The sequence below is a fragment of the Bacillus sp. 491mf genome, assembly GCF_900112415.1.
In the GTDB taxonomy this organism is placed as follows: Bacteria; Bacillota; Bacilli; order Bacillales; family Bacillaceae_G; genus Bacillus_A.
In genome coordinates, this window is record NZ_FOLV01000023.1 from 1 (window position 1) to 57,671 (window position 57,671).

A 57,671-nucleotide genomic window follows, 5' to 3' on the forward strand; every position below is an offset into this window, starting at 1 on the left:
AAATTCAGAATATGAAGAATTTAGGGATAGAAGATCGGGATATTTTCATAGATAAAGAATCTGGGAAAAATATGGAGCGAGAGAATTACCAAATGCTAAAACGTCTTGTTCGTACAGGAGATACCATTCTGTTTGACTCATTGACAAGACTTGGAAGAAATATGAATGATACATTAGAAGAATTTAGATACTATGAAAAGCATAAAGTGAATTTACAATTTATAAAGGAACCATATATTAACGTCAATTACACTGGAGAAAGTACAAATGACGTCATTCAGAGTGCAATTCAAAAAGCAACTCTTACAATATTATCAGCTTTTGCAGAAAAAGAGCGCATTGATATTAAACAACGTCAAGCTGAAGGAATTGCTCTTGCCAGAAAACAAGGTAAACGTTTAGGACGTCCTCCCGTCGAAATAACAGAAGAATTTACGGATGCTTACAAGGAATGGAAATCCGGTTCAATTACAGCAGTAGGAGCCATGAAAAAGTATGGCATCAAACGTTCTTCTTTTTATAAACTTGCTAAACAGTATGAAGAAAAAATAAAATAATAATTTGTCTTATTAACATTATCTAAAAAGGAACTTGTAGTGATTGCTACAAGTTCCTTTTGTTTTACTCTTGCTGTGTTTTTGCTCTTGTTGCTCTATATCCCATAACGTTCAGATAAAACTATCCAGTAATCAGTATTGTGAGTAGCGTATAAGTACTTTATATCCCATATAGTTCAGATAAAACTTGTAAAAAGAATTGCTCAAGAGTCAACTATGACATACTTTACATCCCATATGGTTCAGATAAAACTCCAACAGTCCCATTTTCGGTTCATCGGTTTGGCAATTTATATCCCGCATAGTTCAGATAAAACAACTTCCTCGGATAACCATCTCGTGGAATGTACATCTTTAGATCCCACATCGTTCAAATAAAACAAATTCGAAGTTCACTTCTTGTTGCTGTTTCTTGAAATTTATATCCCACATCGTTCAGATAAAGCTAGAAAATCGTTCTACGCTATATGCAATCGATTCTTCATTTATATCTCACTTAGTTCAGATAAAACTGGATGAAGAAAATTTATGTATGGGATCGAGTTGAATTTACATCCCACATAGTGAAGATAAAACATTAGCTACAACGGCTAACGCTACAGCAGCAGGCGTCTTTATATCCCATATGGTTCAGATAAAACTGTTATCAAAGTTGTTGAAGAAAAAATGTCTAAACTCTTTATATCCCATATCGTTCAAATAAAACAAGGATACAGTCACGACAAGTGTTAATCATTCCATCATTTATATCCCACTTGGTTCAGATAAAACAACTGGTCAAAACGATAATCCCAAAAAACTAATGACCTTTATATCCCACATAGTTCGAATAAAACTAAAAAAAGCTTATGAGGAGCTAGATGGACGTCAGCAATTTATATCCCCCATAGTTCAGATAAAACCAAATAAGATTGCTGACTCCATTGTATACGCTCTCACATTTATATCCCACATTGTTTAGATAAAACAATTTTAAGTATGATAAAAGGTGCTGTAAACAACATCTTTATATCCCATATCGTTTAAATAAAACAATGTCTGTATAAACTTCTTCAATTGTATAACCGTAATTTATATCCCATATAGTTTAGGTGAAACAGATTTACTCTCACTTTGTATAATTCACTAACACTCTTTATATCCCGTATAGTTCAGATAAAACGAACAGTCAGAGCGAACAATCATCAAAAGATTAAGGATTTATATCCCATATCGTTCAGATAAAACATACAGAAATTAGTTATCTTAATTGGTGCAGGTTTCTTTACATCCCATATTGTTCAGATAAAACTTGTAAGCCAGGAGAGCAATGGTTTTGGTACAACTTATTTATATCCCATACAGTGCAGATAAAACTAGCTTTGTAAAAATGCTTATTCCTTTTGGTGCAGACTTTATATCCCACATAGTTCAAATAAAACTATTTAAAACGGAAGATAAGACAAATAGTGAAATCGCCTTTATATCCCTCGTAGTTCAGATAAAACGGCATTAGAAGTTGTGTTTTCCTATCTGGTTCAAGACTTTATATCCCACATAGTTCTTATAAAACCTCTTTTTGGTACAGCCGGAATAGCTGCTGCTGGCATATTTATATCCCACGTAGTTCAAATAAAACCAGCGTTTTTCTGTGTATTCAACTTATCAACAACGTAATTTATATCCCGTATAGTTGAAATAAAACCCTATCTATATACAAGTGATACCCCTTATGATAGCAACATGTTACCATGTGTAGCAACCAGCATTTTGCAGCGAACGCTCAATCGTATTTTTATATTCTCGTAAAAACACGTAAAGACCTTGTCATATCATCATTTTTTGCATTTCCAAAGAAAACGAGGTTTACTGCAAAATTACAGAAATACCGCAGAACTTTTAATTTCAGTATATCGAATCAAAAAAAGTTTTCTTTACACAGGAAAAATTCCCATTTATTTCTATATATTTATTGAATCTTAATTTTCAGTATATTATAATAAATCTTATGTTCATACTAAAGATTAAGGAGGGAAATGATGAGATTGAAAGTAAGCTTTACTTGCAAAGTAATTCCTCTCTCGTATCGTTTTATGTTTGTGAGTTTTATCAAAGAAGCTCTAAAAACATCAAACGCAGTATATGCAGAGAACCTATATATCTTTGAGAATAAACCGAATAAAAAAAGCAAGAATTTTACGTTTTCCGTTTATCTTAAAGACTATGTTTTAAATAATGATGAATTCCTCCTACAGAACGGATTGGACTGGATTATTAGTTCACCTGATCCTGAATTCATTTCTTATCTAGTAGATGGTTTAAACCAAATTAAAGATTTTCAGTACAAAGGATACAAACTACAGAAGAAGAACATATCTATACTACCGGAAGTCAAAGTGAAAAGTGATACGGTAGTATTCCGCACCCTTTCCCCTATTTTTATTAAAGATCAAGATGGGAAACCTCTTGCTCCAACAGAAGAAGGTTATGAAGAGAGTTTCAATTATATTTGTGATATGACTTTGCGTAATTATCATGGAGAAGGCTTGAAAAAACCTTTACAATTCACACCTATGAATTTAACAAAACAAGTTGTAAAAGAAAAATTTGATAACACCCCCAATCACCAGCACTTTGAAGCTTATAAAGGAACATTCTTGTTAAAAGGAGACCAAGAAGACTTAGAAATCCTTCGTCAAATTGGTACATCCTTTAAAAAGTCACAAGGGTACGGCTGCGTGTCCGTGGAGTACCAATGATTCGATTATATTTAGAAGATTGGGCTACGAACACTGGTGTTTTGGGGTTTTATCGTATTTTAGAGCATGCTGAAACAGATTTATTTGAAATCGAAGAGACATATATAGACTTTGATCCAAAATTGCTTCACGACTTTCCGCAATGGTTTTTCAATTATGCTTTTGATATGTTTTCTGTTGCGAATGAAAAAGAAAATAAAATGAATACTGAACTAACATACGCTACATCTAATTTTAAACGTTCTAAAGACTCTATCTTTACTGATATTAAAGGTACAGAAAATAAGCTAAATAAGCGTTTGCCGATTGAAGGTGGAGCTTTAAAAGAATTGTTTAGCAGGAAAAAAGATGTATCAAACATTGAAGAATTAAAAACAATCACAAAAGATTATCTGGAGTTGTTAAAACAAAATCAAGTAAATGAAGTGCTAACATTAAATATGATTCGGTTTCGTTTAGGAGAACTACATGGGCAAACAAGTTTTTTACAAAGATCACGCAGTACCTTGAATCGTTCAGAACATGAAGAATTCCTTGCAAGAGACTTTGTTCAACCTATTTTACTAGAACAAGAGGTACTTTCTGTTCTTCGTTCTTCTAACAGCACTAACGAAGCAATAGAAAACTTAAACAAAATGATACAGCAATCTGATGAGGAAAATTTTAAAAAGTTAGTGAAACAAATAATTACGAAACTAAAGAAAGATGAATTACTGTATTGTCCTGTTATCGAGGGGCAATTTTCTCTTACAGATTACACAGAGGCGGTATTTCTTCCGAATGCAGTCAGTATAGCAAATGCAACGAATTACACATGGAATAATCAAAAAACGTTTCCTATATCTAATCTTTATCGATTAATCATGTTTTGTTCTGTTTTTGGGCTCTATAGAGATCACATAGACAAAGATACAGTAGTTTATTCCTTTATTCAAACTGATGAAGATTTTGAAACACTAGCGGAAATAAATGATTTATTTGTCACCAATAAAAAGCAAAACAATCCTTTTGAAGTCTTTTTATACGACACATTAAAAGAAGCCAAAGATAAAGCAAATTGGATTGCTAAAAATATGCTAATTGTTGAATTCCAAAATAGTGGAAAAAAGACGACTCTTACACAGAATTTTTTATCAGAACATGCCATTCAATACCTTCAAGAGCGCGGAGGAAAAGAGCTCGATCATATTAAATATCGACCGTTTCGAAACATAATCCTACGTAAGTTATTAAATGGAGAGTATTTTTTTCGTGATATCACTAACCAATTGAGGAAAAACGTAGATAACAATTATTCCAGTTATGATACGTATGCAGCCACTTTGGCTATGTTTCATTTAAATAGAATAAAGGAGTGTTATGGCATGTCTAACGAAACACGAGAAGCGCAATATGAATCTATGCAAAAGAGAATCCAATATGCGCTAATGGATGGACGCGAAGTACGTAGAAGACTAACTGAACGTGGAATGGAGAATAAGATTCCTGGCATTACTTACCGTCTGTTAAATGCCTTAACTACCAATAATCGTCAACAATTCTTTGAAACATTATTCCGCACCTTTTTATTAGTGGAAAAGAACACTTCTATGTATGTGGATGCTACAAGGGAACATAGTAATGAATTTGAAGGTATTGCAAGTGCTTTACTATCCGGATTAAATGACAAACCATATAAAAAAGAAGTGGAGGAAACAAACTAATGGCTGGATTAACATTAACGATCGTATTTCAAGGAGATTCATTAAATTATGGAGAAGGAATCGGTAATATCTCCGAATTAAAGAAATTTAATCGTGGAAATGGAGATGTTCATACATTTGCTTCACGGCAAGCTATTCGATACGATATGGTTCGTTTAGGAGCCGAGCGCTATAATTGGAACTTAGATACAGTTGGCCGTGACAAAGGTGAAGGGGAAGGAAAAAGCAAAAGCGTAGTTCAATATTCTCCTAGTGCTACCATTCAAGAGTCAGAAGAAATGGATTTATTTGGTTACATGAAAACTGTGAAAGGTGATATGGGGAACAAACGTCCAGCTAGCGTTCGTTTGTCTCATGCTGTTTCTCTTGAACCGTACCGAGGAGACTTAGAATTTTTAACAAATTTAGGACATGCTTCACGTATCAAAGAAAACCCAAATATCGCAACACATGAGCGGCATACAAGTTTATATTCTTATACCCTTACTATTGATTTAGATAAAATTGGTGTAGATGGAGAAATTGAATTACCACGTGAAGAAAAGGCAAGACGTATCAAGGAATTCTTAGAAATTGTATTTTCCTTAAATCGTAATATTCGCGGGCGACAAGAAGACTTATCTCCTTTGTTTGTAATTGGAGGTCTGTATGCTATTAATCAACCATATTTCTTAGGACGCACACAATTAGTTCCGACAAAACGTGAATATCGTTTAAATTCTATTATGCTACAAGAAATTTTAGAACGTCGCAGTATGGGACGGACTGTACAAGAACAAACGCATGTTGGTCTGTTATCTGGTGTTTTCGTGAATGAAGGGGAGTTGCGAACTCTTGTTTCAAGCGACTCAACCCATACAATTCAAGGTATGCTGGATAATCTATTACAACAAGTGGAGAATTATTATGTCGGCTAATACAGCGTTACGAATAAAGTTGTACCAACAAACTGCCTGTTACAAGAAACCAATGGCACAAAAAGCAAAGGAAACCTATCCTCTTCCACCATATAGTACGGTGAAGGGGTTCCTTCACTATGTATTAGTTGCAAATGAATTAATTCCAATGGAAATCAGCATCCAAGGTACTCACGAAGGAAAGCTGTTTGATTTGCAAACACATCATTTTTACAAGTCGAAAGAAGTTACTACAATGCCCATGCATGTTCATATGCTAAAAGAAATCTCCCTTATTTTCCATGTACGTGCCGAACAAGGTGTATTGGAACAATTACAAACAGCATTAGAAAATATCAATGAAGCACCAAACCTTGGTCGACGTGAAGATTTAGCGGTCATTGAAGACGTGAAATTCGTAACATTGAACGAAAAACATACAAAAGAAATCATTACACTAAAAAATGATTTCTATATACCACGTCATTGCATTGTTGATCGCCTTGATTATATGAATTATAAAGGGATTTCATATCGTTTAAATACGGTATATCAAGTGAAACAAGGAATTCGTACTTGGGAGACGGTTCAAACGCAGTTCTTCCGTAAAGGAGAAGGATTAAATTCACCTCAGTATATGGAAGATGAAGATGGCCATATTGTATTTTTCCATGCCTTATGAGTAGGCATGGATTTTTTTCAGGAGGGGAAACATGGAAGATTGCATTTACGCAAAGTGGGATCAGCAAACAAGAGAATTTGAAACATTACAAGAACACACAGGACGGGTATTAGAAAATTTATCTTTACTAAAACACTCGTATGGATCTCTGTTGTCAGAAGAGATTTGGCAACTTGCACAAGTAGCTGCCCAATACCATGATGCGGGAAAGATTTATGAGGGATTTCAACAAATTATTAAACTTAATATGGGGTTATCTCCTTTAACAAAACAAGAAATTGAAAAGAAATATCCAAATGTTCCCCATGCTTTTATTTCCTTACTTTGTGTTCCATTCTTAGAATTACATTATTCCCAAAGTACAGAACGGGTTGTGAAAGAGGCAATTGCACATCATCATGTACGAAACGTAATGTTTGATGCCCAAATACTAAATGCAGTTTTACCAGATTTAAAAGGAAAAATAGACCGTTTGGAGCAAGAATTGTGTTGTTCTGTTAATAAAGATCTTGATACTACAACTATAGGTTGGAAGCCAATTAAGAAAAAGGATAAAGAATATCCTCTCCTTGTGCTTGTAAAGGGACTTTTAAATCGTGTAGATCATGCGGCTTCTGCGGGAGAACTTGTCGAATATCATGCAGACAAAGGAGTTGGGACCTATGTCGATGAATTCCTAAAAAGGAATGGTCATAAACCACGCAATCTACAACTCTTTTCTTACGAGAATCGAAACAAGAATATTGTGGCTGTTGCACAAACTGGTATGGGAAAAACAGAAGCTTCTTTATTTTGGATTGATGAAGCGAAAGGTTTTATTACGCTTCCCATCCGTGTAAGTTTAAATGCCTTGTATGAGCGTATAACAAACGGAATGGGATATGTAGATGAAGAGGGGCAAGCGATTGCTGGATTGCTACACAGTGGTAGCGTGGATTTTCTACAGACATTAAACAACGATTACGAAACCAATGAACTTATTTATGAACAGTCTCGTTTATTGAGTAAAAAGTTAACATTCAGTACAATTGATCAAATTTTGAAGTTTCCATTTTTATTTCGAGGATATGAGAAATACTTAGCCACAATGGCGTACTCTAAGATAGTATTAGATGAAATACAGGGTTATTCTCCGAAAATCTTAGCTGTTTTACTCAAAGCATTGGAAATGATTCACCAATTAGGCGGAAAATTTATGATTATGACCGCTACACTTCCTACTGTTTTTATGGAAACAATGGAGAAACGAGGAAAAATCAAGGTAAGTGATTTTGTAAAAGAGGAATTCTATAATGACTTAATTCGTCACCGCATATCTATACGTAAAACAAAGATTGATGAGGATTTAGAACATATTCGTGAAGTTGGACGAAATAAACGTGTATTGATTATTGCTAATACTGTAAAAGAGGCAAAACGTATATATGGGCTGTTTCATAATGAAAATGTAAGGTTGTTGCACACGCAATTTATTCAAAAGGATCGTGCCGTTTTAGAAGAAGAAATTAAGAAATTCGCACCAAATGATAAAAACCGCGAAGAACAAAGTGGTATTTGGATTGCCACACAGCTTGTAGAAGCTTCATTAGATATTGATTTTGATTTGTTATTTACTGAAATCTCTACATTAGATAGCTTATTTCAGCGTTTAGGTCGTTGTTATCGTGGAAGAGCCTATGAGGGTACAGAACCTAATGTTTTTATTTATACAGAAGCACAAGGGATAGGATTCGTTTATGATGAGGATATTGTTCATAACGGTTTAAAACTTTTAGAATCCTTTAACGGACAAACACTGCATGAGAAAACAAAAATGGAGTTTGTCGAAACGTTATATAAAACAGAAAATCTAAGCAAAAAATACTTAGATGAATTCTACCAAGCTTTAAAGGTACTAGATAAACTTCCACTAAACGATATGAGAAATACAGAAGCACAAAGGTTGTTGCGTGATATTGATAATTATCAAGTTATTCCCTGTTCTGTATATACAGAGAATCGTGCGCTATTTACTACATTTAAACGGGAAAAAGATCCAAATCAGCGAAAATTATTACGAATGCAAATCGAAAGGCTTACAACTTCGATTTCTAGAAAACAAGTTCAACAAAACGGAATAGAAACAGAAGAAATTGATATTTCTGGTCTTCAATACATTCGTATTTTACGTTGTAAGTACGATTTTGATAAAGAAAAGATAACAGGAACAGGAATTGTACTTCCGTAATTTTGTAGTGAACCTCACTACTGTCAAACATACAGAAAATCTTACTATGACAAGGTCTTTCAGCATGTTTGAAGAGCATGCAAAAACATGAACAATGGTTTACTGCAAAACGTTGGTTGCTACACATGGTAACATGTTGCTATCATAAGGGGTATCACTTGTATATAGATAGGGTTTTATTTCAACTATACGGGATATAAAGAATTGACCAAGTATAGAAGGAATGGTTAATGCAAGGTTTTATTTCAACTATACGGGATATAAAGTTAAATAATCTACCTAATACACCAATTGATTCATTAGGTTTTATTTGAACTATTTGGGATATAAAGGTCGGATTAAAATCTAATAAGCGTAACTCCTTCCCGTTTTCTCTGAACCGTATGGGATATAAGTAAATTAAGCCAACCATCTTTTTCAGCATATACAACATTTTATCTGAACTATGCGGGATATAAAGTACTGTGAGGTTGAATCTAGAGTTTCACTAAATGGTGTTTTATCTGAACTATACGGGATATAAATCCTCATATTGTTATAATAAGTCTCACATGTTCTTATCGTTTTATTTCAACTAAATGGGATATAAATTCCATTTACATCTTGACTATACATAACAACTACTTAAGTTTTATCTGAACCATGTGGGATATAAAGCTCGACTGGAACGATACATTGTCACCCATATAATCGTTTTATCTGAACTAAGTGGGATATAAAAACATGTACTGTTACACCTTCTTTTGGCGTTAATACTGTTTTATCTGAACGATATGGGATGTAAATATGTATGCTTTTGATTTAGAGAATCAAGACTTAGAGTTTTATTTCAACTATTCGGGATATAAAATATGCAATCGACTTAGGTAATGATGTGAGCTTTAAACGAATATAAACAATACAAATTGCATTATTAAACTGTACACACTAAAAAATGCAAACCTTAATTCTAGGTTTGCATTTTTTATATCCTATTATGGTGCGTGAAATTTTAAAAAACCTTTATTGAAAATAAACATGGACGAATAGTATTCGACATATTACGAATGCGTTTATATAAAATAATTAAAAGTAAATTACCAATCTATGAAACACAAAAAAGCTGAATCCCTTCTTACAGAAGGAGTTTCAGCTTTTTATTTTTTAAGCATACCCTTTACAACAAGTTGCAATTATACTTCAGTTTATTCGCAACTTGTAGCTATTAATATGTATGCCATATTCCACAAAAAAAATACAAAAATCTTTTAAGCTCTTAATCTATTTTAAATATATGCACCATCAAAACGACGTATGCACCATTCGTGGTGAAAATGTATAAACCAAATTAAAAGTGTCCAAAATAATAGCTAAATAGAGAGGAAGAAAGGAAGGTACTTTTATGAAAGGAAAGCGTAAAAATCGCACAAAATTAGGAAAGTGGTTGGATCAGCATGGAATAGAACAACAAGAATTAGAACAAGAAACTGGAGTTAGTCGTAATACAATTTCTAGACTATGTAATAATAAAACTCATATCCCGAGTTTCCCTGTTGTTCAAAAAGTTATCCGAGCGGTAAGAAAAGTTGAAAGGAATGCTAAAATAACCGACTTTTGGGATATGTAAAAAACACAAGGCAAATAATTTTACCTTGTGTTTTTTTATTCTATAAAATATCTTTTAATAAAAATGTACGAACATATACATTATATTTCACTCCATAATCCTCTAGTTTTTTTTCTCGATAATCTGATATCGTAAAAAACAAAACATTAGGTACTATATTATTTTGCTTTCTATATATTTTAGTTATTAATCCATAATACTGTATTTTTTCTTCGTTTACTTTCATGTGTTGTAACCTATCAATCTCAACAAAATAGGGCACTTGGTCCTTAACATAGTAAGCATCTGGGACAATTGTTTTTTCTCCATTTTGATATCGAAATTGAATGACTTGCTCTATTTTCCAATCAGGAAAATCTAACCACATCCAAGCTTCGTTTCGTAAAATAATATGCTCAAGCTGATGTTTTTTTTTACGTTGATTAGGATCTAATCCTAAAAGAGCAAGACCTTTCTTGTTGAGATAATATACATATTCTCGATTATAAGAAGTTACATGACAATATTGGCGAAGATCTTTTAAGACACGATTTGCATTTCGAATACTTCCTAAGGCATGAATAGCCTGTAATTGCCTTCTGGTAGCAAATTCAAGCTTACTTAAACTCAATAAAATCTCGATGTGTCTCGCTTTTTGTTTGAGTTTTTGGTGTTTCATTTTGTTTAGTCACCTCATATTCTTGTAAAAGCTCTCTCATCTTTTTATCAGATAAATAAGGGACTTGTAACTCATATATCCGATCTGTTTTGAACAATGCTCTTCCTGGCAAAGAAGGTAAGTTCTCCAATCCTGACTCATCCAACACAACTTGTGAAGCTACTGTAGTGGGTAATCGGAACCCTAATTTTGCATCACTCATTTGTTTTACAACCGAGGGCACAGAAGTTACAGTAGGATATTGGGTAGCTAGTATTAATCGAACACCTAATGCCCCACCGATACGTGAAATATGGCTTAGCATATACTGACATTCTTCTAACATTCTATTCACATGCTTTGGCAATCCTTTTGCCGGTGCAAGAACAGCACCTTCATCAACTATGACAAAAAAACGATCCTTTTCTTTTGTCTGAACAATATTTTTCATCCTATTTTCCTTCATATACTTCCCGCGCTGATGCATTAGAGCCATAACCTTAACAAGTACTTCATGTGCTCTTTCAGGGCTGTCAGCGACTTCCACAACTTGCTTTAAATCTTGGTATTCTGCAAATTCTAATCCTTCTTCTTTTAGATCTATAATAAAAAAATAAGTATGGTTTGGATTGGATTTAATAAGGGAAGTAACCAACACCTTCAAAAAAACTGTTTTCCCCATACGCGTTAAACCGCCCATAAGTAAATGTGGTGTCTGATCGAAATTATGATATAAAGTTGTATCTAATGTTTTTCCTATTGCAACCTCCCAAGTACCAGGTCGTATCAATTCTTCATTCCATTTCCATTTCTTTGGAATATCTTCTTCAAACACTTGAACATAGAGGAAAGGGGATTCATAGTGAATTTTGACAGGTTTATTTAATCCTTCAGCAATAACTTCATCTAATTTTTTGATAAGTTGCGAGGGGATTCCTAATGGCAGCTCATAAATATAGACCATGCTCTTTTCTTTTTCTTCTTGTCTTTTGAATCTAGGATACTCTAACTTACTTTTTTCTTTCACACAAATATTAGCGATTTCAAAAAATCTTGCGATCTTTTTTTTATCACTTTGTTTGTAATTTTTATTAAAAATTGCAACAGTAATCATAACAGCAGGAATTGTTAAAAGTTCTAACATACTTCTTTACCTCCTTATATGGAGGTAGTTGAGGAAAAGTGGAAGGAGAACAATGTTTGACCAATCTATATTGCAGTAACGTTCCTTAACTACCAGATAAGTGTCTAACGTAGAAATACATCTAGCATATCACGTAGCACATACCACACTGTACCAATGAGCAAGCATTTGAGACCCGCACGTAGCACCCAATCGGGAAGGTTTAAACCTTTCTTTTTCAATAATTTAATTCCTAAAACTGAAGCACCAGTCACACCATAAACAATTCCTAACTCTCCAATGATTGTCATGTTATTTCCATCCTTTCGGCTTGATGGATAGCTTTCCTTGGCAATCTTTGTACAATTGATAATCATCAAGCAATTCATTCCAAGACACAGCCTGTTCATCACCATATAAATCCTCTTCAATTTTTTGACTTAAATAATAATAGCCTCGATATTGTCGGTCTAGGTATACCTCATGACGCAACATGTGTTCCTGTATAGCACAAATATCGTCCTCCTTATTTGTTTTATTAAACATTTGAAGTAAGGTTTTAGAAGAATACAAGTAGGGTGTACTATACAACATTTGATATTGGCTCACATATCCTCACCATCCACATGAAATTCTAGGTTCTCTAGATACATATGATTGTGATACCATATTTTGAATTTGTACCCGAAAAAAGGACACCTTGTGTCCTCTTAAAGATAAATATCTAAAGAGGGTTTTTGAATCATTAGAGGTATATTACTAACAATAAGAAAAACGCGACGTTTGTAAAAAAAGATGCGATGCTTTATCTCTTCAATCAAAGAATTCTAAATGAGTTTTAATCTGATTTTTTATAAAACGTAAAGTTCATTTAAAAAGAAAAGGATTCAAATAGATATTTTATCAAGGAGAAATAAAATGCCAAAGAAAAAGACATTTGAGGAAGTAAAACAAGCATTTAATGCACGAGGTTATAGCTTATTAGAAACTGAATATAAGGGTCAACTGTTTAAAATGAAATTTATCTGTCCCAATCATACTGATAAGGATACTGAAATCACATATAAACAACTTGCTAGAGGTGAGGGCTGTAAGTATTGTGGTATAGAAAAGGTAGCAAAAGCAGTATCCGAATCCAGAAGAAAATACTCTATTGAAGATGTAAAGAAAGCTTTGAAACGAAATGGTTGTGAGCTTTTAGATGTAAGAAAACCTTATCGTAACGACAAAGAGCCAATTCACTACAGATGTAAGTGTGGTAAAGTATGTAAAACAAGTTTTCAAAACTATAAAAGAGGCTCTGGATTATGTAAAAGCTGTACAGGAAAACAAAAGTCTTTAAAATGGACTTACGAAGAAATTAGTAAAGAATTTGAAAAAGAAGGATGTATCCTTCTGTCTAAAGAAATTCACACTTGCAAAAAATTATCTTATATATGTTCATGTGGTAATATGGCAGAAGTCAACCTTCAGAACTTTAGAAGAGGGAATAGGTGTAAGGAATGTGCTAATGAACGAAAGAGAAATAATTATGAGGATATCAAGAAGAAGTTTGAAGAATATGGTTGTACATTACTAACAACAAAGTATAAAAGCTCAACATTTCAGAAACTAGATTACATCTGTTCTTGCGGAAATCATCATTCTATAAGACTTCTAGCATTCCAGAGAGGAGAAAGATGTCCCCAATGTTCATCTATTTCTAAAGGCGAAAAGGCAATACTGCATTTTCTTGAAACGAACAGTATCCAACACAAGTACCAATATATTATAAAAGAGTGTAAAAATATTAATCCTTTACCATTTGACTTCGTTGTTTTTGATAAGACAAACTCAATTAAGTGTCTTATCGAATTTGATGGAAGGCACCATTACATTCCAATAAAAAAATGGGGAGGAGATGAATATTTTGAGGAAATAAAGAAGCATGACAAAATCAAAAATGAGTATTGTCACACTAACAGCATTCCTCTTTACAGGATTTCATACAAAGAATTAAGGAAAGTGGAGGAAATTCTTACAGAGATATTGCTAAAAAATAATGGCAAATACATTACTAAATATCTGGCGAAAGCAGATAATTTAACAGTAGTACCTTAGACAGCTCATATATTCAAAAAAATTTTTTAGACAAACGAAAAACCACCCTTTCTTATCGCCGTCGCAAGCAAAAGGGTGGATTTCGTAAAAGATTTAGATTTGAGATTGTAAAAACATCTGAGTGGATTCATAAATTTCTTTTTCCTTATATCCTTCTTGAATTAAAATAAAAAGCATATTTAACTCGTACATCAAGATGTAATAATACATGTCAATGGATCCGAAAAACATAACCTCATAATGTTCTGGATTAAATACATATCCTTCAAAAAACGTTTCCCCGTTTTTCATTCTTGCTTGAATACGCTTATTACCATCTACACATAAAAAAGGTTGTTCCATCCCATACATTCTTACAAAATAAGGGGATCTCTTATCCTGTAATTTATTTTTCAGCAAAGGCGTATCAGGATCAACATATAAATGTGAAATGTGAATTTCCTCTACATTCATTCTATTCGAAGCTTGAAAATGTTTCATGCTTTCAATATCAAAATGCAGATTAAACACCCCAAAATCTGTAATATGTTCAAAACTATACATTTCATAGTTTAATGAAGATGCTGAAGGATCATGCTTTATTCTCTGTAAAATCGGATTAGAATCTGGAAATTTTCTAATGTAATCTTTCACTTCCTCTTCTTCTTCCAAGAAGATATTTAACCAGTATTTTTTCCATTCTGGAAAAAAGGAAAACCTCCCCAGATACTTAGCTTGAGATTCTAATAATCCATCAAAATCGAATTCTGTCATAACTATAGGTGTAACAGGTGTAAAAGAGATAGGCATTTAAAAACACTCCTTGTCAAAAGTATTTAGATTCTTGAACAAAACGTAAAAGCATTTATAACTTTTCTCTTTATCCCACTTTAACGGGTAGAAAGACCCCCACCTCAAGATACAGAAGTCTTAACTATGCTTTTTGAAATTTAGAATATATTAAATAAAAAAGTATTACAAAAAACAAAATTCCAGGTGCGAGAGACGAAGAACTACTAGATCCAAATTTATCGACTACAAAAGAGAGCTTTATTGCTGGGATTATAAAATAGTAAATAATGGAGATACCACTTATAAACATATATAGTTTAGTTAAAAATCCATCGACTGAACCATATTCATATTCAGCAACACTCCATGCTGTTATTGCTAAAAAACCGCCTACAGCTAAGTATTTTATAAATGTGATATCCCTAAAAAAATAGCCAATAATACCAATTAATACAGCCAATCCAAATTGAATTAATCGATTCATTATGTTCCTCCCCTCATTTCGCATTTGTAATAATATACTTACTCTCTTCATTTACATTTGGTTGTGACGACATAAAACCTTGGTTGATATAAGCTTTATCAATTTTCCATGTTTTTTGCTCTTTGTCATATAGGGATTCAAGTGTAACATCTGAATAAATATCTTTTTCAGGTGAATACTGTCCGGCAGCCACATGATACATTGCCTTTCCTTCCATTTTTAGAACTGGATATCCCTTATCATTAGACACGATTCTCACAGTTTCTTTATTTAAATATGACTTCACAAGTGTTCCTTTAAATGGCATTAAAAATCCTTTGGAATTAGTTGCAAAGATATCAGCTTGTTCTTTCTTATATTTTTCTGTTGCTGTCGAAAATGGTTCAATACTCTGTTTTACACTGGCATCCCCATATTCCTTTAGGAATGTGTTATAAAATTCATTCACTTTTGTTTCATCTACTTTAAAAGAGAAATTAACATTTCCATAACCAAAACCACTTTTCTTTTCCATGTTCATGTTAGTTGTACCATCCTTTGTCCATGGAAAATCAGCTTTTAAACTAATATCTTTTTCATCGGACTCATTAATCGGACCAAAATCTTTCGAATCATTATCACCGACTTTAACACCTGTTGGTTGACCCTTAAATAAAATTTCTGATCCAATAAATTCTTTAGATAAATCAATTTTATGTCCCTTTAAATTGAGTGAAACTTTCTCTACTGGATCTTTACCCTCTAGCTTAATTGTCTTTTTATCTGTAACAGTAGTCCATGGATACTTCTTTGTTGCTACTAAACTATATTCTCCTGGTAAAAATTTTTCTTGAAAGGTAGAAGGAGATACTTTTTTTCCTTCCAATGTAAGGGTTACATCTTTATCCACTTTTTCTAATTGAATACTATAATCTTTAGGTTTTACTACATAATTATCAAAAAAGAGCCACTTCTTACCATCCCTTACAATTTCATATGGAACTAGGCCCTTCGAACGTACTTCTAGTACTCTAGGAGCTACGTTTATATTTTCTGTATCCATCATATCTACCACAAGCCTTGAATCCTGTTGTGCTTGTTTTAAGAAGGATTTAACACCATTCTCAGCAAATGGATATGATTTTGCTTCATTCGGCAAAACAGATAAAAAAGCATTTGCATCTTGTGTTTCAATTGATTTTTTAACCGTTTCAACAACTTCCTCCCTAGAATGACTAAGCATAGAGCCGGCAGCGAGAAAGCCCACAACACATAAAGCAGCTATTCCAACTGGCAACACAACTTTTTTGCTTTTAAAATATGATATCTCCATTATCCAACCTCTTTTCTTACTAAATTTTACAATTCAATTATAAAGCCATAGATGAAACATAAAAAGGTTTCGAAAATACTTTATCTAAAGATGGCGAATATTCTATAAATTACTTTTAAAAGAAAAGAGCTAGATAATTACTAGCTCTTATAAATCTAAGTCTACACCTCGTTGTCTTGGACGTTTTATTCTCATTGCTCTTGCTTGTCGTTGTCGTTCCTGAGTTTTTCTATCCGCATCACGTTCAGCTTGCTCAATAGCATATAAAATTTCTCCAATTAGACCACCCGCATGTGAATGCTCAGAAGTAGGGATATCAGGTGTGAATTTCGATTGCCACGCTGAACCTTTTTCTACAAATACATCTCCACAGTTTTCACATTCCTCACGGAATAATCTCATGAGCGTTGGATTATTTATGTCTATTCCGTACTTATCTAAAACAGCTTGATATGTTGCATAATATTTTTCTAATGTTGCAATATCTTTTTCAGCTTCTTCAGTATTTTGTTTTTCAAAGACAACAATTGCTTTCTTAATTTCTTTCATATTACTAATTGCATCGTAAATTTCTTCACGCTGATTATAGTTGAATTTTGGTGAATCTTTTAATGTAGAAAATTCAGATACACCAATTACACGGCCATAATAACGATTTGTTTCTAAAATTTGATGCGCTTGTTCAGGTGTAAAGTATTCAATTTCTTTCCATTCAGGATATTGAAGAGCAAGTTTTAAGATTTCTCTTTCACCAACTACCTCAAATGCCTTTTCGATAATTGCTTTCTTTTGTTCATAAGCTTGTTCTTGTGAGAACACTTCTTCAAATTTTGCTTGATTTGCTTTTTGGAACGCCATTTGATCTGGTGCTTTTCCAAGCCCTTTGGCAAGTTCATCTAGTTTGCGTTCAAATGTACGTTTCCAATTTGTTAATTTATTCATTTCTACTTTCAGTTTTTCATAACTTGGCTCTTTAACATAACGTTTTGCATTTTCAATTACTTTGTCACCTTGATATCCTTCAACAAGATAAGCAAATGTTTGTTTTGTAATTTCACCATTTTGCTTAATATGATCGAATACATATCTTAATTCATCTTTTGTAAATGGTGAAAGGAAGTCTAAGCTAAAGCGTTTGTTGAGTTCGCGAGTTGCTTCGTTTTCTAATACAACTTTTGCATCTTGAATAATTTCTCGTTGTTGATGCAGCTTATATAACTTTTCATACAATTCATTATTTGATGGATCATTACTAATTTGCTTAAGTAAAGATTTTTCCCATTTATCTAATTGATCTAAACGTTTTTCACAAGCATCATAACTTACAAAACGTTTCAATTCTTTTGAAGCTAGTTTGATGCTTTCTCTTTCTTCATTCGTTAAGCTACCTTTTTGCGGACCATCTCTTTCTGGTTTTTCTGGCGCTTCTTTTTTCCAGAACATGTCTCTTTGTTGCTTATATTCTTCTCTAAATAATTTCAAGAAAGACTTATCCTCGATGCTGAAACCATATTTAGCATACATATTTTCTTTTTGTGTTACAGCGTAATTTTGTAGCAATTGAATCTTATTTGAGGATTCTTCAGAACCATCTTTCTTAAACATTGGAATTGCCTTTTTAATTTCTTTTAGTTCGTCTAAAGCTTCATAAATTTCTTTTCTTTCTTCTTTTGTGAAGCGTGTAAGCTGTTCACGGTTTTCTAATTCGTCAACAGATAATGTACGTCCATGATAACGATTTAACTCTTGAATATCTTTTAATTCATGAACAGACAAGTAAGGGAGACGATCCCAATTTGGGTAAGATGCAACTACAGTTCTTCGTAACTCACGCTCTAAAATATCGAAACCATTTTCAATCGCATTTCGTTTTTCTTTATACCAGGATTCACGATTTGTAATAGTATCAAATTCTTCTTTATGTTCAGCTTTAAATGCTTTAGGATTTTGTGACTTATTCATTTGTTCAAATAACTCTTGTTTTCTTTCCTGAAGATTCGATTCCCATCTAGTAAGTTTGTTCAATTCTTTTTGTAGAGTATCAAGCGTGATTGGTGTATCTTTCATATAACGTTTTGCAATATCTAATTGTTTTGATTGACGATATTCTTCTACCCAATTTATTAAATCATCTTCACTGATTTTGCCATGCTCTTTCATGTGTTGATATAGTGTACATAATTCACCTTTTGTAAACTCAGATAAAGATTCTGTACTAAAGTGATTTGGAAGTTCTCTAAGTGCTTCTTTTTCAAAGATATCTACAGCATTTTCTATTACAGTTTTTTGTTCAGTTACTTTATATAATTGTTGATACAATTCATTATTTGTTGGATCTAATTCTAATTTATTTTGGATACGAGATTCCCAATTTTTCAATTGCTCTAAACGTGTAGAACATGATTCATAATTTGCGTATTTTTTTATAACTCGACTTGCATCTTTTAAAGAAACTTTTTCCACAACAGACAGTGTATCAAATTCTTTTTCTTGTTTACGAGTTTCTTTAATACGCTGTTTTTCTTCATGGAAAGAACGTACTTCCGCATTATATTTTTTAATCTCACGATTCAGATCACCTTTCGGTGTTCTGATTCCCTTTTTCTCCATTGCATTTTGTTTCGGACCAAGATGTTGTGTTGGCACGAATAGAAGAGTGTCTTTTTCTTTTCCTAAGTGAGTATCTAATCGTAAATGAGTAATGCGTTCTTCAAGACCCGCTTTTGCTAATGCTTCATTTGCATGTTTCGCCCACATGGAGCGAGCTTGAGTAATTGTATCTTTCTCCGCAACAAAACCACGACCACCTTTTACATTTTTGAAACCTGGATTCCATTCCCTTGCCTTTTTTCCAAAACCATTTTCGTCAATATATCTCATTGTGAGCATGACATGAAAATGCGGATTATTTTCGTCATCACGGTGAATCGCAACATCAGCAACCATTCCATGATTAACAAAATTTTCTTGAACAAACTCTCTCACTAATTCTTCTTGCTGTTCATGATTAAGTTCTTTTGGAAGCGCAACATTAATTTCTCTTGCTAATTGTGAATCAGATCGTTTTTCAACTTTTTCAACTTCATTCCACAATGCTTGACGATCATACACCCACTCAGGAGAATTTTCAGGAGCTAAAACGAAGGCAACAGGTTCTACACCACGATGATAAAATTTAATCTCACCTGTAGTTTCATCCACCAATCTGTCTCCAGAACGGTATGCAGCAGCCGCAACTACGTTTCGACCTTCAGATCGTTTGATTACTTGGGTATTGTAGTGATAGATTGCCATTCGTTTCACCTCCTCATAAATTGAAACTGCTAAACTAAACTTCAAAAGACCCTTCAGGCAACACCGCAGCATAGCGAGGACGATTTTTGGTTCTTTGGTTTTCGCGTCGCAGACCGCACACTTTGCGCAGCAATGTATAAGTGCGCCCTCTAACTTCGTTCTTAGGGAAAATTATAACATTTTATTGAAATTTTCTCAACATTCTGTTATCCTAAAATTAACAAATTTTCAAAAGACAAAAACCTTCAATATAAGAGAGGTGAGAATAAAATGTCAATTCAAAATCCTGAAGAACGATTAGCACATTTAGAAAAGAGACAAAAACAATTGCTGAAAAAGAAAAATGAATTACAACAGAAAATCAAATCTGAAGACAGAAGAAGGAGAACTCGACGTTTAATTCAAACAGGGGCTATTTTTGAAAAATATTTTGAGTGTGACTCTATTGAAGAAGCTGAACAAATTGCAATCCAGTTTGGAGAATTAGTAAAGAAAAAAAAGATTGTCAGAGAGGATTATGTACTTTTAAAAAAAAGAGAAGGAGGAGAATAACTATGCATCATAACTCCACTGGAATTTCTGAACAACTAAAAAAGAATATGGAAGCTTTTACAGAAGCACTCATTATGCATTTACTTCAAAGACGGAAACTACAATCCACTCAAAAAGTTGAAGAAGAAGTTGAAAAGAAATTAGAAAAAAAGGTTTCTTTACCTAAAGAAGAGATAAAAAAGCATGCAAAGCAAATTACGTATGATGTTATTCATAAACTAGAAGAAAAAAAAGAAATAACTGTATTCAATAAAGGCACATATAAACACCCTAGAACCCACGAAATCGTTTACCTTCCTTCTCCACAAATTGCACCTTACGGCATGTACAATATTCCAATTGAAAGCGAAAGAATAGCAGCTAGTGTTCCTGAAAGATTGATCGTTGAAAAAACAGATGATGATTTTGATAAAAAATTTAAATCTGTTCATGAAAATGTGTATTTTAATGTTTATGAATGCCAAGAAAAAGAAGTTTTCTTTATTGGCCGAGAAGTATATGATGCTTCAGAAGCAAGCGATGGCGTTGTATCTGTTTGTATTGAAAAAATCAGTGACGATTTTGATTCAAAAGAAAAAGCTTTTCTAATTATGGATAAATTTATTGAAGAAGAAATCGGAAAAGAATTAGAAAAAGATTTAGAGAATGTGTTAGACATCGAAGCAGAGGAATTAGAAGAGGAGATTATTGAAGAACAAGAAATAACAGAAACAATTGAGATTTCTATGTAAAATTTTTTAAAAGGCGGTGTATACAATGGCTCGAAAAAACAAAACTGAAAAACTTCAAGAGCTTCTAGAAAAAGAAGAACAATTAAAAAAAGCAAAGCATGATTTACTAAAAGCTATGAAAGCAGAGGAAAAGAAAGAGCGTGAAAAGCGATATAAAAGTACTGGTGAACTAGTAGAAAGTTGTTTCGACATTGGGCATTTATCATTAGAAGAACGTGAATTATTATTCACCTCTATTTCAACATATGTAAACAGCCAAGTAGCACAGAATTTTCCAAAACAAAACAACGATTCTGAAGAAAAAAATAGAGGTTCATCTGAAGATGAACCAGAAGAAATTACTGTAACATCTAGCGATAAAATTTTTCAAGTGTCATAACGAATATGTTATAAGAAAAAATCCCTATTTAGACGTAAAATTCTAAAATAGGGATTTTTAAAAAGTTAAAATATAGAGCTTTGATCCACGTTACTAAAAATATTTTCAGCTTCTTTTGGTGTTGTTTGTTTTTCTGGCAAACTTTCTTCTTTCGGTTTATTTACATTTTGTTGTTGATTCTGTTTTTCTTCTGAATCAACAACAATTGTTTCATTTTCTGAAGAATGTTGCATTATTTTTAGATCTTCTTTATTTTCAAGATTAGATACTTGTTCTACAGTAGTGTTTACAACCGGAATAGTACCTTCTTGTAGCGCATTTCTTAATTTTGTTAAATCATTAAAGAATTCTTCTTTTAACAAAAGAGAACGATACATTTCTTGTTGAACATCAAAATTCTTTACATCTCGATTTCCATATTCACGTATAAAAAATTGTACCAATGTTATTAGTGAATCATTTATATTTCCTTGCGCTTCATACCATTTCCAAAAATCTTCATCTTTAATATTTTTCAATTTCCATCCATATTGCTCCGGTCTTTTTTTCACAATTTCCACCTACCCTTATCTGGCCAAAACTTCGTTTACAAGTACATCCATACCTTCAATGTTCATATCAATTGCATACTCTTCCGGAATCCATAGTAACTCTAACTTATTCATCTTACAGAAGGTAGCTAGTTCGTCATATAAATCTTCTTTAAACCCAACAGAACCACCACCATAAACAGCAATGACTTGAGCTTCGCTTGCCGTATTTTCTCTGTATTTATTTTTAATATCTTGTAAGATATTTTCAGCTTGAACAAATCGAGTTTCATAAAAAAATGATTTCGCTTCTGTATGGAAATTATGTTCTTTATCTTGAAGTATCTCGCTAAATTGTTGTCTTGTTAATTCACCTATACCTGGTTTATCGACTTGTAGCAATTTAATAGCTTCTTTAATCGCATGACCTACACCTTGTTTTTCACCTGTGCAAGCGTCGCTATTAGGATTAACACCAACTGTATAGATATACTCTGTCGTTCCATCCCCGATATCCGTGTGTAAAATCTTTTTACGTGAAAATACCGCTTCAGTTAGTAATTTATTAAGTTTATCATTACTGTATTTAAGTTCATTTTTACAGAAATCAACATATTGTTTAAACATATCTAAATTCTCTTCACGAATAGCCTTTAACATTAAGTATAACGGTGGAATACCCTCACGAGTTACTTTAACATCATTAAAATCAATTGTTACTGTTACTTTTTCTTCCGCAACATCAACAATAGCAATATGTGTTCCCTCTGAAAAACGTTCCTGTAAAATTCTAGCTCGTTCAGGAGTCCACTCACTCGCTGGAATAGCTGTAATTAAATCTACTTTTACATTTAATGTTTTAGGTAGTTCTTTTGTATCAGCATAAGCTTTTTGAATAGCTTTTGCGGCAGTGATACTAATCGTATGAATGATAGGTAGATCGTCTATATACTTACCACCTTCACTAATATCCATTGATTTTACATCTTTTCCGAAATTCATTGCTCGCTCACCAACTAAAAATTGACCACTTCTTTTAATAGCTTTACTAGTAATATGCACATTTAATTCATCTAATAAATTAGCAACACATTTTTCAATATTTGTTTCACTAGGCGCAATTGGAGCGAACAATCTTTTATATACACTCTGTACTTTTTCTACTTTGTCACCGACTTTAAATTTCACTTTATTATTCCCAATATCACTCTTCATATTGAAATACATATTCATAAAAATCATCTCCCTTTCGATGTATATCTTATACCTCAACAATACCTTTTTTGTACCTCTTGAATACATTATATACCACAACTAACCCAAAAGCAACCTTTATTATTTTCATTTTGTACAAAAAAGGTACTTTTTTTGTACAATTTATTATTATTTATTTACAAGTAAACAACAAAGATACCTTAAATATACTTTAATGTTATCTATTTTATACCTTTATTATACAAAATCCATAACAATATTGAAAATAAATAAATATCGTTATCTAAAAGGTATCCATGTGGTATAAATTTAGATTCACTTTTAATGTAAATTATATTTCCTCTTAAACGCCATTCGTGAATCGTAGTTGGAAGTCGAAATTGGGGCAGAAGAGGGGGAGAGAGAATTTATTTTTCGCACCTCAAAAACAAAGAGCCCTAATCTAGGACTCTTTTTCTTAAAGCTCTGATTTACGCAATCAAACAGTAGAGAAGTACAGATCGTATCTGTCAATGGTACCGGACTGAGCGTTTTTTGCGAAGGAGGATAAGGAATTGACAGATTTACTTTGCCAAGACGCTTGAACCTATTGCAAATAGGTTGAAAGGTCTTCCCAACCTGTTTGCCTGGCTAGCGCCGAGCGAGCCCCTGCCAAGATTGGCGGGGGGGTGGGGGTGGTTGATTCACTTCCAGAATTGCCACCATCTTTTCTTTTTTTGCTTCTGTTGTTTTGTTTCTATTACTTCTCGCAATGTTTGCAGCAACAATTCATCTCGTTTTTTTATACTTTCATCGACATATTTTCGCAATTCCTCTAACTCTTGCTTGATCCTCGCTATTTCATTTTCCGTATTAATAGAAGTATGAGTGTGTTTTAATTGTTTTGGTTGTTTGTTGTGGTTGTTATGTATGTTTTCTGCGTTTTCTGTGTTTATAAACTCTTCTTGGACGTTTAAAACATTTTTTATACACTCTGTAATTGTTCCAAATTCGTTTTCGTGAAGATGTATCATTTTTTGAAAAAGCTCTACATCATATGGGGAATATAGTACTCGGCCATTCTTTTTTGTAAAACTATAGCCCAAACGTCTGAAATGGCTCGTATAGGTACGTAAGCTACTTGCAGTAACATTTAACTTGTTTACAACATCCGAACTGTTTAAATAGCTTTTTGAAGACTCTAGAGTGATGACTTTACTCATAAATACACCTCCCTTTTTAAACGTAAAAAACATTGTGGATGTTGTAAACATTCGAGACAGTTATAAAAAAGCCTTGTGCTTCCCTAAAACAAGTCAAGCTTCCCTAAAAAAATTATGTGTATTTACAAGGCTCTACAAAGCCTTCCAAAGCTCTACAAAATGTGTTTTAGTGTTAGTTCTTGCTTGAAATTATTTTTGCAAATATACGTTTCTTTATCTCACATTCAGCAATATGATCTATATTTCCATGTCGCATCCATTCACTAATTATTTCTTTAATTAGGCTGGCTACAATAAATTCTAAAGGATGTTCGCCAATACAATGTGCCTCCCCAAATAGATCTCTTGATTTTTTTTGAAAGTCCTTTAAATTGACAATTTCATAATCTACTTTGTTACTAAGAGAAACAGGTGGGAGAATATGTTTGAGTAACCCACATAACAATTGTTCAAGATCGTATTCAGCAACATAGACGTCTTTTTTCCAGTGTAATTCTTTAAATTGAATTGGGTTCAGAGTTTTATTTGTTGGCAATACTCTAATAGTTATACCATCATTGTACTCAAGGGAACTAAAACCATACGATATGAGATCAAAAACTGTAAGATTACTTAAACGTTTTTGGTAACCCCTAAAAGCATTTTGACGTGCTTGATAAGGAATATTATATTTTTGTAGATATTTTGGAGTGCAAAATTTATATCCCCATGTATTTTCATAAAGTCCAGGAATGTCTGTTTCTAATACCTCATATAGTTCATATTCACCTGTTATTTCATAATTGTTAAATAATAGATTTTCTCCACCCATGAATTTAATCAACTCCTGCAAAATGTATTTGTTGGTATAATTTGATATCTTGTATGATTTAAGAATAGAAACTAAAGAAGTTCGGTTAGTTCTATACGATATTTTGAATATAATGGATTCATTTCTAATGGGAAATACCATTCTGTTCTGAAATACTCTAAAATATACAAGTAATTCGGATGTAAAGTTAAAATATAGAATGAGTTTCTTCGTCTTCCAGCCCCTACTGTTTTTATTTGTTGGCATATTTCTATTTCTTCTAACCATTTAATTAGTTCATTAATTATAGGATGTGAAACACCAATTTTATATGCCATCTTCTCTTGAGTTAATGTACAATACCCTTTTTCAATAACAAAGGAAAGAAACATTTTTAGTGTTTCATATTTTCGACTTGTTAAGTATTCTTTCGTTGTTTTACCTTCATTTTCAAAAGTAATTATGTCTATAACATTTAATATGTGATTAATGGCTTTGGTAATTATTTTTTTTCTTTTAGGCACACGATATAGTTTTGAATCTAATTTACAGATGATTGGACGCATAGTATAGCTTCTAATATTCAATTTCATTATTTTTCTCCTCACATTTTTTATTTAACTGTAAACTCTGTTTTAAATCCCAAGTATATTCCATTTTAATCTAGCATGTATTTTTTAAAAAATTATATTAATCACTGTACATAAATGGAGTTTCTTTATTTCTTATATTTATAAATTCACATAGAGATTTGATAAAAGCTTTATTTAATTAATAGCTCATTTTTAATGTATAAATTCAAATTTAAGTATAACAATCAATTTTTTATATAAAAAATTTATATAAAAGTAAAACATAAAAAAATATAAAGTACAAATACTATATAGAGAAATTTCAAACTCTCGAATCCCTTGAGGTTCTAAGGATTTGAGAGTTATCTGAAAACTTGAATCGAAATACTAACTTATTCATAAGTACAAGTACAAATAATCCATATTTAAACAAGATTAATAACAACATATTAAGGTTCACACAACTAATTTATTGAATTACTAAGATATTCACAAGTTTCCAATCGTATTTTAGGAATATAAGGACATAAAAAACAGTAGGGACAAAAAATAGAACCTACTGTTTTTTAAAATTATGGGGATGAAGAAAGGTTTGATATTAAAAGATTGCATGACAAATAGCCTTGTCTTTACCAATTTTTTTGAACAAGGCTTATAATATATTCATTTTTAAAATTCAAGTAAGTCGGAATGCATTAGGTACATCTATATCATTAGAAATAAGATCTATAACTAATTTATGACGAGTGTCATCATCTAAATAAGTATCACTCCATGAAACGAGTGATTCACGAAGTTTTGCTCGTATAAATCCACCGATTGTTTTTATTTTTTCACCGATTGCTAAGAAGCTTTCACATTGATCCATTGCATAGCTCATTGCATAAGTCATAAAGCTATCACGAAGCTGTTTATTCTTAATAAAAGCAGCAATTAATGATATTTCGCCTTTGTATGCAACAGTGATATCTTTGCGTTCTTTATTTGTTAAAGCAATACCTACTGATTCAAGACGAGCCATTGCTTCTTTACGCATTTTAGCTTCTGTTTGTCTAATTTCAGCTCGATCATTTTCAATCACACATGCAGGATTCATACTAACCGTAAATTGAGTGATAACAATTTGTTGAATCTTTTCACGTATACGAGCTATGCGTCCTTTACGTGGGTTTCGAACCTTTTTTATAGCAGCATCAAATTTGAACACTGGTAAGATAATTTTCAAGTAGTTACGAACTTTTTTTGCATTTCGCCCTAAACGTTCTTTTAAGCCGTCCATATTGCGAGTGAAATAATAATCTTCAACAGAATTTTTGCTATATTCAAGTTGATGAGTGAAGTTAGTGCATAGGTTTAAAAATTCAATAATCCCTTTGCTGTCACGATGGGAAACTAACTCTTTTAAAATAGAAGTCTCTAACAATAAGTGAGGAATTCGAAAATATGAAAGTTTTCCATCATTATCTTTTGTTTCTTTTGATGTACGATTTAATCTTGAATAGTTGCAAATTTCATACACTGGAATTTTTCCGTTAATAAAAATTTCTTTAACAAGTCCAGAATGAAGTAAAGCTTGGAAACCTGAATGAATAGTTGTATAGGGTATATCAGATTCGTTCGCGATAGTAGATAGTTTGAAATCGCGAGGAAGTCGCCCTAAATCATTTACCTTATAGTGAAGTAAAATGTAAGTGGCTAATGCGGATGAAGGCAAAGCATATTCTCCAAGCTCGTTATTTTTGATTAAATATATACGAAGCTCATCAAAAAACTTTGGCCCATGCATGAGGTATTTCGATGTTTTATTTTTTTTGCTAAATTTCATGTTTGTTTTAAATGTTTTTGAACCTATTTGAATACCATTTGTTAAATCGGTAGCAGTTACAGTTTCAAAACTTGTTACCATTGAAAAAACCTCCTATTTTTTCCACCACACAGTTACAGAAAAATGTTGGAAAAATAGAGGTTCTTATTCACATTATATTCACCTTGTGATATAATCTTAATTACAAGTTTAATTACAAGTGAACATTAAAAAATGTTAAATAAGACCCATACTATTCTGTGGAGTTTTAAATTGGTTCAGGTCGCCAAACTCGATACCAATTTAAAACTGAGTGTAGTGGGGTTTTTTTTATGCTCTTATATATCTTCTAGAGTTATTTTCTCCTTGAAAAATGCAATCTTTCTTTCTATCTTATATTGTTATCAAAATAATATCAATCCCCTTAAGTGCGTTTTGTTATCCTATGCGTAAAAATCTATGCCAATTCTTCATAGAAAATTTAGTTTTTGGTATAATATGGAACGAAAATTGGTGGTTTTGGGACAATTATTATCTGAATTTTCTGTAAAATAATTATAAATATTTTAACAAAGGGTGGTATATACATAACCATAAGATTTTCGTGTTAAAATGTTTCTAATTATACAATTTATGGAGAATTGACATTAAGTTTTAATATAATGACAAGACAATTTTTCACTACTTTGAATATATAGTATTATCAAAGTGTTGATTACCCGATTGCAACAGTAATTTATTAACCTCCAAGAATATAACAAAATATTACACTATAGATCAGAACATTTTTTCTGTAATTTATACCGGGTAATGTGTCTTGTGTTTGGGAGGGGAGCACTCTATTGGAGAATCTGATGAAAAAGTTGTTGAAAATTAAAGAGGAGAAGAATATAAGTAGTAGGCAACTTGCAAAGGAGATTAGAACGAGTAAAACTACTATTGATAACGGGCTTCAATGTAAAACGGAGGAGTTTAAATTTGAAGTTTTCTTAAAGTTAGTTCATTACATTTGCGATAGTTTGGAAGAGCAAAGACAAATGATTCATGAGTATATTCTTCTATGTAATACATCATTAAATGTACGGAAGGCATTATGCTATTGTCAAGCAATGGGAGAATACGATTTAATGAAACAAATTATAGAAAAACATGCCGATAAAAAGGGATTAAAGAAGTATTTAGCTGTTTATAAGATTCAAAATAAAAGGAATCAAAATGTTGCAAGAGGGCAACAACTTCTCGATGAAATATATACAAAAGATTTTTCATCAGATACAGATTGTCAAGCGGCCTTAAATATTCTATATATGGAAGCTATGTATGATAAGCAAAATTACAATGCTGTTCTTCCATATGCTGATCGTACAGAAGTTAACTTGAAAGAAGTAAGACAAGACTATATTAAACAGTGTTTACAAATGAAATATAAGGAACGACTAGCATATATATATTTAATGAGGAACGATTTGGAAAGATGTCGTAATATATGTTATGAAATTTTGGATTCTGAAATGGATATTTCTATAATCAAGGCTACAGCTTGGTGCTGTTTGGGCGAAAGTTTTATCTTTGAATGTCCATATACAGCTGAAAAATACATAAAAAAAGCAATTTCTTTATGTGAAAACATTCAAGTTCCACAAAAGGCACAAAAATATCTTGCCTTTCATACCACGTTAGCACATCTGTATATAGAAAACGGTATTAATCTAGATGAAATAAAGTTTGACCTTATTCATAAGTCTGAATTAGCATTTTATGAATGTATGTATGGTGATTGGGAAAAAGGAATTAAATTATATGAGGAATTAAGAAAAGACGGAAAAAAACTTACCTCTTTTCAGATGTATTCGTTTTCTAAAGTGAATAATGATATAATAGGATTAAAAGAATCTTTAGAATCTTTCGAATTGGAAGGTAATGTTTTTTATTCGCAATACGTCAAGAAGGATCTATTAAAAGAAGAGGTGAAGTCATGTGAATAAATTTCTTGTCGCTACGTTATACACGGTAATAATATTGATATCGTTTTTTCAATTAGAAGCACCAGAGTCACAACACGTACAATCACTAGGAACAAATATACATGATATACATTTGAAAGCCGATCCCGGTGGGGGCTGAGCCGATTAGATGAGAAAGACGCTACTAACAAGTAGCGTCTTTCGTACTTTCTAAGGATGGTTCATTATTTAATATCGAAAAAATTTCGTGCCACTTTGTATAAAAAAATATATATTCAAGTGAAATATGGGAGGTTCGAAAATGGATCTTAATCAAGAATGGTTTAATGAAATGATTGATAAGGACAATCAAATTTTAGAAACTTATCGTGAAATCTTGATTTTAATTGAAAATTTCCAAGAGGAATAACATGTTTCAACTGTTTTTTAATTTGTTTTTAGTTTCAATTCTATGTGTTAAATACTTGGCATACTCAATTAATTCATTTTCTAATAATGGTTTATCCTTATCTGGAACGCTCTTATAACTTTCATATAAGTCGTGTGCTAAACGTTCTACAATAATCTTTCTATCTTCAGTTGTAAGCGCTTCGCTATCGCCAATTTTATGATTTAGGAGTCGGTCAGTACTTACATTAAAATAAATAGAGATCTTTTGAAGCATTTCAAAACTTGGTTCTTTCCTGTTATTTTCCCAATTGGAAATAGTGCTACTTGCGACTCCTAGATTATCACCAAGTTCTTTCATATTTAATCCCTTGAGGGTTCTTAGGATCCTAACATTTTCTCCGAAATAATTCTGTATCATTTATTTCACTCCAATCGTTTTGTTTACCGTAAGGATAATTTAAAATCCCAAAAGTAAAAAATATTTACATTTAGGATAAAAAACTATCCGAAAAGGATTGACATTCTCCTTTTAGGAGAATAGAATGTAATTAAGGGGGTGATGAATTGACCATGTTACGTAATATTAGAGAACTAAAAGGTTTTACAATTCAGGATGTGTCTAAAGCTTCTAATATACCTGTAAAAACTTTATATCATATTGAAACAGGTAAAAAGGGTCTTATTGAGAAACGTGCAAAGCTTCTTGCTAATCTCTTTAATGAACCGGTTGAAAAACTATTTTTCGTTACGTATTATCGTGCATTACCCATCGCAGAATAAAACAACGTCATGTTATTGATTACAACTATGTAGTTAATATTCCTTCAACTGTATTGTAAATTAAATTCGGCAAAAAGACTAAACAATAATCACTAAAAGTGTAACATTCTAACCGTATATCAGTTAAATTCAGAATATTCCGATCTTTGAAAACTTAATGATACTAAAGGAGCTGTAAGAAATGATTTTGAAACGATCTTATCAAGCGCTATTACTCACTATGAGTGTACTTTTATTAGTAATGAGCTTCTTAATTCCGATGAATAAGGCTAGTGCAGAAGTCATCAATCGTGAGAAGTATGAAATGGATTGGGCATATAGTCCCCAATTCGGTAAAGAAATCCGCACAGAGCTTCTAAAAAATGCGAGTGGTCAAATTGCGTATTGTCTTGTACACGGGTTAAAGTCTCCTGATGGCCAAGATTTGCCAGAGCAAGGTAGAACGGATGATATTGTGTATCGTATCTTGTTAAATGGATATCCACAAAAGAGTCCACAAGAACTTGGGGTTTCTACTTGGGAACAGGCTCATTACTCGACGCAACTTGCTGTTTGGAATGCACTTGGTCAAATTAATGTGGATGAGCTACAGTTCAAAGATACGGCTGTTAAACAGGCAACAAAAGCGATTATCAACGCAGCGAATGCGAGCCAAGATACACAGGATGTATGGATGAATATCGTTCCTGTTGATAAGCAAGAAGCGAAATTAAACGGCGAATACTTCGAAACAACGTATACAGTTCAAACAAATGCGCAAAAGGGTACATTCAAAGTACAACTGAGTAATGCGCCAGAAGGAACAAGAGTTGTAACAGAAAAAGGTGAAACAAAAGAAACGTTCCAGTTAGATGAAAAGGTTCGCGTGCAAGTGCCGAAATCCTCTAAGAGCAGCGAATTATCCTTAAAGGTCGTTTCGAATCTAACGAATTATCATGCTGTTGTTTATAAAGGAACAGATTCAATCCAGGATGCAACAGTACTATTAGAACGTAATAAAGAGCAAGTAAGCGCAGACTTACAAGTGTACTGGAAAGCAAACGGATCGCTAAAAGTCATGAAAGTGGATGAGAACAAAAAGCCGCTTTCAGGAGCAACGTTTGAAGTCTTTAACAGCAACAACCAAAGTATGGGAACGATTACAGCTAACGAAGGTGGTATTGCTCAATTAGGAAACTTAGAACTAGGCACTTACAGTGTCAAAGAAATTAAGGCGCCTGTAGGATATGTGTTAGATTCCAACCCAAGGTCCATTGAAGTAAAAACAGGTGAAGTTGCTGTAGTTGAAATGAAAAATGAAAAAATTAAAGGCAATATTCAAATCAAAAAAGTTGATGATTCAGGAAAAGTTCTTTCGGGTGTAGAGTTTACAGTGTTCACACAAGAAGGCAAAGAAGTAACGAAGGTAACTACTAACGAGCAAGGGATTGCAGAAGTTAAAGGTCTTCCATACAACAAATACATCTTTAAAGAAACAAAAGGTGTTCAAGGATATCTTCTAAATGATACAAAATATCCGTTTGAAATTAAGGAGAACGGAAAAGTACTGACATTTACAGTGGAGAACAAACAAGTAAAAGGGAACGTACAGCTCCTCAAAATCGATCAAGAAAATGCTGATAAGAAATTAGAAGGCACAACATTTATTTTACAAGACAGTAAAGGGAAGGAAATCAGTGAACATACTACTGATAAAAATGGGCTAATTAAAGTTAATAATTTACCATTTGGAGAGTATCAATTTATCGAAAAAGTATCTCCAAAAGGATATGTTCTTACTAAAGAGCCTATATCTTTCCGTATTACAGAACATGGAAAAACAATTGAGTTAGTCGCAAAAAACAAACAAATCAAAGGAATCCTTGAAATTACAAAAGTGGACGTTGCGAATGGGAACACAAAACTTCCTAATGCAGAATTCACAATTTATAATGAGCAAGGTCAAGAGGTAGTGAAAGGAAAAACAGACAAAAATGGAATTGCGAAATTCGACAAATTGGCCTTTGGAAAGTATACGTATAAAGAAACATTTGCTCCAGAGGGCTATTTATTAAATGAAGAAACATTCTCTTTTGAAATTAAAGAAGATGGTCAGATTATCAAACACACCGTAAAAGATCAAAAGAAATCGACACCAACACCACTAGAACAACCACAAAAACCACAACAAGAACAACCACAAAAACCTCAAGATATTGAAAAACATCCAGAACAAAACGAGAAAAAACCTGAAAGTAAACCACTGCCAATGACAGGAGGAAAAGAGAGTCCATATAGATCCTGGATTGGAATTGGAGTCCTTGTTATTGCTGCATTTGTAATGGCTTATGCATTTAAAGTAAATAGAAAAACAAGATAAGCTCAAACAGAACTATAAGAGTTATGAAAAAGAAAGGTATAAGAGATATGGGTGCAATCAAATCAAGAGAAAAAACAGAAGAATGTTTGTTTGAAGAAAAGATTCAGAAGTATGCTTCTGAATTAGAAGAAGATGAATTAGGCTTTTTCAAAGGGTGTAAAAACGCATTTTTGTTCACACTTCCGTTTTGGATAGCAATAGTATTCATTTGGCTTTGGTAAATAAAATGTGAAAAGGTTTGTAACCTACGATATATAGATGACTAGAAAACTATACAGAATGCTTTTAAAAAGAGCATTCTGTATAAAAATAAGAAAGGAGGGAAAAGAGATGTATATTAATCGTCACGATTGCTGGGAAGCCGTTTGGAAAGAAAAAGTTACAGTCGATGGGGAATTGGACATCGAACAAATTAAACAAGAACTCTTTGAATATCAAACAATACTAGAACAATTCCACAAAAATAACTCTTCGTATAAGCTATCTAAATCGTTTTCTAAGAACGTTCATCGCATAGTAAACAAAACAGTCCAAAGGCGCAAAGAAAAGTCTGCAGAACAAGACTATGTACATTGCTAGTTAAAACATGTTTTTACGTTATTAAAAATATTGGGAGGAATTCAAATGAAACTATTTAAGCGTTTCAAACACTCGAAAAGTCAATTGGCGTTTTGGTTAGCGATGTTTGTTTTATTAGCTCCAGGTGCAGCATCAGCAGAAGGGGCAATTGATCCAAATGCAGCCATTTCTAAAGTATTAACAGCGATTATTGGGGTAGGGGCTGGGATTGCTACAGCTTATTGTGTTGCTAATGCCTTGTTCTTAATTATTGGTTATATGTCAAAAAAAGAAGCGCATGATCGTGCGGAATTAAAAGGGAAATTGCAGTATCTAGTTATCTTAGAAATGTTAGCACTGACAATCAGCGGCATTATCTACTGGATTAAAGGCTTATTAGGATACTAAGGATGATTTTCTATGAATGATTACATGTTAGAAGAAGCAGTCAAACGAGTTTTAGGGAAAGTTTTATTAGGTGATGAATCTCGAAAAGGTAAAGGGTTTTATATTCCAATGTTTATCGATTCAAAAACGCAAATGTGGGGCATGTATGTGACAGATTTGCGTTTTTTTCTCCCAAGTGCTCTGTTTGGGATACTTCTCTTTTTTCTTAATACACCTTGGTGGGCCCAACTTTTTATAGACTTTACCTCTTTTGTACTCACACTGGCTTTAGTAAAGATAAGACCTTTAAGACGAGATATACCGGCTTATCAACATATTGGGTGGTTCTTTAACTATAGAAAAAGACAGAAGCGTTTCTACTATAGAAAGAAGGTGAAATGATATGCTGAAGTTTTTACAAAATGCTTTAATTAATCGCCAGAAAAATAAAGAGCAGGAGAAAGAATTAAGCGCACAAGAAATGCTTGTTGTAGAAGATATAAAAGATAATGTGATGATAACCAAAGATAAGAAGTTAGTAATGGTGTTTTGGGTAAGTGCAATCAATTTAGACTTAATGTCAAATGATGAACAAATTTATGTATTCGAGTCATTTGAAGCCTTTCTTGCAGGGCAAGAAGAAGGGTTTCAAATTGAAAATATAGCACAACCTGTAAATTTACGGAATTACACTCATTTTTTAGCTGATAGACATGATAATGAGTGCAATCAATTCAAAAAGCGTTTATTAGCAAGTTATGCATTATTTGCAAATGAGCAGCAAGTTGTAAAAGATGTCATCAAGAAAGAACATTATGTAATCATCGATCAGAAAATTGAAGGTAATGACGAAATTGCTTATCAAGAAGCTTTACAAGAACTTCGACAGAGAGGAAAAGAAATGCAGGATCAAATTATTTCAATGTTGGGGCAAGATATGAATTTGGAATGCTATATGTTGTCAAATGGCCAACTACTTGCTTTGTTACAAATATTCTACAACTATATTGAATCGGTTCATGATGCTTTACATGATGTGGAGGTTCCTCAAATTATTCGTTGGAAGGATCCAGAAGAAAATCGTGTAGAAGAGCATACAAGTAATGATTATAAAGCTGTATAAAATAAGGGAAAATTGAGAGGAGGGTGATACAAATGTTGAGATTGTTGGGGAAAAGGAAAGAAAAAGTAACACAAGAAATTTTTGAAGAAAAAGAATTAATAACATTTAAAGACTTACTTGCTCCTGATGTTATTGAAGAAAAAGAAGAATATGTGCAACTTGGAGGAAACTATACAAAAACAATAGGGATTTATGACTATCCTAAACATGTTTTTGGAAATTGGCTTTCGCAGCTTAGAAGATTCAAAGGTAACTTATCTATTTCGGTCCATATAGAAAGAAAACCTAGTGAGGATATGCTTAAGCATTTAAATAGTGCTATTCCTGAATTAGGTTCTCGTGAAGTAAATGCAGATCAAAGGACGAAGCGTGAATCTAAATTAGAAAAGAAGAATGCTGAGCTTCTTTTAGATAAATTAATTGAAAGTGATCGAGATGAAGTATTTGCTGTGCATATGTACCTTCACATACAGGCACAGAGTATGAAACAACTTGATAAATTAAATGAGCAAGTTATGCGTGTTGTGCGAAGAGCAAAACTAAAAGGCACAGAGATTAGGCATCGTTCACTGGAAGCTTTTCACTCTACTTTACCAATTCGACAAAATCAAGTACCTGAGGTCACAAGACGTGATATGGATGCTGAAGCATTATCTAGTTTGTTTCCGTTTGATGATTCTGAAATTTTTATGCAGTCTGAAACGGCCATCATTAAAGGAATTAATATTACCACAGGTAGTTTGGTTATTGTAGATCATTTCAAACTACTGAATCATAACGAGTTTATCGCAGGTTTTAGTGGTACAGGAAAAACAACAACGCTTGTATCGGACATTCTTCGGCATTGGATTATGGGGATTATAAATTACATTATCGATCCAGAAGGTGAGCTTACTCCAATTGTAAAAAAACTAGGCGGTACAGTTATTAAACTTTCAAATATGTCTAAAACCGTTATTAATCCATTAGAAATTTTAAATGCTGAGATTACAGATACAGAAGGGTTTGATGATGAGGGAGAAGTGGAAACATTTATGGCTTCATTGCTAGCCCAGAAAATTCAAAGATTGAAACTTTTATTCCGAACAGTAAAGAAAGGCTTATCTCAAGTAGAGGAAGCGTTAATAGAAAAAATATTGCTAAAAACCTATGAAAATTGTTCGGCTAACATTACACATGAAACAGATTTTAGAAACTTAAAATCAACGGATTTTCCGACCTTTACAGACATGATGAAAGAAATAGAAGGATTGCCATCGGAGGAAGCACATATATTACGCGACTTCAAATTAATTTTTGAAACATATGTGACTGGTTCAAATTCAAACTTATTCAATGGACATACAAATGTGGATTTAACAAATGATTTAATTTCTTTTGATTTAAAACATCTTGAGGATGGTTCCGATTTGAAGAGAACGGCAATGTACAACGTTATTACATTCTTGTGGGATGAAATAACAAGGGATAAAACAAGGTTGAAACGTTTAACAATTGATGAGTGTCATGTAGTAGCAGATCCAGATGAACCTCTTTTAATGAAATTCATTTATCAAATTTATAAAAGGATACGAAAATATAAAGGTGGTGCAACCGTAGCAACGCAGCAAATTGAAGACTATCTAAGTGCAAGTGATGGAAAAAGAAACTACGGTGCAGCCATCATTGAAAACTCATATACAAAGTTTATTTTAGGCTTAGAAGAACGTGGATTGCAAGACCTAGTTACAAAAGGTGGTATTCAATTATCAGCAAAAGAATTAGATATTTTACGAAGAAAGATTCGTTGTAAAGGTATTTATTGCATTGGAACCAAACGAGTCCATATGGAAGTAGTACAAACGCAAGAAGAAGTGCGGCTGTTTGATGCAAGCCGATATGAAAAAACGTTTGGAAGAAATGCGAAGGAGATTCCAGTTTATGATATTCAAGAATTGAAACGTGGTGTTAGTTAATGAGTGCGGTCACAACTATACGTGTAGGAGGATTTCTTGCGCGGAACTGGAAAAAAATCGTGGCTGTTATTCTTGGGTTCTTTGGAATTGTGTTCTTTGTCATTGCGGGCTTTGGTGGACAACAAAGCCCATCTCTCCCTTTTAGTGGGGATGGGAAAGGTGGAAGGGCTAATGTATCCCCTGAGGTAAGAAAATGGGAGCCAGTGGTGCGGCAATATGCGGAAGAGTTTGGAATAGCTGATTATATTGAATTAATGCTTGCTCAAATGGATGCTGAATCAGGAGGACGAGGGCTAGACCCAATGCAATCGTCTGAGGGGCCATTCAACACAAAATACTGTAAGCAAATGAATTGTATTACAGATCCGATTTATTCCATTTGGGCAGGTGTTCAAGAATTTAGGGAAGCTCTAATAAAAGCAAAAGGCGATGCTAAATTAGCACTTCAGGGGTACAATTTCGGGTCAGATTTTATCAACTATGTTTTTGGGAATGGTGGTGTATATAGTCAGGATTTAGCTATTGCATATTCCAGAAGCAAAAGTACAGGACAATATAGTTGCCAAGGAAGAGATCCAAATAATTATAGGACCAAAGTAGGAGCATGCTATGGCGATTTTAAGTATGTTGAAAAAATCTTTGCGAAAATGACATTTGATCCCGCGAATCAAGGAAATGGCGGTCTTGCAGGAACTGGTGGTCAAATATTTGATGTGAATCAAGTGTATAACAGTATGGCTCAATATCTAGGTCAGAAATATGTTTGGGGAGGAGCTACTCCGCCAGGTTTTGATTGTAGCGGCCTTATGCAGTGGAATTTTAGGCAGGCTGGGATTATCCTTCCAAGGACAGCCGAGGAACAATATTATGCTACAGCCCGTGTAAATCCAGAACAACTATTACCAGGGGATTTAGTTTTCTTTTCAGGAACTTATGTTGGAAAAACGGTAACACATGTTGGTATGTACATTGGAAATGGAAAAATGATTAACTCTAATGATTCAGGTGTGAAAATTGATGACGTGTTTTCGACTTACTGGGCAAAACATTACTATGGTGGAGGACGGATTACTCGGTAAGAAATATACGAATCAGTAAAAAAGGAGAAAAGTTTCAATGAATATATTCAAAAATGTCTTAATCGTGGTTTTGCTGATTTCAACTGGAATATTGGGTTATACAAACTTTAAAACTTCAAATCAATTGAAACAGCAAAATGCGAAAGTTGCTAATTTGAGTAATATGGTGTTAACGAAAGGAATTAATGATACATCTCTTAAAAATGTGAATGAGGGACGAAAAGCGTTAGATGGGTTTGTAACCGCAGCCTTTGAATATTCTTCAGTAAAGGATGATCGCTATGAGAGGGCAAAAGAATTTGCAACGGATAATGGAATCAAATCAATGAATCCTTCTAGTACTAAAGAAGGGTTTCCAACTTTACCAAAAGATATTTTGTATGAATCAAAAGTTAAAAGTAAGCAAATTTATTTTACGCCAAGTGAGGATGGGAAAACTGGAAACGGTTTGATTATATTTGATAATGAAATGAAAATAAATAACCAAAGTTCCTCTTCAAAAATCTTTTTAGAATGTAAACTAGTATTTGACACGAAACAACATAAGTATCTGGTTGATGAAACAAGTGTTGTTTCTCAAACGTCATCATACAAGGAGGAATAAAAGTGAAAATCAAAAAATCAACATTATTTTTATGGGGAACAGTAGGGGTTTTAATCTTAGCGATTGGAATCATCATGCTATTTGGAAAAGAAGATAAACCATCAAAAGTAACGCAAGCAAATCAATCTAAAACTTCACAGCAAATTACTCACCAAGAAAAACCTTCTACACAACAACCACAAGCAAAAGAACAAGACCCAAAACAACAAGATTCAAATACAAAAGACCTTGAAGTAGGAAATGTCAAAAAAGATGGTATTACAAGTAATGAAAATGAAGATGTAGAACAAGTTAAAAAACTTGCACTAGATTTTTTTCATCAATTCAATGAAAAAAATGTTGCAGGAATAGAAGCTGAAAAAGTTCAAAATGATTTGTATGAAAAAATTAAACAAATGTTTTCAAAAGATTCACTTGAAAAATATTCAGCGCAAGAAATTGCTAAATATTACGAAAAAAACAATTTATATTCTTTTTTAGGGAAAGGTGAAAATTCTCTAGTTGATTTTAAATTAAAAGAGGTTTCTATAGAATTGGTCGATTATGTAAAAGACGCAAAGATGTACAGGGTTGCTGTAATTATCACGACTAAGCAAGTCAAAGGTTATACAGCATTAGGAATTATGAAAGAAGGGCAGGAATACAAAATTGTTTATGCACCAGATGTTCGATTTGATCTAATTAAATAAGAGGAGGAGTTAAAATGCCAAATCCAGGTGACGTTATTAATGGTGCGATTGATAAAGTAAAGGATGCAGCTAATGTAATTTTAAATCCCATTGATACAGCTACAAATGTGATAAAAGGTGCAGCAACCAAAAGTTTCACTGAATTACTGACAGATATTACAAAAGGTGCTGGAGAATCTGTTTTAAAATGGATTAATTGGTTTTTACTAGATCCACAGACATATCAAAATCCTACTGTAGATACTGTTGTTGATTTCTTTAAATGGTTAGCAGTTATGTTAGCTATTGCGTTTATGATATATCATGTCCTTCAAGCAATGCTTCTTGTAAATATCACAGGTGATCGAACTTATGCAAAAGAAAAGGTGGCATCACTTATTCAAGCAATGGTATTAATAGCAATTCTTCCATGGGTGATTGAAAAGTTATTACAGCTTTGTGAGGGGATTTGTAAATACTTTACCAACAAAGGGATTGATTTTGAACATAGTGCGATAGGTAAATGGCTAACAACAGGCTCGCCTGACTCAGAATTGGCTAAAATCATGGGGTTAAATCCACAAAGTGCAGTTGCATTTATCGCAATATTCTCACTAGCATTTGTAATCTTATTTCTTGTAATCGCATTTCAAGCTTTGAAACGAATGGGGGAATTCGCGTTCTTAGTTGCAACGTCTCCAATTGCAGCAATTAGTTTAGTAAACAATGAAATGAATGCATTTCCTGTGTGGTGGCGTGAAATGCTTGCAGTGATATTTACACAAGTGGTGCAAGTTGTACTTCTATATCTAATTGTAAATTGTTTCGCTACTTTGCAATTAAAATTTATAGCACTTGGTATGGGATTGTGTTTAGTTCTTATTTCGGGACCAACATATTTAAGACAATTCTTATATAGTACGGGTTCAGGTAAAGCAATGGTTGGTGCAATAGGATCGATGGGGAAAGTTGCAACAGCGAAATTCATTTTAAGAGGGGGACGTTAAAATGGCAAAATCACAAATGTTTTTAGAGGGAACAATTGAATTTGAGGGAAGAGATGCGACATACCGCATCCCTTCTCTGATGACAAAAATTGAACAAGTCGCTGAACTCGCTCGTATAAAGACTGAAAAGTCCTTATTTTTTCATTGTAAAGAAATTGAAATGGATAATCAATATATCACCTTTAAATATCATGTTGATGAAGGATTCGTTCCATTTATGCGAACAAGAAAGTTAGGTCCATTACCTAAACTTGCATTAGTTGAACAATTATTAGAGGTTCAAGGTTTAGAAAATAGTGAGTTTATTACTTTTGTAGTGCCAGAGAATCTATATGTTTCACCATCACAAGAAATTAAGTTTTTGTACCAAGGAATATCGGGCTTAATGAACCCAATGCATGAACAACACCTGTACTTTTATCATACAAAGTGCTTGATTGCATATTTGTACACAAAATATTCTTTTCAGGAAATTAAGCAACAGGGGTTTGGTAAGGTGTTTGAGGAAGCCTCAGATTTCCTTACATGTGTCTTAGAAGCTAAATCATACAATGACATTCAAATTGCTGTTACACGCGAACGTGAAAGACTACAAGAGTCTTATGTAGAGAAAATTGAAAAGAAACATTCGGAAAGTGCATTAAAAAAGAAGTGGATTACAATAGGAGCAACATCTTTATGCGCAGCCGGAATCTTTTTCGGAAGTTTTCAATTAGGATCAATGCTTCAAAAACCAAATGTTGCAAAGGCAGAACAGCAGTTAGATCAGACAGAGCACTTACTATCATTGTATAGATATCAATACAAGCATGAATATAAAAAAGTAATTCAATCACTTTCTAAAGCAAAAAATATGAGCAAAGAAGAAAAAGATTTATTATATCAGGCTTATATGGGAGCAAAAGATTACCAAAAAGCAATGCAATTAACTTCAGCTCCTGAAGTGCTTGAAGAACTTATCAAAAATAAAAATACAGATGCGATTGCAAAATTAGATTCTAAAGAGCCAGCGGTTCAATTTGAACAGGCGAACTTAAAAAAAGATGCAGATAAGGTTATTACATTACAGAAAAACGTAAAGATGGATGGAAGACGATTAGGTATGGTTGCATATGCGTATTTTATGAAAGGAGATCTTGGGAAAGCATTTGAGCTCGGAAAACAAGCAAAAAACAAAGATGTAATGATTGCTGTGAAAAATAAAGATATTGAAAAAATCAATAATGATGGTGGGAAATCACCAGAACAGAAAGCAGCAGAAATTGCACCAATACAAGCTGACATTGAAAAAATTAAGAAAGGAGAAATTTGATGGCTAGGCATATTACTGTAGTTCTTTTAATCAGTTTTTTGTTATTCCTTGTAGATGCGTGTTTAGCGGTAATATTTGCACTAGTTCCTACTACCATTCATGATCCACAAAATTGGTTGGTACATTTAACAGAGCTAATACAACATCCTATTAATTTAGCGCAAATAGCATGGAAGCAGATGCCTTTTAAGGCGGCACAAGGCCTTGTACTTTTATTAGGAATCTATATCTTTTTTAAAGCTAGAAGTGGAAATGATGGAGAATTTAAGATATCTGATAAAAAGACTATGGGTTCCGCGAAATGGGCTACAGTAAGTGAGATTTTTAATATCAGATATTTTTCGAAGAAGATGAAAAAGAAAATTTTCATGGATGATTTGAATCGTTCGTTTACATTAAAAAAACAAGTAGATGAACATAAAAAGTTGATTCAACAAGGCGAAGTTAAGCCGGATATGAACATTGTAAAAAAGATAAAAGAGAGAGCATTAGAGTTTCAACAAACTGAAAATTTTTTAATTAATCGTATTCAAGAAGAAGCAAATGAACTACCTTATGAAGAAAGAAAAGATTTTATTGAACGTCAATTTGGACAATTAGCAAAACGGTATTTATATTATGAGAAAAATGGTGAAATTAATCGTATTGCTTTACGTGATGTAGACGAGAATACTCTTGAAGAATATATTCCTCTTTCTCCTGATTATCTTCGTGAGTATTCTAGCATGGTTTTTGAAGAATTTACGGATAGAATGGGGAATGTTATCGCGCATTTTCATGATTCACCTGTTATTCAACATCGAAATAGTAAGTTAGGTAATACTAACTCCTTTATCATAGGTGCTTCAGGTTCATATAAGACACAAAGTATTGTGTACACTAACGTAATTCATGAGATACAAGCAAGTATTTTTTGTACAGATCCAAAAGGTGAAGTGTTTGAAAATACATCGGTTATTAAAGAGAAACAAGGTTATGAAGTGAAAGTTATTAACTTTATAGATATGTTGATTTCTAATTGCTACAACCCATTAGACTATGTTCGAAAAGAAGCGGACGCAACTATTGTTGCAAACAAAATGGTAGAGAGTAAAAACAATCCTGAGAAGAAAGACATTTGGTATAACTCACAAGTCGCTTTACTAAGAGCTTTAATCTTATATGTAGTGAATGATTTACATCCTTTAAAGCGCAATGTGGAAGGGATTATAGATGTACTAAGGCAGTTTGAATCTAAGATTTTAGAAGGAGAAGATGAAGCGGAACTTGATCGTTTATTTTTGAATCTTCCTTATGAGCATCCAGCAAGGATAGCTTATGAAATGGGTTACAAAAAATCTGAAGATAAAGTACGTTCAGGCATTATTATTTCTCTTTTGACAACTCTCGCAGACTTTACAAGTGAAGCGGTTCGCAGGTTTACAAGAAGAAGTGATTTCTTTTTAGGGGACTTAGGAAGAAAGAAAATGATTTTGTATTTAATTATTGATCCATTAGATAGTACTTGGGATAGTTTAATAAATTTATTTGTTTCACAATTACATTCGGAATTGTATCGTGTTGGGGATGAAAATGGTTCAAAATTGTATGTTCCTTTTAAAGAAATACTTGATGAAGCGGCTAACTTAGGAAAGCTCCCAAATTATAATCGATTTTTAAGTACTTGTCGTGGTTATGGTATTTCTTCGATGCCGATTATTCAGGATTTATCACAATTTGAAGACCTTTATGGAAAAAATGGATTACGTTCAATTTTGGGAGTATGTTCTACCAAAGTAATATTAAAGGCTTCGGAGTTGGAAACGGCTGAGTATATATCTCGAACATTAGGTGATACAACTGTTGAAAATGAATCGAGGTCAACAAACTCAGGTGGCCATGGTACAACGAGTAGTGTATCTATTCAAAATGTAAAAAGAAGACTTATTGATCCAAACGAGATTAAAGGATTAGCAGAAAATGAAGTCTTAGTAATTACTGATAATACAGCTCCTTTTAAGGGAACAAAGGCATTTCAATTTGAGCTATATAAAGATGGGGCAGGAGAACTCATTAAGGACAAACGTTACTTTAGAAAACGTGAATTGTTTCCAATCAAACAAGACTTTGAATCAAAAGCCACCTTAGAAGCTAAAATACGAGAATTTGAACAGTTACAAGTTCAAAAAGAAGCAAGTTTACAACAAAAGAATGAGCAAGTAATAGAAGAAAATAAACAACAAGAAATTGAAAACGAAAAGAAAATTACCAAAGAAGAACAGCAGTTAGCAGTTGTTGAAAAGGCTCGTACATTAATTCCTGAAATGGCCAAAAAATTTGAAAAGGCGGAAAGAAATCCATTAAATGATAGTGATTCAGAGATTTCTTCAGAAAAAGAAGTAGTACATTCTTCTTTAGAAGAGAAAAAACAAGCTGAAGTAAAAGAAATTAAAGCATCAATGGGTAACAAGTTAGACGACATTCTGAAAAAAGCGGCTGTTGGTGAAGTTGCAGCAAATGCTGTAGATGAGGAATATGAAGATCTTGAAGAATTTGAGGAAGCAATGGGTACTTTAACATTTGAAGATTAAGAATGAATAAAGAGGGAGAGAACAAAGTGAATCATATACTATTTGCTTTATGCATGTTCCTGATTGCTTTAGCAATCAATATGACTTGGATATGGGGTATTAAAATTTGTAAGTCAATCAAATTATATAAAGATATAAATAAAACGAAAGGGAAAAATTGCGTCGAAACTAAATGAACCCTACTTATTACTTTTCTGTAGGGTTCCCGTACTTCTTTAATAAGTCACTAACAGCTTCATCTAACAGCTTTGACTTGGGAATACGAGTTTCTTTTGCCAGTTTATCTAGGGAATCCCATAAATCTTTTTCAATAGCGTTAGACAAGGGTTTTCGGTTTTTAAGGCCTCTGTTTTCCATTGTAATCACCTCTTTAATGTAATTATATAAATTAAATTAATTGCTTTCAACTACTTGTAACTACATGTAGTTAAGTGTATAATCTCCTTAAGGTAATACTTGGTAAAAACCAATACAAAATGAAAGGAAGTTTGATATATCGTGAATTGTCCTTACTGTGCAACGCAAGTAAAAATCGATGAAGATGGTGTCGCACAAGAAGCATGTACATTTTGCGGTGCCTTAATTCGTGATGAAAAATCGGGTATATTACAAATTTGTCAAAACGGAGAGCGATATGAGTTTAAGAAAATGCAGCAACATATTTTTTTAGAACATATAGATCAACCAGTTAATGACTTAAAACAATATCACACTTTTGATTTGTATTTGTTGTTAAAAGAAGTGAGAGAAGCGCGGTGTCAAACATTTACAGGGCTAAGGATATTAAATAAAGCTTTGGATGATGATGCGCAATTTAAAGATACAGCCGATGAAGTAGGAAATGATTATGAATATTACACAAGAAAAGCCTGGGTTATTGAAAATATTCTCTTAGAACGTCAAGGATTCTTTCCAGAAAGAATAACAGATCGAGTTCTCCAATATGTGTGGGAGCAAATTAAAAAATCGAAGAAGAAGCCAATGAAAATTTCAAAAATAAAACGTAAAGAGAAAGCTTGTTTTTAATAAAAGAGTTTATGTTAGAAGGGATGAAAAAGTATGATTGCAATTTTGTGTGAAAAAGCGGATCAAGGAAGAACATATGGTGCTTGCTATGAGCATGAAGATAAAAAAAACTACATTGAGATTCAACCATGTGAAACATTCCCTGAAGGAGCTGTGATTGTTTGGGCAAGTGGTCACTTATGTGAATTAAAAACACCTGAGATGTATCACGATGCATGGGCGCAATGGAAACTAGACACACTTCCTATGATTCCGGAACGGTTTGAATATAAAATAGTTGAAAATAAAACATCATATTTTAATGTTGCTAAAGAAAAATTACGAGCAGCCAATGAGATTATTATTGCGACAGATTCAGGGGATGAAGGGGAATTGATTGCTCGCTTAATTATTAAAATGGCTGGAGCCAATAATAAACCACTAAAGCGGTTCTGGTGTTCTTCAATGGCTCAGGATGCAATCCGAGATGCATTTGAAAATTTACGAGATGCAAAGGAAACAGAAAGTTATTATTATGCCGCACAAGCTCGTTCTTACAGTGATTGGTTGGTGGGGATGAATACATCTAGGGCATATTCAATCCTCTTTAGAGACAAATTCGGATTGAAACAAACGTATTCTAGCGGACGGGTTCAGACACCAGTTTTGTATCTTATAAATCAACGTGAAGAAGAAATTCAAAACTTCCGGCCTAGAACATTTTATCAAATTGTAGGTTGGTTTGTGGCAGACGGTATCAAATATGGAGGGCTGTTACTTCAAAATGAAGATACTAAAATATTAGATTATCTAAAGGCTAAAGCCCTATTTGAGGAATGTAAGCCCATAAAAAAAGCAACCATTCAAAGTATTGAAAGTGAAGAAAAGAAGAAAAATCCACCGAAACTCCATAGTTTATCTACACTCCAAGCGAAATTAAACCGTAAATATAAATTTTCACCTGAGAAAGTACTAGAATTAGCACAAAGCTTGTATTTAAAAGGCGTTATCAGTTATCCAAGAACTAGCAGTCAATATTTAACTGAAGCTGAAGCCTTTGAACTACCTGAAGTATTATCTAATTTAGAAGAATTAGAGCCATATGCAGAATTGCTTAGAAATAGATCCAAAGATTACATCGAAGATGATAAAAAATACACAAATGATGAAAAAGTTGAAGATCATTACGCACTAATTCCTACGAAAAATGTACCAGATTTAGCTAGTTTGTCAGAACAAGAAAGAAAAGTGTATGACGAAATTGTTCGTAGTGTAATTGCAGTACATTATGATGTACATGTTTTTACAGAAACTACAATCCTTACAAACTTAGGCACACATACATTCATTGCCCAGGGGCGGCAAGTACTTGATGAAGGTTGGCAAGTCGTTTGGAAAAATCCTAATTCTAAAGAAAAAGAAGAAGATCAAAAAATTCAAAAACTCCCTATAGTTCAAAATGATCAAAGTATCGATGTAGAAAAGGTTTCTTTCCAAAAGGGGAAAACAAAACCACCTAAAGTATATACAGAAGGGCAACTTATTACCCTGATGAAAACAGCCGGAAAGTTTGTAGAAGATCCAGAAGTAGATACAGATTTTAATGGCGTTGGCACTGAAGCAACGCGTGCTGGAATTATAAAAACCCTGAAAGATCGCGAGTACATTTTAATTCGAGATAACAAAGTATCTGTAACAGAAAAAGGGAAAATGTTGATAGAAGCGGTAAGGGGAACTTCTCTTGCAAGCGTTGAAATGACAGCGAAATGGGAAATGTTATTATCAAAAATCCGAAATTCAAAAGGGAAAGCCGCAGCCATGTCACATGCATTCGTTGAAAAGGCAAAAGAAATGACAACGTTTCTTGTAGAAAAAGCAATTAATGAGTGCGATACATGGAATGTTAAAAAATTAGCTGAAGAGGTAAAGGATAATGCTATTCATGCAATTGGTAAGTGTCCAATGTGCAAAGAGAATGTAGTGGAAAGAGAAAAAATATATGGCTGTTCTGGATATAAAAAAGATGATCCAAATAGTTGTAAATTTACAATACCGAAAGAATTTTTAGGAAAAAAAATTAGTGTCGCTAATGCGCAAAAATTATTAGAAAAGAAGAAAAGTAACTTAATTAAGGGATTTATTAGCAAAAACCAGAAAGAGTTTGAAGCATATTTGAAATTAGTCAGTGGCGGGAAATTAGAATTCGAATTTCCACAGTCTAAGAAGCAAAAGCCAAAAAAAGTAGGTAGTAAATCAAAGTAAAGAAGAAAAGCCCTTTAGAGGGCTTTTCCATAAAATAAATTAGAAAATAGGGGGAATAGAAATGGGAAAATATACAATTGAAGAAACGGTTTACTATGAAAATATTGATTTAAATGTTGAAGTGGCGAGATTTAAAGGAACTGAACAAAAAGCATTTGATTTTGCTAAAAACATGAATGTACAAGTGCTGTTACATGAAAATCATTTGGAAATTGTGATAAATGGTCAATCGTATACACTTCAAAACTTGGATCGTAAGAGATATCAATTTAGAATTTGTACGAAAAATATTAAACCTATTCCACTTAGCGAGATAGAAAAGATGACTAGTCATGAAAAATTAGCATTATTACAAAATGAATCGTACCAAGTAACAGAGGAAGACTTTAAAAATGTAAATTGGAATTTTACTGAAGCGTATAAACTTTTAAAAGAAGCATATCCACATAAGAAAGTTTTCATATTTGATTCCTTGTCTTACTCAGTTAATATTGCTTCATAATTAGCGATTTATTACCAATTATTTCATGAGTTTCGAAGTCTTTTTTTAACATCCTATGCTAGCTTCATTTCAAGAAGATGTAAATGAAAAGTTGTCAATTTTCCAAGGAAGTGCAGTGTATTAATAAGAATAAAGGGGGATGTGAATTTTGAACCGTACAATTTTAGTTGGTCGTCTCACAAAAGATCCTGATTTGCGTTTTACACCAAATGGTGTCGCTGTTGCAACATTTACACTTGCTGTGAATAGAACTTATGGAGAAAAAGAAGCAGACTTCATTTCTATTGTTGTTTGGCGCAAGCAAGCTGAAAATGTAGCAAATTATTTAAAAAAAGGTAGTTTGGCTGGCGTGGACGGCCGCATTCAAACTCGGAATTATGAGGGGCAAGATGGAAAACGAGTATATGTAACAGAAGTAATTGCAGAATATGTACAATTCTTAGAACCTAAAAATTCCCAATTAGAGAAACGACAGCAGCCATTTAATAACGAATATGCTCATGTTGGGGCAGGAAATACGGATATGAAAAAGGGTGAGCCATTTTCAAATGTAGGGAACCCAATTGATATAAATGATAATGATTTACCATTTTAATTTGACAATCCAGATAACTTTTCTGCACAAAATACAGCTTATTTCACACAAGAAATTATATTAAAATAAACATTGTTAAATAAGATAATTAAAAGGTGGAATTGGATGAAAGCTACAGGAATGACGAGAAAAGTAGATGAATTAGGTCGGGTTGTACTCCCAATTGAGTTAAGACGTACCTTAGGGATAGCAGAAAAGGACCCAATTGAAATTTTTGTGGAAGATGAAAAGATTGTTTTAAAGAAGTATAAAGCTCATCAAACGTGTATGATAACAGGTGATGTTTCAGAAAAGAATTTTTCTTTAGGTAATGGAAAGGTTGTTCTTAGTCCAGAGGGAGCCGAACTCTTAGCGAAAGAATTACGACAATATCTCGTTAAATAAAAGGGCTTAACAGAATAATTGGTTGAAAGTTTGTGAAAATCATAAATAAGGGGGATAGGAAAATGTTGAAATTGAATCATTGGTATGAAGCGGTAAAAAAAGAGGAACTTTTGAAAGTTATGAAAAAGTATCCAATGTTTCCTTTTCTAATCGATGCAGAAGGTGAAGATGAATCGAGTTATTTCCGTTGGAATCCTAAACGTAATTCAATTGAAAAGGATATTAAAATGCCTAATATTTGGGAAATAAGTGAACTTCATATAGGTTTAGATGATAATTGTGATGAAATAGAGATTGTTTCATATTGTGTTTATCCGCACTTAGTAATTAATCTTTTAGCTCAAGATAATAGTTGTGTTACAGTTCATAATTTTGATTTTGAACTAAAGTCACACCTATGAATTTCACAATCAATCAATTATTCCGATTACCCAATAAAAGATTATTAAGTACAGACGCTACTTATAAAGTAGGGTCTTTTTTTTGTCGAAAAGAAATTGAAAATAATAACAAAAAAGACTTGTAAGTCTTAATTATCCATGAGATAATAGACTTGTAAGGATAACTGATAACGAAAGGGGAAACGAAATTATGGAAAAAATTCATGAAAGTGCTGTCGAAACAGCTAAAAAAATTAGAAGGGAGTTAAAAAAAGCATTTCCAAGTGTTAAGTTTTCCGTAAGATCTAGTAGTTATAGTGGTGGCTCTTCAGTTGATGTTAACTGGCAAGATGGACCGATGCAAAAAGAAGTTGAAGCGATAATTGAGAGGTTCAATTCATCTTCTTATGATGGTATGCAAGACATGAAAGTAACAAGTGGCTATGAATATCAAGGAAAGATATATAATGGTGCTGATTATATATTTGCTAATCGAACATTATCTGAAGAATATAAAAAACAAATTCAAGCAGTTGCAATGGAGATGTTTGAAGACTTTCATATAAATGATTGGACATATCAGCAAAAAATGCTACAAGCGGAAGAACATATGAAAGGATTGGATAGTGATACTTCAGTGGAAATCAAGGAAGAGCCACAAGAAGAAATAAAGCTTGCTGAAGTTGTGAATTTTCATCAAAGAAAAAAAGAAAAAGAAATAAATAAGCTAACTTCAGAGCAAAAATTTAAGCTTCTTGCAATGCAGGTAATGTGTAATATATCTGAAGAAGATTTGGAAGGGATTTTTGAAAGGGGATTGTCAGTAGACCAACTATTCACAGGAGTAGCAAATAGGTACTTTAAAAACCAAAAAGCCATCCGCAGCTAAACAGATGACTTGTAGAAGGGAATCTGATCCATTCCCTTCTCCTATTATATCACAAATAAGGGAGAGAAAAATACATGGGATATAAGATAACAAAAGATAACATTCACACTTCACCAGAAGAGAAAAAATGGTCGGAAGTGGATTATAAGCAAGGAATGCATCGTTTTCGTGTTCTTGATGATGATAAGAATGTATATTTCAGTGGTGTAAGTGATGATGATTCAGATTTTTCACCTTTAGATGATTATCAATATGTTTATGGTTGTACTGAAATTCAGTACAAAGATGAAAAAACAAATAAATACGTTACTTTATAAAAAACACGAATGTTAATGTATTTTATGTTGAATCATTAGAAAGGTGGAATATAAAATGAAAATCTATACATCTGAATGGCTTTCTCTTAGTAAAGAGATAAAGTTAAAACTGATCCGTTTAGCAATTTTAGAAACGAAAGAAAAATCAAACGCTCTTCGTTTATAAAATTTATAAAAGGGCTGTAATAGGTTTTAAACAGAGGGGATTATTATTGTCCCCTTTGTTTTCATATCACAACATAAAGGAGAATATCAAATGAAAGAAATTGAGAACTACATGACACCATCTGAAGCAGCATATAAATGGGGAGTTAAAAGAGATACTTTAAAAAATAAATATAGTCCGTCTATGCTAAATGAAAAACAGCAAGAAGAGTTACAACAAATGATCGATGAGGGATTAGTTAAATTCTTTCTACCTCCAACGGGTACAAGAAAAGAATGGATCATATCTAGAAAAGCAATGTTTAAGTGGTTTGGAGAGCCAAAAACTAAAATTGAATAAAATAATTACTCAAAATTTGTGTTTAGGAAAAAGCGAGTGTCCAGATTCGTTTGTAGAACGAGATAGAGGATAAGCTAATACAATTAGATTCAACTTGGCTAAGTGCTTATAAAAAAGAAAATAGAGCGTTATAAGTAATTTTAGTTAAATTTGTATGTAACGTAGTTCTTTTCATAAGAATAAATATAAAATTTCATATACCGCACTTATAATAAAAAACAATTTAACCGCATTTAGGGGTTTCCTTGCTTTTTGTTTGGAGTGCTGGCTCGTCGTGTGGGGACGAAACCCCACGTACTAAACGTATCAAAATTTTGAGTAAGAACTATTTTTGAACGAATGATCTAAGCGGTTCGGCTCGTATAATTGCTAGTCCAAGTCGAGAACCATTGCTTTGCTTTTTGTCCTTCGGCTTGGCGAAAAAAGCGTATCGAGCCGAAAAAAGTTTGGCAAGGATTGTTTTTTGCTGCAGTAACGAAGTGGAGCAGTAAAAAACAAAAGGTGGAGATTTTTTGTGTAGGTACGGAACAAAAAATACTACCTGTTCCTTGCGGAACTTTTAGCTTTTTCAGGTTAAGGGTTTTAAAGCCCACCCAACGCCCGCAGCTGTTAAAATAGAGCGTTGTTTTTTTATTCCTATTGGCCACAGTTGGATTTAAACCTATAAATTTGCGGTATATAATTATTGTGTATTTGTGGTACGTAATTTTTGTTGTATTTGTGGTACATAATTTTATTGTATTTATGGTATATAATTATTGTGTATTTCTGATACATATGATAACATAATACAAGTAGCTTTTTAAATTCTGTATACAGTTACTAATTTTTTAGAATTCTATTGTCACAAATAGAAAACCCCTTTCCCCGGCAAGGGAAAGAGGCGAATAAATGTAAAAGGTCGGCAAACCTTTAAGCATTTAGGTTTTCATCATCATTAAACCAATCATTGTACTTTTTCTGAAAAAGGGCGGCAACCCATTTGTAGGTTTTTTTCCATACCGGAAAAAAAATAAGTACAATAAGAGTTAAAACAATTGCTGTGAATCCAAGAGTTTGGTACTTTATTACTGGCCAAAATACTGGAATAGAAAAAGATGTTCCTGCATTAAGTAGTGGACAAAGCGCAAGATAAATAGAATATGCAGATGTACACATTAAACCAAGAAGCGTACCAATTAGCCACTTGATTGTTAGAAATGGTTTTAAAGTCGTTAAAATCATAGTACATTTTCCTTTCTTAAATTATTATTTGAATTGCACAAAACAATGCTTTGTAGTAAACAGTATACAAATACCACCTTTCTATAAGGATATCTATTTAAAACGGGATGTAGCCCGTGAATATTAAAGTGACACAAAAAAAGCCCGCATTAGGCTTTATTTTTTTGCCATAAATTAGTAAAATAAAAAATATGTACAACTCTCTCTTCGAGAGATTATACCATATTAATAGAATAATAGCAATGTATTTTCGATATTATTTTTGTTTTTTTTAAAAAAATCTACATAATACGAGTTTCCTCCCTTAAATAGCACTTTTTTTGGAAAATGATGAAGTTTTACGAAACCATCAAGGAGTAAATTGTGCACATATTTCAATACGCTAAAGGATGTTGGCGAGACCCCTTATATGAATATCAAACAGTTTTGATTCAAACACTTAACCCTTCTACCGCCCATTAGTACAAGTAAACAGTCGTATATTCTCATACAAGTGCTAAAAAATATCTCTCTTTAAGAAATCTAACTCCGCATCTTAAACTTAGCTGTAAATTTATAATATCATGCTTTTAGTGAAAATTTCACATGTCGTTTTTATAAAAAGATCTTTAATAGTTTGTAATACTTGGTATTACCCTATTAGGGGTCATATGACCGAAAAAAGAAAATTGTACGTTAAGGAATTTTCTTACATTTATAATCAGTAAATGAACTAACACAAAGATCATATCTACAGATCTGTTTTTCTTTTTTATTTTGATAAGTGTTATTGATAGCTTACAAACCCTTAATTATCAAGGAGGGGTACAGCCGAGATACGTGTAAAAATAAGTCACAACCTTACTTTTATTCCCAAGCTAATTAAGAATCATTTTTTTATCTATTATTTTTTATAAACCTCAACGTTATGCTTTCATCATTAATTTTTAAAATTCTATGAAATTACGGTATACTAACAATAAAAAGAACAGGAGACGGAGAATATGATTAATTGGGATTCAATTAATCCACGTCATTTCGAAAAGTTCATTTTCCATGTTTTAGGTAAAAAGGGTTTTCGAAACCGAGAGTGGTTTGGAAGAGGCGGCGGAGATAAAGGACGCGATGTTGTTGCAAAATATTATGTAGAATTACCTTTTAACCTGGGTTTTGAACAAACCTGGATATTCCAATGTAAACGTGAAAAACGTATGCCACAACAATCTGAAGTATTTAATGAAATTGTCAAGGCAAAACAGCACCATCCGGATGGTTGGGTATTGGTCACTCCACACAATCCTACATCAAACTTTTATGATTTTTTACATAGTCTCGAACAAAATATGGGGTTTAAATTAGTAGTATTTACCCTAGCAGAATTAGAAGAAATTGTACGAGATCATACAGAATTAAAATATGTCCTACTCCATGGACATTTACCAGAAGAAGGAGAGGAAGAGAATGTATAAATTAGAATATGATTATGATGATCGTATCATTTATAAAGTAGAAAATGAACACAAAGAAAAAATGGATTTTGAATATCCAAGTGAACCAATTGTATCTCCAAATGGACAGAATACGGTATTCATCGACCCATTAGAATGGGAAGCCTTAGGTTCTTTGTATATATTTAATAACATCATTGGCGAATTTACAACATTGATTCAACCCGAAGAAAATTTTATTCCAAAATTTGCAAAGTGGCTCGACCACGAAACACTTGGAGTAATCATTGGTTTTGGGTACGGAACCGTAGCAATCGGAGGCAATTTGTTTACATATAACTTAACAAGTAAAGAAAAAACGCAGATTACCTCATATGATTTTAATGTACAAATTACAAGCTTCGATATTTTAATGGAAAAGAGAGTTAAATGCAAAGGTATTAAATACACAGACGAAGCTTTAAACCAATTCATTGAATTTGAAGAAGTGATTCAATTATAAAAAGATGCCAAATGGCATCTTTTTATTTTCCATTCATTTTTTTAACTTCTTTTCTAATTGTACCAGGGGTATGGCAACCAAAAGCGAAATACGGGGCCATATGCAATAATTCCCCAAAAACATAACCAGATAGTGTAACAAAAAGGTAGCGATTTTATATTGCGACAAATTATTTTTGGTACAGTATTTAGTAACATAAATGATCGTTTTTGTTACATAATTGGAATCTCCTTGCATATGGCCCTGGAAAACCATTTTGGTTGCCATACCCCTACCAATTTTTTCATCACTTATTGGTGTAGGGGGTTTGCCAACCAAATGACATAAAACTTACGTTAATACATTTTTCAGAAGTTAAATCCTTAATGGAGGTTGCTGAAAAACGATTGTTATAAATTATAACAATCGTTGTTGTGATTTATAACAAAGTGTGTTATTTTTGTTATAAATCACAAAGGAGGAATTTTCCATGTCGAAGACAATAGGGCTACTTCTTAGTGCCTATCCTTATTTAGAGGATAAAATGAATGCTTATGATAATGTGTTTATGCACGATGAAGCGCTTCGCGCTTTAGAAACAGAAGAAGAAAGGACATTTTTAAGAATGCTTTGGTTTTTTAAAAGTCCAAAAGAAAATAGTTTTGATATAAATTTGTTATATCAACATTTAATTGGAGAAAAATTGGCGTTCGCATTAGATTTAATAGCTCATTACTTTCGAAATGATACGTATTTACTTCAAGGGTCAAGTCATAAGTTGATTTTGTCTAGTACGGAATATTTCAGTCAAAGTGAATTTGCAAGAGAATTAATCAGTGCAGGGTTGGACTACAACCAAGCTAAAGTAGCGACGTATAGAAAAAGAGGAAAGTTTGTTGAGGAAGATGTTATTATCTCTGGTGTTCCTTATTGGTCTAAAGGAACAGTAGAGAATTATATTGATTATTTAAGGTTATATAAAGATAGCGATTATAAGCCGTATGCGGATTATACAGTTGAAAAAACACCAGGATATATTAGTGGGAAAGAAAGGGGTTCTGTAGAATATAAAGTGAAGCCTAATGATAGTTTTACGATTGATACCCCTGTAGAATACGATGTGAATAAAAATAACAAGAAACAATGATGTGAGCTTATTCCCCTTTTCGGGGGATGGGTAAAGAAATTATACAAAGGGAGTGTAAAGATGCGTGAAGTGTATCCTGTAAAATATTACAGTACTGAAGGATTTGTTGAGCGAAAATTGGAAATCAATGAAGAAGATTTACAAAAAATTATTGAGGATTATTTGCAAAGAAATGCTGACTTTGATTTTGATGAAGTTGAAATTATCAATAATCGTCCAATGAATATATGGTTATATGCTAAATGTAGGACGTACGTAGATTCTGAAAATCCAGAACAAGATAAAACAGTATTTGAAGCAGACTTGGAGATTACAGGGGATTATGACGATAATCTTTAACGAATTTACCGAAAGAATTCTCCTTCCTCAAGTGTGTGAAGGACGATAGCCCAACGATAGGTGGGAGATGAATTTCGGTTTGGCTATGCCAAAATTTTTTTGATAAACTAGACATATGAAGTTCTTTGATAACTTGATATATGAGGTTGCAGGAAGAAAATAGAGTGTGAAAACCAAGCCATTCGGTTCCTGCGTAAAATATCAACCGTACCAAAAGAGCGTCCAAATGTTGGACATCTAGGGTTGGAACAACCCGAAGTAACGCTCAGGGAGACGAAAGATTTCTTTTGTCGTGGAACTGAGAAGCTCCCACTCCAAGCTTTGCTAAGTGGTGAGTAGTTCACATTGATACAATGGTTCTTATAGGAGGAAATCATGTACGAATTAACAATAGGACTAAAATATGACGAACCTTTAGATTTGCATCATAAATACAGATATGATTTTGTAGGGATTGATTATCAAAATAATTATATTCATGGATGCATTTTTGTTTTTCGAACAATTAAAAAAGGTAAAGGGACAGGTAACGTATTAATTGATTTAGTTCACAACTCTAATATCAACGCTCTTAAAGCCCATATTCACGGCGATTGCCACTTTCATATGTTTCAATACAGAATGTCTATACATAACGAACCAATTAAGATTACAGATAATATTTCTTTAGAGAAGGTAAAAAATACAACAAACGATGAATATTATGCTCTTATAAAAGAACAAAAATACAAGTTGATTAATGGTGTTCCTGCAATTGATCCAGAGCACAAACACTTCCCAGAGGTTAAATACCTGTTATTTACAGAATATCATCAATCAATTGCAAATATGGATATTCTTGAACTAGCCCCAATATTCAAGTTACAAGAAGAGCATATTTGGCATAACAATAGGTACTCGAATTATAATGATACTTCTAAATTGGATGTAGATGATAATAACCTAAATTCTTCTATAAAGTGGAGTCAAGTAAAAGAAATTATCCAAAACAAACGAAACCATTTTGAAAAACAAAGCGAAGAAAAGACCAATCAAATCTTTGAACTAAAAAATTCATCCAGATATCGTCCGATTGAATAATAGTTCGTTTTGATAAGACAAGCGCAAACACCAAATTAATCCCCCTTTAAAAGAAATCAAGAATAGAGACTGACGATGTCAGCCTCTATTTGTTAGCTCTTAAATAAGTCGATAATCGGTTTAAGGAAATTGATTGAGAAAGAGAACGTGATTTCTTTCTCGTTACGTGGATTTTTACCCTCTTCTTGTAATGCTTTGTACTTAAATTTGAACATGCATTTTCCCCCTTAAAATTTTTTCGTTAGTTAATATCAAAATTTCATCAATAATCCTTTTGCGATTTTGAAAAATTTTTGATCTACTTATAGAGCCTTCTATCGTTCATTAATACAAGTGCTTGTATGTATTTTTACGATGTAATTCCTTATACAAAACTTGCAATTGAACTATTCGTTTTAAAAGGTTCTACTAGGTATTGCTACTTGAAACGTTTACTTCGTCGGAAATATGTCATTTTTGTAGGATTAGTTTTT

At 32.9% G+C, this 57,671-nt stretch carries 58 protein-coding genes; 40 read left to right on the top strand and 18 right to left on the bottom strand.

Translation table 11 applies throughout. The features are described 5' to 3' along the window. The 7 genes from BM211_RS17645 to BM211_RS17680 form a co-directional block, all read left to right on the top strand. A partial coding sequence (locus BM211_RS17645; protein WP_141771664.1) for a recombinase family protein occupies positions 1–557 on the top strand: 557 nt, incomplete at its 5' end. 2,018 nt (positions 558–2,575) lie between these two features. Then, complete coding sequence (gene cas6, locus BM211_RS17655; protein ID WP_090998765.1) at positions 2,576–3,295, top strand: CRISPR-associated endoribonuclease Cas6; 720 nt, start codon at positions 2,576–2,578, stop codon at positions 3,293–3,295. Beyond that, positions 3,292–4,998, top strand: coding sequence for a type I-B CRISPR-associated protein Cas8b1/Cst1 (gene cas8a1 / locus BM211_RS17660; protein ID WP_090998767.1), 1,707 nt, complete (start codon positions 3,292–3,294; stop codon positions 4,996–4,998). The genes cas6 and cas8a1 overlap by 4 nt, the downstream gene beginning before the upstream one ends. Next, the gene (gene cas7i, locus BM211_RS17665; protein WP_090998768.1) at positions 4,998–5,915 is read left to right on the top strand and encodes a type I-B CRISPR-associated protein Cas7/Cst2/DevR; all 918 of its coding nucleotides are present in this window, start codon (positions 4,998–5,000) and stop codon (positions 5,913–5,915) included. The genes cas8a1 and cas7i overlap by 1 nt, the downstream gene beginning before the upstream one ends. Next, entirely contained in the window at positions 5,905–6,576 is a 672-nt protein-coding gene (gene cas5b, locus BM211_RS17670) for a type I-B CRISPR-associated protein Cas5b (protein ID WP_090998770.1), read from the top strand. The genes cas7i and cas5b overlap by 11 nt, the downstream gene beginning before the upstream one ends. Before the next feature lie 31 nt (positions 6,577–6,607). Beyond that, entirely contained in the window at positions 6,608–8,803 is a 2,196-nt protein-coding gene (locus BM211_RS17675) for a CRISPR-associated helicase/endonuclease Cas3 (protein ID WP_090998772.1), read from the top strand. Positions 8,804–10,184: 1,381 nt separating this feature from the next. Continuing rightward, complete coding sequence (locus BM211_RS17680; protein WP_090998774.1) at positions 10,185–10,409, top strand: helix-turn-helix domain-containing protein; 225 nt, start codon at positions 10,185–10,187, stop codon at positions 10,407–10,409. Positions 10,410–10,449: 40 nt separating this feature from the next. On the opposite strand, the gene BM211_RS17685 is transcribed toward BM211_RS17680, so the two are convergent. From BM211_RS17685 to BM211_RS17700, 4 genes are all read right to left on the bottom strand, one after another. Then, positions 10,450–11,067: a replication-relaxation family protein gene (locus BM211_RS17685; RefSeq protein ID WP_090998776.1), complete on the bottom strand. Its 618-nt coding sequence runs from the start codon at positions 11,065–11,067 to the stop codon at positions 10,450–10,452. After that, positions 11,006–12,190 (bottom strand): FtsK/SpoIIIE domain-containing protein, encoded by a 1,185-nt coding sequence (locus BM211_RS17690; RefSeq protein WP_090998777.1) that lies wholly within the window; start codon positions 12,188–12,190, stop codon positions 11,006–11,008. Before BM211_RS17690 ends, BM211_RS17685 begins: the two co-directional genes overlap by 62 nt. A 104-nt stretch (positions 12,191–12,294) precedes the next feature. Beyond that, positions 12,295–12,480: a hypothetical protein gene (locus BM211_RS17695; protein ID WP_090998779.1), complete on the bottom strand. Its 186-nt coding sequence runs from the start codon at positions 12,478–12,480 to the stop codon at positions 12,295–12,297. 1 nt (position 12,481) lies between these two features. After that, positions 12,482–12,778, bottom strand: a complete 297-nt coding sequence (locus BM211_RS17700) for a hypothetical protein (protein WP_090998781.1) — start codon at positions 12,776–12,778, stop codon at positions 12,482–12,484. A 309-nt stretch (positions 12,779–13,087) separates the two neighbouring features. Here BM211_RS17700 and BM211_RS17705 point away from each other — a divergent pair, with 309 nt between their 5' ends. Beyond that, positions 13,088–14,269 (top strand): DUF2726 domain-containing protein, encoded by a 1,182-nt coding sequence (locus BM211_RS17705; RefSeq protein ID WP_090998783.1) that lies wholly within the window; start codon positions 13,088–13,090, stop codon positions 14,267–14,269. 93 nt (positions 14,270–14,362) lie between these two features. On the opposite strand, the gene BM211_RS17710 is transcribed toward BM211_RS17705, so the two are convergent. The 4 genes from BM211_RS17710 to mobQ form a co-directional block, all read right to left on the bottom strand. Next, entirely contained in the window at positions 14,363–15,058 is a 696-nt protein-coding gene (locus BM211_RS17710) for a hypothetical protein (RefSeq protein WP_090998785.1), read from the bottom strand. Positions 15,059–15,182: 124 nt separating this feature from the next. Next, positions 15,183–15,524 carry a hypothetical protein gene (locus BM211_RS17715; protein ID WP_090998786.1) on the bottom strand — a complete coding sequence of 114 codons (342 nt, stop codon included), beginning with the start codon at positions 15,522–15,524 and terminating at the stop codon, positions 15,183–15,185. Between the two features lie 13 nt (positions 15,525–15,537). Continuing rightward, on the bottom strand, positions 15,538–16,836 hold the full coding sequence (locus BM211_RS17720; protein WP_090998788.1) for a zinc ribbon domain-containing protein: 1,299 nt from the start codon (positions 16,834–16,836) through the stop codon (positions 15,538–15,540). A 147-nt stretch (positions 16,837–16,983) separates the two neighbouring features. After that, complete coding sequence (gene mobQ / locus BM211_RS17725; protein WP_090998790.1) at positions 16,984–20,130, bottom strand: MobQ family relaxase; 3,147 nt, start codon at positions 20,128–20,130, stop codon at positions 16,984–16,986. Positions 20,131–20,400: 270 nt separating this feature from the next. Here mobQ and BM211_RS17730 point away from each other — a divergent pair, with 270 nt between their 5' ends. Genes BM211_RS17730 through BM211_RS17740 form a run of 3 tightly spaced genes read left to right on the top strand, consistent with a single transcriptional unit; the run spans position 20,401 to position 21,792 of the window. Next, the gene (locus tag BM211_RS17730) at positions 20,401–20,682 is read left to right on the top strand and encodes a hypothetical protein (RefSeq protein ID WP_090998791.1); all 282 of its coding nucleotides are present in this window, start codon (positions 20,401–20,403) and stop codon (positions 20,680–20,682) included. Positions 20,683–20,684: 2 nt separating this feature from the next. After that, a complete protein-coding gene (locus BM211_RS17735; RefSeq protein WP_090998793.1) occupies positions 20,685–21,413 on the top strand; it encodes a hypothetical protein in 729 nt (242 codons plus the stop codon). A 25-nt stretch (positions 21,414–21,438) separates the two neighbouring features. After that, positions 21,439–21,792 carry a restriction endonuclease gene (locus tag BM211_RS17740; protein ID WP_090998795.1) on the top strand — a complete coding sequence of 118 codons (354 nt, stop codon included), beginning with the start codon at positions 21,439–21,441 and terminating at the stop codon, positions 21,790–21,792. A 65-nt stretch (positions 21,793–21,857) separates the two neighbouring features. Here BM211_RS17740 and BM211_RS17745 read toward each other — a convergent pair whose 3' ends face one another. The 6 genes from BM211_RS17745 to BM211_RS17770 form a co-directional block, all read right to left on the bottom strand. Beyond that, positions 21,858–22,343: a hypothetical protein gene (locus BM211_RS17745; RefSeq protein ID WP_090998797.1), complete on the bottom strand. Its 486-nt coding sequence runs from the start codon at positions 22,341–22,343 to the stop codon at positions 21,858–21,860. Positions 22,344–22,358: 15 nt separating this feature from the next. Then, positions 22,359–23,555, bottom strand: coding sequence for a ParM/StbA family protein (locus BM211_RS17750; RefSeq protein ID WP_090998799.1), 1,197 nt, complete (start codon positions 23,553–23,555; stop codon positions 22,359–22,361). Positions 23,556–24,220: 665 nt separating this feature from the next. After that, complete coding sequence (locus tag BM211_RS17755; protein ID WP_090998801.1) at positions 24,221–24,739, bottom strand: MerR family transcriptional regulator; 519 nt, start codon at positions 24,737–24,739, stop codon at positions 24,221–24,223. Positions 24,740–24,911: 172 nt separating this feature from the next. Beyond that, a complete protein-coding gene (locus BM211_RS17760; protein WP_090998802.1) occupies positions 24,912–25,550 on the bottom strand; it encodes a hypothetical protein in 639 nt (212 codons plus the stop codon). Positions 25,551–25,621: 71 nt separating this feature from the next. Then, the gene (locus BM211_RS17765) at positions 25,622–26,122 is read right to left on the bottom strand and encodes a hypothetical protein (protein ID WP_090998804.1); all 501 of its coding nucleotides are present in this window, start codon (positions 26,120–26,122) and stop codon (positions 25,622–25,624) included. 655 nt (positions 26,123–26,777) lie between these two features. Continuing rightward, on the bottom strand, positions 26,778–28,007 hold the full coding sequence (locus tag BM211_RS17770; protein WP_090998806.1) for a hypothetical protein: 1,230 nt from the start codon (positions 28,005–28,007) through the stop codon (positions 26,778–26,780). Between the two features lie 752 nt (positions 28,008–28,759). Here BM211_RS17770 and BM211_RS17775 point away from each other — a divergent pair. Continuing rightward, the gene (locus BM211_RS17775; RefSeq protein WP_090998863.1) at positions 28,760–29,890 is read left to right on the top strand and encodes an AimR family lysis-lysogeny pheromone receptor; all 1,131 of its coding nucleotides are present in this window, start codon (positions 28,760–28,762) and stop codon (positions 29,888–29,890) included. Positions 29,891–30,284: 394 nt separating this feature from the next. Here BM211_RS17775 and BM211_RS17780 read toward each other — a convergent pair whose 3' ends face one another. Then, positions 30,285–30,677: a helix-turn-helix transcriptional regulator gene (locus tag BM211_RS17780; RefSeq protein ID WP_090998808.1), complete on the bottom strand. Its 393-nt coding sequence runs from the start codon at positions 30,675–30,677 to the stop codon at positions 30,285–30,287. A 146-nt stretch (positions 30,678–30,823) separates the two neighbouring features. Here BM211_RS17780 and BM211_RS17785 point away from each other — a divergent pair, with 146 nt between their 5' ends. The 14 genes from BM211_RS17785 (at position 30,824) to BM211_RS17850 (ending at position 44,661) form a co-directional block, all read left to right on the top strand. Next, positions 30,824–31,039, top strand: coding sequence for a helix-turn-helix transcriptional regulator (locus BM211_RS17785; protein ID WP_090998810.1), 216 nt, complete (start codon positions 30,824–30,826; stop codon positions 31,037–31,039). 181 nt (positions 31,040–31,220) lie between these two features. Further along, entirely contained in the window at positions 31,221–33,398 is a 2,178-nt protein-coding gene (locus BM211_RS17790; RefSeq protein WP_090998812.1) for a thioester domain-containing protein, read from the top strand. Between the two features lie 23 nt (positions 33,399–33,421). Further along, positions 33,422–33,619 (top strand): hypothetical protein, encoded by a 198-nt coding sequence (locus BM211_RS17795; RefSeq protein ID WP_090998814.1) that lies wholly within the window; start codon positions 33,422–33,424, stop codon positions 33,617–33,619. 109 nt (positions 33,620–33,728) lie between these two features. Continuing rightward, positions 33,729–33,977, top strand: a complete 249-nt coding sequence (locus BM211_RS17800; RefSeq protein WP_090998815.1) for a hypothetical protein — start codon at positions 33,729–33,731, stop codon at positions 33,975–33,977. A 45-nt stretch (positions 33,978–34,022) separates the two neighbouring features. After that, on the top strand, positions 34,023–34,364 hold the full coding sequence (locus tag BM211_RS17805; RefSeq protein ID WP_090998817.1) for a TrbC/VirB2 family protein: 342 nt from the start codon (positions 34,023–34,025) through the stop codon (positions 34,362–34,364). Between the two features lie 12 nt (positions 34,365–34,376). Next, the gene (locus BM211_RS17810) at positions 34,377–34,745 is read left to right on the top strand and encodes a hypothetical protein (protein WP_090998819.1); all 369 of its coding nucleotides are present in this window, start codon (positions 34,377–34,379) and stop codon (positions 34,743–34,745) included. A 1-nt stretch (position 34,746) separates the two neighbouring features. Beyond that, on the top strand, positions 34,747–35,466 hold the full coding sequence (locus tag BM211_RS17815; protein ID WP_256217136.1) for a hypothetical protein: 720 nt from the start codon (positions 34,747–34,749) through the stop codon (positions 35,464–35,466). 32 nt (positions 35,467–35,498) lie between these two features. Beyond that, entirely contained in the window at positions 35,499–37,421 is a 1,923-nt protein-coding gene (locus tag BM211_RS17820; protein ID WP_256217137.1) for a VirB4 family type IV secretion system protein, read from the top strand. Beyond that, a complete protein-coding gene (locus BM211_RS17825; RefSeq protein WP_090998820.1) occupies positions 37,421–38,500 on the top strand; it encodes a bifunctional lytic transglycosylase/C40 family peptidase in 1,080 nt (359 codons plus the stop codon). The genes BM211_RS17820 and BM211_RS17825 overlap by 1 nt, the downstream gene beginning before the upstream one ends. Before the next feature lie 37 nt (positions 38,501–38,537). Next, positions 38,538–39,104 carry a hypothetical protein gene (locus BM211_RS17830; protein ID WP_090998823.1) on the top strand — a complete coding sequence of 189 codons (567 nt, stop codon included), beginning with the start codon at positions 38,538–38,540 and terminating at the stop codon, positions 39,102–39,104. Between the two features lie 2 nt (positions 39,105–39,106). Beyond that, on the top strand, positions 39,107–39,793 hold the full coding sequence (locus BM211_RS17835) for a hypothetical protein (RefSeq protein ID WP_090998825.1): 687 nt from the start codon (positions 39,107–39,109) through the stop codon (positions 39,791–39,793). Positions 39,794–39,807: 14 nt separating this feature from the next. Then, complete coding sequence (locus tag BM211_RS17840; protein ID WP_090998827.1) at positions 39,808–40,779, top strand: conjugal transfer protein TrbL family protein; 972 nt, start codon at positions 39,808–39,810, stop codon at positions 40,777–40,779. Position 40,780: 1 nt separating this feature from the next. Continuing rightward, positions 40,781–42,091 carry a type VII secretion protein EssB/YukC gene (locus BM211_RS17845; protein WP_090998829.1) on the top strand — a complete coding sequence of 437 codons (1,311 nt, stop codon included), beginning with the start codon at positions 40,781–40,783 and terminating at the stop codon, positions 42,089–42,091. Further along, complete coding sequence (locus BM211_RS17850) at positions 42,091–44,661, top strand: VirD4-like conjugal transfer protein, CD1115 family (RefSeq protein ID WP_090998830.1); 2,571 nt, start codon at positions 42,091–42,093, stop codon at positions 44,659–44,661. Before BM211_RS17845 ends, BM211_RS17850 begins: the two co-directional genes overlap by 1 nt. A 186-nt stretch (positions 44,662–44,847) precedes the next feature. Here the strand turns inward: BM211_RS17850 and BM211_RS17855 are convergent, their stop codons facing one another. Then, positions 44,848–45,018 (bottom strand): ribbon-helix-helix domain-containing protein, encoded by a 171-nt coding sequence (locus BM211_RS17855; protein WP_090998832.1) that lies wholly within the window; start codon positions 45,016–45,018, stop codon positions 44,848–44,850. A gap of 141 nt (positions 45,019–45,159) precedes the next feature. Here BM211_RS17855 and BM211_RS17860 point away from each other — a divergent pair, with 141 nt between their 5' ends. From BM211_RS17860 to BM211_RS17900, 9 genes are all read left to right on the top strand, one after another. Beyond that, on the top strand, positions 45,160–45,687 hold the full coding sequence (locus BM211_RS17860; RefSeq protein ID WP_090998834.1) for a hypothetical protein: 528 nt from the start codon (positions 45,160–45,162) through the stop codon (positions 45,685–45,687). A gap of 33 nt (positions 45,688–45,720) precedes the next feature. Beyond that, positions 45,721–47,928, top strand: a complete 2,208-nt coding sequence (locus BM211_RS17865) for a type IA DNA topoisomerase (RefSeq protein WP_090998836.1) — start codon at positions 45,721–45,723, stop codon at positions 47,926–47,928. Between the two features lie 61 nt (positions 47,929–47,989). Continuing rightward, positions 47,990–48,430, top strand: a complete 441-nt coding sequence (locus BM211_RS17870) for a hypothetical protein (RefSeq protein ID WP_090998838.1) — start codon at positions 47,990–47,992, stop codon at positions 48,428–48,430. Positions 48,431–48,575: 145 nt separating this feature from the next. Then, the gene (ssb, locus tag BM211_RS17875) at positions 48,576–49,025 is read left to right on the top strand and encodes a single-stranded DNA-binding protein (RefSeq protein ID WP_090998840.1); all 450 of its coding nucleotides are present in this window, start codon (positions 48,576–48,578) and stop codon (positions 49,023–49,025) included. A 105-nt stretch (positions 49,026–49,130) separates the two neighbouring features. Next, a complete protein-coding gene (locus tag BM211_RS17880; RefSeq protein WP_090998842.1) occupies positions 49,131–49,409 on the top strand; it encodes an AbrB/MazE/SpoVT family DNA-binding domain-containing protein in 279 nt (92 codons plus the stop codon). Positions 49,410–49,471: 62 nt separating this feature from the next. Further along, positions 49,472–49,810 (top strand): hypothetical protein, encoded by a 339-nt coding sequence (locus BM211_RS17885; protein WP_090998843.1) that lies wholly within the window; start codon positions 49,472–49,474, stop codon positions 49,808–49,810. A gap of 190 nt (positions 49,811–50,000) precedes the next feature. Then, positions 50,001–50,678 carry an LPD29 domain-containing protein gene (locus BM211_RS17890; RefSeq protein ID WP_090998845.1) on the top strand — a complete coding sequence of 226 codons (678 nt, stop codon included), beginning with the start codon at positions 50,001–50,003 and terminating at the stop codon, positions 50,676–50,678. A gap of 74 nt (positions 50,679–50,752) precedes the next feature. Then, on the top strand, positions 50,753–50,995 hold the full coding sequence (locus BM211_RS17895) for a hypothetical protein (protein WP_090998847.1): 243 nt from the start codon (positions 50,753–50,755) through the stop codon (positions 50,993–50,995). 256 nt (positions 50,996–51,251) lie between these two features. Continuing rightward, positions 51,252–51,500, top strand: a complete 249-nt coding sequence (locus tag BM211_RS17900) for a helix-turn-helix domain-containing protein (protein WP_090998849.1) — start codon at positions 51,252–51,254, stop codon at positions 51,498–51,500. 912 nt (positions 51,501–52,412) lie between these two features. Here BM211_RS17900 and BM211_RS17910 read toward each other — a convergent pair. Further along, complete coding sequence (locus BM211_RS17910; protein ID WP_090998851.1) at positions 52,413–52,724, bottom strand: hypothetical protein; 312 nt, start codon at positions 52,722–52,724, stop codon at positions 52,413–52,415. Between the two features lie 983 nt (positions 52,725–53,707). On the opposite strand from BM211_RS17910, the gene BM211_RS17915 reads away from it, so the two are divergent. The 5 genes from BM211_RS17915 to BM211_RS17945 all read left to right on the top strand — a co-directional run bounded on the left by BM211_RS17915 (position 53,708) and on the right by BM211_RS17945 (position 57,198). After that, positions 53,708–54,172 (top strand): restriction endonuclease, encoded by a 465-nt coding sequence (locus tag BM211_RS17915; protein WP_090998853.1) that lies wholly within the window; start codon positions 53,708–53,710, stop codon positions 54,170–54,172. Next, positions 54,165–54,653, top strand: a complete 489-nt coding sequence (locus BM211_RS17920; protein ID WP_256217138.1) for a DUF4652 domain-containing protein — start codon at positions 54,165–54,167, stop codon at positions 54,651–54,653. Before BM211_RS17915 ends, BM211_RS17920 begins: the two co-directional genes overlap by 8 nt. Before the next feature lie 469 nt (positions 54,654–55,122). Next, positions 55,123–55,779: a hypothetical protein gene (locus BM211_RS17930; protein ID WP_090998858.1), complete on the top strand. Its 657-nt coding sequence runs from the start codon at positions 55,123–55,125 to the stop codon at positions 55,777–55,779. Between the two features lie 60 nt (positions 55,780–55,839). Further along, on the top strand, positions 55,840–56,118 hold the full coding sequence (locus tag BM211_RS17935) for a hypothetical protein (protein WP_090998860.1): 279 nt from the start codon (positions 55,840–55,842) through the stop codon (positions 56,116–56,118). Positions 56,119–56,493: 375 nt separating this feature from the next. Further along, positions 56,494–57,198, top strand: coding sequence for a hypothetical protein (locus BM211_RS17945; protein WP_090998861.1), 705 nt, complete (start codon positions 56,494–56,496; stop codon positions 57,196–57,198). Between the two features lie 92 nt (positions 57,199–57,290). On the opposite strand, the gene BM211_RS27220 is transcribed toward BM211_RS17945, so the two are convergent. After that, on the bottom strand, positions 57,291–57,413 hold the full coding sequence (locus BM211_RS27220) for a hypothetical protein (RefSeq protein WP_256217139.1): 123 nt from the start codon (positions 57,411–57,413) through the stop codon (positions 57,291–57,293). Positions 57,414–57,671 lie beyond the last annotated feature (258 nt).

What these genes read in the sequence shown, in the direction of transcription:
- cas6 (WP_090998765.1), top strand. Translation starts at nt 2,576, where the DNA reads ATGAGATTGAAAGTAAGCTTTACTTGCAAAGTAATTCCTCTCTCGTAT.
- cas8a1 (WP_090998767.1), top strand. Translation starts at nt 3,292, where the DNA reads ATGATTCGATTATATTTAGAAGATTGGGCTACGAACACTGGTGTTTTG.
- cas7i (WP_090998768.1), top strand. Translation starts at nt 4,998, where the DNA reads ATGGCTGGATTAACATTAACGATCGTATTTCAAGGAGATTCATTAAAT.
- cas5b (WP_090998770.1), top strand. Translation starts at nt 5,905, where the DNA reads ATGTCGGCTAATACAGCGTTACGAATAAAGTTGTACCAACAAACTGCC.
- BM211_RS17675 (WP_090998772.1), top strand. Translation starts at nt 6,608, where the DNA reads ATGGAAGATTGCATTTACGCAAAGTGGGATCAGCAAACAAGAGAATTT.
- BM211_RS17680 (WP_090998774.1), top strand. Translation starts at nt 10,185, where the DNA reads ATGAAAGGAAAGCGTAAAAATCGCACAAAATTAGGAAAGTGGTTGGAT.
- BM211_RS17685 (WP_090998776.1), bottom strand. Translation starts at nt 11,067, where the DNA reads ATGAAACACCAAAAACTCAAACAAAAAGCGAGACACATCGAGATTTTA.
- BM211_RS17690 (WP_090998777.1), bottom strand. Translation starts at nt 12,190, where the DNA reads ATGTTAGAACTTTTAACAATTCCTGCTGTTATGATTACTGTTGCAATT.
- BM211_RS17695 (WP_090998779.1), bottom strand. Translation starts at nt 12,480, where the DNA reads ATGACAATCATTGGAGAGTTAGGAATTGTTTATGGTGTGACTGGTGCT.
- BM211_RS17705 (WP_090998783.1), top strand. Translation starts at nt 13,088, where the DNA reads ATGCCAAAGAAAAAGACATTTGAGGAAGTAAAACAAGCATTTAATGCA.
- BM211_RS17710 (WP_090998785.1), bottom strand. Translation starts at nt 15,058, where the DNA reads ATGCCTATCTCTTTTACACCTGTTACACCTATAGTTATGACAGAATTC.
- BM211_RS17715 (WP_090998786.1), bottom strand. Translation starts at nt 15,524, where the DNA reads ATGAATCGATTAATTCAATTTGGATTGGCTGTATTAATTGGTATTATT.
- BM211_RS17720 (WP_090998788.1), bottom strand. Translation starts at nt 16,836, where the DNA reads ATGGAGATATCATATTTTAAAAGCAAAAAAGTTGTGTTGCCAGTTGGA.
- mobQ (WP_090998790.1), bottom strand. Translation starts at nt 20,130, where the DNA reads ATGGCAATCTATCACTACAATACCCAAGTAATCAAACGATCTGAAGGT.
- BM211_RS17730 (WP_090998791.1), top strand. Translation starts at nt 20,401, where the DNA reads ATGTCAATTCAAAATCCTGAAGAACGATTAGCACATTTAGAAAAGAGA.
- BM211_RS17735 (WP_090998793.1), top strand. Translation starts at nt 20,685, where the DNA reads ATGCATCATAACTCCACTGGAATTTCTGAACAACTAAAAAAGAATATG.
- BM211_RS17740 (WP_090998795.1), top strand. Translation starts at nt 21,439, where the DNA reads ATGGCTCGAAAAAACAAAACTGAAAAACTTCAAGAGCTTCTAGAAAAA.
- BM211_RS17750 (WP_090998799.1), bottom strand. Translation starts at nt 23,555, where the DNA reads ATGAATATGTATTTCAATATGAAGAGTGATATTGGGAATAATAAAGTG.
- BM211_RS17755 (WP_090998801.1), bottom strand. Translation starts at nt 24,739, where the DNA reads ATGAGTAAAGTCATCACTCTAGAGTCTTCAAAAAGCTATTTAAACAGT.
- BM211_RS17760 (WP_090998802.1), bottom strand. Translation starts at nt 25,550, where the DNA reads ATGGGTGGAGAAAATCTATTATTTAACAATTATGAAATAACAGGTGAA.
- BM211_RS17765 (WP_090998804.1), bottom strand. Translation starts at nt 26,122, where the DNA reads ATGAAATTGAATATTAGAAGCTATACTATGCGTCCAATCATCTGTAAA.
- BM211_RS17770 (WP_090998806.1), bottom strand. Translation starts at nt 28,007, where the DNA reads ATGGTAACAAGTTTTGAAACTGTAACTGCTACCGATTTAACAAATGGT.
- BM211_RS17775 (WP_090998863.1), top strand. Translation starts at nt 28,760, where the DNA reads ATGAAAAAGTTGTTGAAAATTAAAGAGGAGAAGAATATAAGTAGTAGG.
- BM211_RS17780 (WP_090998808.1), bottom strand. Translation starts at nt 30,677, where the DNA reads ATGATACAGAATTATTTCGGAGAAAATGTTAGGATCCTAAGAACCCTC.
- BM211_RS17790 (WP_090998812.1), top strand. Translation starts at nt 31,221, where the DNA reads ATGATTTTGAAACGATCTTATCAAGCGCTATTACTCACTATGAGTGTA.
- BM211_RS17795 (WP_090998814.1), top strand. Translation starts at nt 33,422, where the DNA reads ATGAAAAAGAAAGGTATAAGAGATATGGGTGCAATCAAATCAAGAGAA.
- BM211_RS17800 (WP_090998815.1), top strand. Translation starts at nt 33,729, where the DNA reads ATGTATATTAATCGTCACGATTGCTGGGAAGCCGTTTGGAAAGAAAAA.
- BM211_RS17805 (WP_090998817.1), top strand. Translation starts at nt 34,023, where the DNA reads ATGAAACTATTTAAGCGTTTCAAACACTCGAAAAGTCAATTGGCGTTT.
- BM211_RS17810 (WP_090998819.1), top strand. Translation starts at nt 34,377, where the DNA reads ATGAATGATTACATGTTAGAAGAAGCAGTCAAACGAGTTTTAGGGAAA.
- BM211_RS17815 (WP_256217136.1), top strand. Translation starts at nt 34,747, where the DNA reads ATGCTGAAGTTTTTACAAAATGCTTTAATTAATCGCCAGAAAAATAAA.
- BM211_RS17820 (WP_256217137.1), top strand. Translation starts at nt 35,499, where the DNA reads ATGTTGAGATTGTTGGGGAAAAGGAAAGAAAAAGTAACACAAGAAATT.
- BM211_RS17825 (WP_090998820.1), top strand. Translation starts at nt 37,421, where the DNA reads ATGAGTGCGGTCACAACTATACGTGTAGGAGGATTTCTTGCGCGGAAC.
- BM211_RS17830 (WP_090998823.1), top strand. Translation starts at nt 38,538, where the DNA reads ATGAATATATTCAAAAATGTCTTAATCGTGGTTTTGCTGATTTCAACT.
- BM211_RS17840 (WP_090998827.1), top strand. Translation starts at nt 39,808, where the DNA reads ATGCCAAATCCAGGTGACGTTATTAATGGTGCGATTGATAAAGTAAAG.
- BM211_RS17845 (WP_090998829.1), top strand. Translation starts at nt 40,781, where the DNA reads ATGGCAAAATCACAAATGTTTTTAGAGGGAACAATTGAATTTGAGGGA.
- BM211_RS17850 (WP_090998830.1), top strand. Translation starts at nt 42,091, where the DNA reads ATGGCTAGGCATATTACTGTAGTTCTTTTAATCAGTTTTTTGTTATTC.
- BM211_RS17855 (WP_090998832.1), bottom strand. Translation starts at nt 45,018, where the DNA reads ATGGAAAACAGAGGCCTTAAAAACCGAAAACCCTTGTCTAACGCTATT.
- BM211_RS17865 (WP_090998836.1), top strand. Translation starts at nt 45,721, where the DNA reads ATGATTGCAATTTTGTGTGAAAAAGCGGATCAAGGAAGAACATATGGT.
- BM211_RS17870 (WP_090998838.1), top strand. Translation starts at nt 47,990, where the DNA reads ATGGGAAAATATACAATTGAAGAAACGGTTTACTATGAAAATATTGAT.
- BM211_RS17880 (WP_090998842.1), top strand. Translation starts at nt 49,131, where the DNA reads ATGAAAGCTACAGGAATGACGAGAAAAGTAGATGAATTAGGTCGGGTT.
- BM211_RS17885 (WP_090998843.1), top strand. Translation starts at nt 49,472, where the DNA reads ATGTTGAAATTGAATCATTGGTATGAAGCGGTAAAAAAAGAGGAACTT.
- BM211_RS17890 (WP_090998845.1), top strand. Translation starts at nt 50,001, where the DNA reads ATGGAAAAAATTCATGAAAGTGCTGTCGAAACAGCTAAAAAAATTAGA.
- BM211_RS17895 (WP_090998847.1), top strand. Translation starts at nt 50,753, where the DNA reads ATGGGATATAAGATAACAAAAGATAACATTCACACTTCACCAGAAGAG.
- BM211_RS17900 (WP_090998849.1), top strand. Translation starts at nt 51,252, where the DNA reads ATGAAAGAAATTGAGAACTACATGACACCATCTGAAGCAGCATATAAA.
- BM211_RS17910 (WP_090998851.1), bottom strand. Translation starts at nt 52,724, where the DNA reads ATGATTTTAACGACTTTAAAACCATTTCTAACAATCAAGTGGCTAATT.
- BM211_RS17915 (WP_090998853.1), top strand. Translation starts at nt 53,708, where the DNA reads ATGATTAATTGGGATTCAATTAATCCACGTCATTTCGAAAAGTTCATT.
- BM211_RS17920 (WP_256217138.1), top strand. Translation starts at nt 54,165, where the DNA reads ATGTATAAATTAGAATATGATTATGATGATCGTATCATTTATAAAGTA.
- BM211_RS17930 (WP_090998858.1), top strand. Translation starts at nt 55,123, where the DNA reads ATGTCGAAGACAATAGGGCTACTTCTTAGTGCCTATCCTTATTTAGAG.
- BM211_RS17935 (WP_090998860.1), top strand. Translation starts at nt 55,840, where the DNA reads ATGCGTGAAGTGTATCCTGTAAAATATTACAGTACTGAAGGATTTGTT.
- BM211_RS17945 (WP_090998861.1), top strand. Translation starts at nt 56,494, where the DNA reads ATGTACGAATTAACAATAGGACTAAAATATGACGAACCTTTAGATTTG.
- BM211_RS27220 (WP_256217139.1), bottom strand. Translation starts at nt 57,413, where the DNA reads ATGTTCAAATTTAAGTACAAAGCATTACAAGAAGAGGGTAAAAATCCA.